A 55483-nucleotide genomic window follows, 5' to 3' on the forward strand; every position below is an offset into this window, starting at 1 on the left:
CCCGCCCCTGCCCGATTCCTGGACCGAGCTGCGGGTCGAGCTGGACCGGTGGGCCGCGTCCGGCCGCCGCGCGACCTTCTGGTGGCGCGACGACGACGCGGTGGCGCCGACCCCGGCGCTGGACCGGCTGCTGGCCCTGGCCGCGCGCCATGGCCGCTGGGTCGCGCTGGCCGTCATCCCCGCCGGGGCCGAGCCGGCGCTGGCCGACCGGCTGGCCGGAACGACGGCCACGGTGATCCAGCACGGCTGGGCTCATCGCTCGCACGCGCCTGCCGGCGAGAAAAAGGCCGAGCTGGGCGACCATCGCCCGGCGGAGACCGTCCTGGCCGAGCTGACCGCCGGCCGCGAGCGGCTGCAGGCGCTGTTCGGCGGCCGCTTCCGCCCGGTGCTGGCGCCGCCCTGGAACCGCATCGGCCCTGGGGTGCGCGCCCGCCTGGGCGAGGCCGGCCTGGACGTCCTCTCCGGCTTCGGCGCGCGCGATGCCGGGCCCGGCCCGGCGCAGGTCAACACCCATGCCGACCCGATCGACTGGCGCGGCACCCGCGGCTTCGCCGGCGTCGACCACACGCTGGCGCCGGTCCTGCGCCACCTGGCCGATCGCCGCGCCGGCGCCGCCGATCCGGAGGAGCCGACCGGCCTCCTCACCCACCATTTGGCGCATGACGACGAAGGATGGATCTTTCTCGACGGCCTGCTTTCGACCCTGACCCGGCATCCGGCGACGGCCTGGCCGGAGGCCGATACCCTGTTCGGAGCCCGGCCATGACCGCCCACCGCTATGGCATGGCCGAGCTGGGGGGCGACTATGCCCGCGGCGCGGCCGGGCTGGCGCTGACCGCGCTGCCGCTGATCCTGCTGCCGATGCACTGGATCGTCGCCATCGCCTTCGGCGCCGCGGCCCTCGTGTTCCTGGCCTTCCTGCTGCGCACCTGGCTGCGGCACCGCAGCGTGATCGAGGTCGACGGCCAGGGCGTCGTTGCCCACGGGCCCCTCGGCGTCCGCATCGCCTGGCGAGACTTGACCGGCTTCCGGCTGCGCTATTTCTCGGTCCGGCGCGACCGCCAGCGCGGCTGGATGCAGCTGGACCTGCGCGGCGGCGGCCGGCGGCTGAAGATCGAATCGACCATCAGCGGCTTCGACGAGATCGTGTCGCAGGCGCATGACGCCGCGCTGGCCAAGGCCCTGACGATCGACGATTCGAGCCAGGCGAACCTGATGTCGCTGGGCGTCATCGCCCCCCAGGGCGGGCTGGCCGAGCGCTGGGGCGTGCGCCCTCCGGCCGATCGGCCCGCGTCCGACGGGCCCGAGGAATGAGGGGCCCGCCGCGGTGAGCGATATCCTCCGTCTGCACGATCTGCGCATCGGCTTCGCCGTGCCCGGCGGCACGCTGGAGGCGGTGCGCGGCGTGTCGCTGCGGGTGCCGGCCGGCAAGACCGTCGCCGTGGTCGGCGAGAGCGGCTCCGGCAAGTCGGTGCTGGCGCAGGCGGTGCTGGGCATCCTGCCCAGCAACGGCCGGGTCACGGGCGGCAGGATCCTGTTCAGCGACCCGGAGACGCCAGGGACGGTCGTCGACCTGGCCAAGCTGCCGCAGGAGAGCCCCGACTACCGCGACATCCGCGGCGGCCGGATCTCGATGATCTTCCAGGAGCCGATGACCTCGCTGTCGCCGTTGCACACGGTCGGCAACCAGATCGTCGAGGCGGTGCGGCTGCACCGGCCGGTGGGGCCGGCCGAGGCGCGCGACCTGGCGCGGGAGATGCTGCGCCTGGTCGGCTTCCCCAACCCGGCCCGGGCGCTGAAGACCTACCCGTTCGAGCTGTCGGGGGGCCTGCGCCAGCGCGCCATGATCGCGATGGCGCTGGTCTGCCGCCCCGCCTTGCTGATCGCCGACGAGCCGACCACCGCGCTCGACGTCACCATCCAGGCCCAGATCCTGAAGCTGATGCTGGACCTGCAGGCCGAGCTGCAGATGGCGATCATGATCATCACCCACGACCTCGGCATCGTCGCCAACATCGCCGACGAGGTGGTGGTGATGTATCGCGGCGAGGTGATGGAATCCGGCCCGATCGGGCCGATCTTCACCGATCCCGGCCATCCCTATCTGAAGGCGCTGCTGCGGGCCGTGCCGCGCTTCGACATGGGGCATGAGCGGCTGATGCCGATCCGCGAGATCCGGCAGGCCGACGGCCACATGATGGGCACCGGCAAGAAGGCCTGGACCGAGGCGGCGGAGGCGGCCGGCCCGCTGCTCAAGGTCGAAAGCGTCTCGAAGACCTTCGCCATCCGCAACAGCGGCCTGTTCGGCGGCGCGCAGGAGGAGCGGATCAAGGCGGTCGACGACGTCTCCTTCGCCATCCGCCGCGGCGAGTGCCTGGGGCTGGTCGGCGAATCCGGCTGCGGCAAGACCACCCTGTCGAAGATCCTGATGCGGGCGCTGAGCCCGGACGCCGGCAGCATCCGCTTCAACGACCACGGCAAGCCGGTCGATATCCTGGGGCTGGAAGGCGAGGACCTGAAGGCCTTCCGCCCGCGCATGCAGTTCATCTTCCAGGACCCGTTCAGCTCGCTGAACCCACGGATGACGGTGTTCGACATCCTGACCGAGCCGCTGACCATCCACGGCATCGGCAGCGCCGCCGAGCGCAAGGCCATCGCCAAGGAGCTGATGGGGCTGGTCGGCCTCGACATCCGCCACCTGCAGCGCTATCCGCACAGCTTCTCCGGCGGCCAGCGGCAGCGCATCGGCATCGCCCGCGCCCTGGCGCTGCGCCCCGACCTGATCATCTGCGACGAGCCGGTCTCGGCGCTCGACGTCTCGATCCAGGCGCAGATCCTGAACCTGCTGAAGGACCTGAAGGCGCGGCTGGGCCTGACCTACCTGTTCATCAGCCACAACCTGGCGGTGGTCGACTACATCGCCGACCGGATCATGGTGATGTGCCGCGGCCGGATCGTCGAGCTGGCGCCGCGCGCCCTGCTGTTCGCCCGGCCGGTGCATCCCTACACAAGGGCGCTGCTGGCCGCCGTGCCGGCGCCGGACCCGTCGCGCCGCCTGGATTTCGCGGCGCTGCTGGGCGGCCGCGCCTCCGACCCCGCGGCCTGGCCGGCGCCCTTCACCCTGGGCCCGGACACGCCCGGCCGGCTGGTCGAGGTCGACAAGGGCCATTTCGTCCGCGCCACCGAGGCGCCGGCGCTGGAGCTGGCATCATGATCCGCTGGCTCGGCCTGATCGCCCTGCTGCTGGCGGCCGCCCCGGCGCTGGCCACCCCCGTCCCGGCAGAGGGCCTGCCGCCCCTGGTCGAGACGCCGATGTATGCCCAGGACGTCGCCGCCGGCAAGCTGCCGCCGGTGGCGCAGCGCATCCCGCAGGCGCCCTGGGTCGTCGACATGGCGGCGGAGAAGAAGGAGCCGGGCAGGCAGGGCGGCGAGATCAGCTGGATGGTCGCGCGGGCCCGCGACCTGCGGGTGATGAACACCTACAGCTATGCCCGGCTGGTCGGCTACGGCACCGACTTCAAGCTGCATCCGGACATCCTGCTGTCCTACGAGGTGCAGGACGAGAAGGTGTTCACCCTGCATCTGCGACCGGGCCACAGATGGTCGGACGGCCAGCCCTTCACCAGCGACGATTTCCGCTTCTCCTGGGAGGATGTCGAGCTGAACAAGGAGCTGGAGCCCTACGGCCCCGACACGCGGATGCTGGTCGACGGCGAGAAGCCGAAGGTCGAGTACCCGGACGCGCTGACGGTGCGCTACTCCTGGTCCAAGCCGAACCCGGAGTTCCTGACCTCCCTGGCCGGGGCCGCGCCGCTCTACATCTACGCGCCGGCGCATTACCTGAAGCAGTTCCACAAGAAATACGCCGACCCGAAGGCGCTGGAGGCGCTGGTGCGGCAGGCCGGGATGCGCAACTGGGTGGCGCTCTACAACCTGCGCAGCAAGCTGATCGATTCGGCCAATCCCGACCTGCCGGTGCTGGAGCCCTGGGTCAACACCACCAGGGCGCCGGCCGACCGCTTCGTCTTCGTGCGCAACCCCTACTACCACCGCATCGACAGCCAGGGCCGGCAGCTGCCCTATCTCGACCGGGTAATCGTCAACGTCGTCGAGCCCTCGCTGATCCCGGCCAAGGCCGGCGCCGGCGACGCCGACCTGCAGCAGCGCGGGCTGCGCTTCGACAACATCAGCTTCCTCAAGGCCGGCCAGCAGGCGGGCGGCTACAAGGTCCGGCTGTGGCCGACCGCGCTCGGCTCGGAGGTGGCGCTGTACCCGAACATGAACTGCAACGACAAGGACTGGCGCGCCCTGAACCGCGACGTGCGGGTGCGCCGGGCCCTGTCGCTGGCGATCAACCGCGACGAGATCAACCAGGTGGTGTTCTTCGGCCTGGCCCGGCCGAGCCAGAACACGGTGCTGCCGGAATCGCCCTATTACGACCCGGCCGAGGCGGCGGAGTGGACGCAGTTCGACCTGGACAAGGCCAACGCCCTGCTGGACGAGGCCGGGCTGGGCAACCGCGACAGCGACGGCATCCGCCTGATGCCGAACGGCCGCCGCATGGAGATCGTGATCGAGAGCACCGGCGAGCGCACGCTGGAGACCGACATCCTGCAGCTGATCCGGGACAGCTGGGCCAAGATCGGCGTCGCGCTCTACACCACCCAGTCGCAGCGCGACGTGTTCCTGCAGCGCGTCTTCTCCGGCGAGACGGTGATGTCGGTGTGGACCGGCATCGACAACGCGCTGATCACCCCGACCACTGCGCCGGCGGAGTTGGCGCCGGTCGACCAGAACTGGCTGCAATATCCGAAATGGGGCCAGTACCTGCAGACCAAGGGCACCGCCGGCGAGAAAGCGGACGAGCCCTTCGCCCTGCAGCTGCTGGCGCTGTACGACGAATGGCGCAGCACCACCGACGACGACCGCCGCGACGCCATCACCCGCGAGATGATCAGGATCCAGTCCGACCAGGTCACCTCGATCGGCACCGTCCAGGGCGTGCTGGCCCCGATCGTGGTCAAGAACAGGCTGCACAACGTGCCGGAGAAGGCGATCCTGTCCTGGGATCCCGGCGCGCATTTCGGCATCTACCGGCCCGACACCTTCTGGGTGGACCCATGAGCGCCCGGCTCGGAATGACCGTGCCCCGCCGTCATTGCGAGGAGGCGAAGCCGACGAAGCAATCCAGGGGCCGGTGCGCACTGGCCCTGGATTGCTTCGCTGCGCTCGCAATGACGGGGTTGAGAACGACGACAAGGCGGGTCCGGCCATGCTGAGCTACATCGCCCGGCGCATCCTGGTGATGATCCCGACCCTGCTCGCGATCAGCTTCATCAGCTTCGCCATCATCCAGGCGCCGCCCGGCGACTACCTGACCACGATGGTCAACGAGCTGCGCAGCCGCGGCCAGTCGATGGACCCGAACCAGCTGCAGTTCATGCGCGAGACCTACGGGCTGGACCAGCCGTTCCTGCAGCAATACCTGTCCTGGCTGGGCAACTGCCTGCAAGGTGATTTCGGCTGGTCGTTCGAGTACAGCCTGCCGGTGACCGCGGTGGTCGGCGACCGCATGTTCCTGACCATCCTGCTGACCATCGCCACCACGATCTTCATCTGGGTGGTGTCGTTCCCGATCGGCATCTATTCAGCGACCCACCAGTACAGCATCGGCGATTACGGCCTGACCTTCCTCGGCTTCCTCGGCCTGGCGACGCCGAATTTCCTGCTGGCCCTGGTGCTGCTGTACCTGGCCAACCAGTGGTTCGGCATCTCCATCGGCGGGCTGATGGACCCGAAATTCATGGACCAGCCGATGAGCTGGGCCAAGTTCGTCTCGGTGCTCGAGCATCTCTGGGTGCCGGTGATCGTGATCGGCACCTCCGGCACCGCGGCGATGATCCGGCGGCTGCGCGCCAACCTGCTGGACGAGCTGCAGAAGCAGTACTACGTCACCGCCCTGGCCAAGGGCATGAAGCGGCGCCGGGCGCTGCTGAAATACCCGCTGCGCATGGCGCTGAACCCGTTCATCGCCGATATCGGCAACATCCTGCCGCACCTGATCTCCGGCGCCACCATCGTCTCGGTGGTGCTGAGCCTGCCGACCGCCGGCCCGCTGCTGCTGTCGGCGCTGCAGAGCCAGGACATGTATCTCGCCGGCTCCTTCGTGCTGTGGATGGCGGTGCTGACGGTGATCGGCACGCTGGTCTCGGACCTGGCGCTGGCCGCGCTCGACCCCCGCATCCGCCTGACCGGAGGGGCCGTGAAGTGAGCGACGTCCCCCGCGAGCCCCAGCACTACGTCAACCCGGCCGCCTGGGACCCGTATCTCGAGGCGCCGCTGACGGCGCAGCAGGAGCGGTACTTCCTGGCCTCGCAGTGGCGGATCATGTGGTGGAAACTGAAGCGCCACCGCCTGGCCGCGCTGTCCGGCCTGGTCCTGCTGCTGGCCTATCTCTCGATCCTGGTCAGCGAGGTGCTGGCGCCCTACGGGCTGGACAGCCGCCACACCGGCCACATCTACGCGCCGCCGCAGCAGGTGCGGTTCTTCCATGAGGGCAGCTTCGTCGGGCCCTATGTCTATGGCTACCAGTACTCGCTCGACATGGAGTCGATGCGGCGGGTCTACACCGAGGACCGGTCACAGCCGCAGAGGCTGCGCTTCTTCTGCCGTGGCGATTCCTACAAGTTCTGGGGCCTGTTCCAGGCCGATTTCCACGTCGTCTGCCCGCCCCAGGGCGGCACCTTCTTCCTGCTCGGCACCGACCGGCTGGGCCGCGACATGCTCAGCCGCATCCTCTACGGCGCCCGGATCTCGCTGACCGTCGGCCTGCTCGGCATCACCGTCAGCTTCATCCTGGGCATCACCATCGGCGGCCTCGCCGGCTATTACGGCGGCTGGGTCGACAATGTCGTCAACCGGCTGATCGAGGTGATCCAGAGCTTCCCGCAATTGCCGCTGTGGATGGCACTGTCGGCGTCGCTGCCGGTGACCTGGAGCCCGATCCTGGTGTTCCTGGGCATCACCATCATCCTCGGCCTGGTGGAATGGACCGGCCTGGCGCGGTCGGTGCGGTCGAAGCTCTTGGCCCTGCGCGAGGAGGATTTCTGCGTCGCCGCCCAGCTGATGGGTGCCCGGCCGCGGCGGATCATCTTCCGCCATCTGCTGCCGAGCTTCATGAGCCACCTGATCGCCTCGGCCACCCTGACCATCCCGGGGATGATCCTGGGCGAGACCGCGCTCAGCTTCCTCAATCTCGGCCTCAGGCCCCCGGTCACCAGCTGGGGCGTGCTGCTGAACGAGGCGCAGAACATCAACGTGGTGGCGCTCTACCCCTGGCTGCTGATCCCGGTGCTGCCGGTGATCATCGTGGTTCTGGCCTTCCAGTTCTTCGGCGACGGCCTGCGCGACGCCGCGGACCCTTATCGGTAGGCACGCCGCTCCTCGTCATTGCGAGGAGGCGAAGCCGACGAAGCAATCCAGGGGCCGGTTCGCACTGGCCCCTGGATTGCTTCGCTGCGCTCGCAATGACGGAAGAAAGGGAAGTGCCTACAGATACGCCAGCGGCTGGGACGCCTTCTCCAGCCACAGGCTGGTCTCGGGCGTGCCGTCGCGCAGCGGCAGCTGGCCGATCACGGTGCGCGACACCGCCTCGGCCATCCGCGTCGCCGCGTAGTGGCTGGCGAAGACCGGCTTGAAGCCGCCGGCGGTCAGGAGCGGCGCCACCACCTGCTGCTCGTTGTAGCCGCGCCAGCCCCATTCCGCGGGATAGGGGTCGGGCAGGCAGATGTCGTGGATGTGCACCAGCACGCCCGGCGGCAGGCAGGGCAGCACCTGGTTCACCAGGAAGTCCACATCCGTGCCGGGCATGGCGATGTGGCTCGAATCGATGAACAGGATGTCGCCTTCGGCCAGGTCGCGATACGGTTCGGTCCCCGCCTCTTGAACCGTTTGCTCAAGGTGCGTGATGCCGAGCTCGGAGATCGCCGCCCGCGGCGCCGGGTCGATGGCGGTGAACTCCAGCGCCAGGTCGCCGTCGACCGCCGCGCGGATCATGAAGCGGGTGGAATGGCCGGAGCCGACCTCGACGATCCGCGCCGGCTGGCGCGCCCGCACCATGGCGTAGGCCGCGGCGGCGTCGAGCCGAGCGAACCAGCCCTGGTCCCAGCGCGGCTGCGGCGGCGGCGAGTCGCGCTCGGTCGCGCCGATCGCCAGCAGGCCGTCGCGATAGCCTTCGATGACGTCGAGCACGGCCTGGAACACCGGCTCGGAGGCGCGGAACAACGCCTCGTGCCCGGCATAGGGCGCCAGCTCGTCCGGCACCTCGTCGGCATAGCTGCAGGGGATGAAGAAGCCCTTCGGCTGGCGGCCGAACAGGGTGGCGAGGCCCAGGCGCCAGCGTCGCAGGCGGCGGCCGAGATCGGGGGGAGTGCTGTGGGAACTCAAGGGTGCAACGTCATGCCTTCGTGCGCGACCAGCGTCCCGGGACGCCGGCGGTCCGCGGCATCCGCGATCCGGTCCAGGAACGCGTCATCGTGATTGGGATCGTGGTGGAACAGCACGACCCGGCCGACATCAGCCGCATCCGCGAGCTTGAGTGCCTCCTGCCAGGTCGAGTGGCCCCAGCCGACAAATCTCGGATACTCCTCATCCGTGAACATGGCGTCATACACCATGATGTCGGCGCCGCGAACGAAATCGGCGATGACCTGGTCCACCCCCTCCGGCCGGTGCTCGGTGTCGGTGATGATGCAGATGCTCTTGCCCCCGACATCGATGCGGTAGCCGCAGGCGAGGTTCGGGTGGTTGAGCCAGCAGGTGTTGAGCTTGATGCCCGGGAAGGGCTCCATCGGGGTGCCGCAGTCGAAATCGTGATACTCGCAGTCCTGGAAGACGCCGATCGGCACCGGGAACAGCGGCGCCATCATCGTCTCGCACAACACCGTGTAGATCGATTTGTTCTGCGGTTTCAGGTGGCCGGCCCAGAAACGCACCTTGCGGCCCTTGGCGTAGGCCGGCTTGAAGAACGGCACGCCGCAGACATGGTCCCAATGGGTGTGGGTGAAGAACACGTCCACATCGGGCCGCCCCTCCTCCATCAGCCGGTGGCCGAGGTCGCGCAGCCCCGTGCCGCCGTCGATGATGATGAGGTCGTCTCCGCGCCGGATCTCGATGCAGCTGGTGTTGCCGCCGTAGCGCATGTTGCAGGAGGCCGGGCAGGCGATGCTGCCGCGAACACCCCAGAACCGGAGCATAAGGTCGCTCGTCTTCGCCATCGGCGCGTCAGTCTGACTCTCGGCGCGCGGGAAACCATCCGTCACGTCCGAGGACGCCGGCGGAGGTGACTGTCGCGCACCGAGTCGCATGAGTCGAGAAAAAAGGTTTTTTCGACATATTGATGGTGAACCACGGCCAGCGCCCCGCGTCTGTGTCATCCATCACAGGAAGCACCGCCGAAGTCATCGTCCTTTCTCCTGGCCCGGCGCCTGCCCGCCCAGGGCATAGCCGCCGGGGACGGTCAGCAGCAGCGCCGGCCGCGCGGGGTCGGCCTCGATCTTGCGCCGCAGACGATAGATATGGGTCTCCACCGTGTGGGTCGCGACTCCCGAGGCGTAGCCCCAGACGGCGTCGAGCAGGGCATCGCGGGACACGGTCTCGCCGTCCTGCCGGCGCAGATGGCGCAGGATCGCGGCCTCCTTGGCGGTCAGCCGGATCTCCCGCCCGTCGGCGGCATGGATCAGGCGGAGGCCGGTGGGGTCGAAGCGGAAGGGGCCGAGATCGGGCTCCGGCCGGGCCTGGCCGCGCCGTGCCAGGGCGGCGCGCAGGCTGGTGAGCAGCACGCCGATCCGGATCGGCGGCCGCAGCGTGGCATCGGCATCGGCGAAGCGCTCGGCCCGGTCGCCGATCGCCAGGATCGGCCCGTCCAGGCCCGACCCGCGCAGCCGGCCGCACAGCGTCTCGGGCGCCGGCCCCTCGCCTGCCTCGTCCAGGATGGCCTCGTCCAGGATCGCATCGTCGATGATCGCCGCCGCGAAGTCGCCGCCGGCGGCCGCGACCGCCGCCTCCGCCGCAGCCGCCCCGGACACCGTGATGGCGGCGAAATCCGCCGACGCCGCGAACTGCTCGCCCAGCAGGGCGCGCAGCGCGCTGTTGCCGCAGGCGAGAAGAAGCCGTTTCCTGGCGTCGGTGTCGGGTGCGATGGCCATGGACGGGCAATCTAGCACGGCCGCCGGAGAAGGCGACCGAGAGGAGGCGAAGCGGTGGAGATTGTGGTCTCGCCCGAGGGCTGGATCGACTGGGGCGCCGGGCGGCGGCGCTGCGCCCTGGGCAAGGGCGGCGTGCGGCCGGACAAGCGCGAGGGCGACGGGGCGACGCCGGCCGGACGGTTCCCGCTGCGCCGGGCCCTGTACCGGCCCGACCACGGCCCGGCCCCGGCGACCGCCCTGCCCTGCGCGGCGATCGCGCCCGAGGATGGCTGGGGCGACGATCCCGCCGACCCGGCGGCCTACAACCGCCCGGTCCGCCTGCCCCACCCCGCGCGGCACGAGCGGATGTGGCGGGACGACGCCCTGTACGACCTGGTGATCGTGATCGGCCACAATGACGACCCGCCGGTGCCCGGCCTCGGCAGCGCCGTCTTCGTCCATCTGGCGCGGCCGGACTGGGGCCCGACCGAAGGCTGCGTCGCCCTCACCCGAGCCGACATGCTGGAGCTGCTGGCCGCCGCCGCGCCCGGCGACGCGCTGGTGGTCATGCAACCGTAGGCTGGGGAGCCACCCGCGTGCCGAACAGCGCGGTGCCGACCCGGACATGGGTGGCGCCGTAGCGCACCGCGGTCTCGAAATCGTCGCTCATGCCCATGCTGAGCACCGGCAGGCCGAGCCGGCCGGCCAGGTCGGCCAGCAGCGCGAAATGCAGCGCCGGCGGCTCCTCCACCGGCGGGATGCACATCAGGCCGCGGACCGGCAGGCCGCATTCCTCGGCGCAGAGCCGGTAGAGGGCCTCGGTCTCGCGCGGCGTCACGCCGGCCTTCTGCGGCTCCTCCCCGGTGTTGACCTGGATCAGGCAGTCGGGCCGCCGCCCCGTCGCCGCCATCGCCTCCGCCAGGCTGCGCGCCAGCTTCGGGCGGTCCACCGTCTCGATCACGTCGAACAGCCGCACCGCGTCCTTCGCCTTGTTGGTCTGCAGCGGCCCGATCAGCCGCAGCTGCAGCTCCGGCCAGGCCGCGCGGCGCTCGCCCCAGCGGCCCTGCGCCTCCTGCACCCGGTTCTCGCCGAACACCCGCTGGCCGGCGGCCAGCGCGGCCTCAACCCGCTCCTCCGGCTGGACCTTGGAGACGGCGACGAGCGTGACCGCGGCGGGGTCGCGGCCGGCGTCGCGGGCGGCGGCGGCGATCCGCGAGCGGAGCGAGGCGATGGATTCGGCGAGTGTCGTCATGGCGCCAGAATCCGGCATGACGATGCCGGTTTCAATGCCCGCGGGAGAGCCGCCGGCCGCCGCCTTGGATGGCCGGTCCGGTCCGCCGCCGGGCCGGATCGAAAAGACCCGGGGGGTGTGATGGCCGTCATAGTGCGACAATCCGGCACGCCGATGCGGGATTGCAACGCCCGCTTGCGCCGTTCTGCCGCAGCGCAGCATGGCGGGCGGCCGAGGCGCCGCCCCGGCGCCGGACGTCTGCCCCCCTGATTTGCCCAGCTTTCGGCGGCACCGCCGGCCCCGCCCTGGGACCCCGCCCTGCGCCCCTCGGCCGCCTGTTGCAATTGCGGCACATGTCCGAGCTTTTGTGACTTCTGTGCAACTTGCACATTGTCGGGCGGCATGGCTGCCCCGTATAACCTGCAGATCGGCGCCATTCGCACCCTGGCTGGTGGTGTCGTCTTCGAGGGGACTTCTAGGGGACATCCGGCCGCTCGGCCGCGTTAGGAGGTTTAGGAATGAAGAAGATTCTGCTGGGTGGGACGGCGCTGGCCGCCGCCGCTCTGGTGGCGATGCCGGCGTTCGCGGATGAGAAGCCGGTGACGTCCGGTCTGAGCATCAACATCACGGGCTTTGTCGCCTGGGAAGCCGGCCTGGTGATCGGCTCGACCGATGACGAGCGCGACCGCGAGTATGATTTCAACTCGAACGGCCGTCTGCAGTTCGACATCAAGAACGTGACCGACAGCGGCCTGGAATACGGCGCCCGCATCCGTATGAACAACGTCAACCGTCGCGACAACGTCACGGTCGACCGCCAGTACATCTATGTGAAGACTCCCGAATTCGGCATCCTGACTCTCGGCGACTCGCCGCAGGTGGCCGGTGACTTCGGCTATTTCTTCGCGCCCGACGACATGCTGAACGCCCAGGGCGGCTACGGCGACAACCTGGACGGCAACTACCGCTACGGCGGTGGTGACTTCTTCTCGCTCGACCCGACCTACCATTCGGGCCTGGATAAGAGCACCAGCATCAAGTACTCCTCGCCGAGCATCGGCGGCTTCATCTTCGCGGTCGGCTTCACCCCGGTGATCTCCGACGTCAAGAGCCGCAGCAACGGCCCGACCGGCCGGGACGACCTGTTCAACGGCGGCCAGGTCTTCGAGAACGCCATCAGCGGCGGCATCGGCTATGAGGGCGAGTTCGACGGCACCAGCGTCAAGGTCCGCGGTACCGCCAGCTACGCCAACGGCATCGATGGCCACTACGACCTCGAGACCTACAGCGCCGGCGGCCAGGTCGGCTTCGGCGGCATCGTCGCCAGCCTTGTCTGGGTCGGCACGCCGAGCGGCTTCGGCGTCGGCCAGACCGACAAGAACTTCGACACCATCGGCCTTGGCCTCGGCTACAGCCTGGGCAATGGCGTAAACCTCGGCCTCGGCTACGCCTACACCTGGGCCGCCAAGAACAACGACCTGTCCGGCACGGGCGGCGACAGCCGCTTCGACCTGAAGGACAATCATGTCGCGGTCGCGACCGTGAACTACACCGTGGCGCCGGGTCTGAACACCTACGCCGAAGTGGTTTACGAGATTCAGAACTTCCGCAAGCAGGAAGTCGGCGGCTTCGTCCAGCAGGACGACAATTCCTGGGAGCAGGCCGTCTTCCAGACGGGCGTCTCGGTCTCGTTCTGATCGAACCGACAAAAAGCTAGCCTTTGAAGGGGGAGCGGCTATGATGCCGCTCCCCTTTTCCTTTATGGCTGCGCCGAATGTCGCTGAGATCGCTGCTCGCCCTGCTGACGGTCGTCTTCACCGTAGCCGCCTGCTCCGACGACGGCGTCAAGGTCACCCCGACCCCCGAGCTGGGTCCCTCGCGCGAGCGCACCCCGGGGCAGAACCAGAGCATCTTCGGCCCGGGCGGCCTCAGCTTCGGTGCCGGCTCCGAGCAGAAGAAGGACCTCGGCGAGGGCGCGGTCCTCGGCGTCAACGCCTATCTGTGGCGCGCCAGCCTGGACACCGTGTCCTTCATGCCGATCACCAGCGCCGACCCGTTCGGCGGCACCATCGTCACCGACTGGTACACCGACCCGCGGGAGCCGACGGCCCGCTACAAGCTGAACGTCTACATCCTGGGCCGCGAGCTGCGCTCCGACGGCATCAAGGTCAGCGTGTTCCGCCAGGTGCAGGGCCGGGGCGGGTGGTCCGATTCCCCGCCGCCGGCCACCATGGGCACCGCGCTCGAGGACACCATCCTGACCAAGGCGCGGCAGCTGCGCATCACCGGGCTGGAGCAGTCGACCGCCCAGTGATCCGGGCCCTGCCGGCCAGGTCCGCTGTCATCCGGGCGCCGCGGGATTGATCCCCGGCGCCCTTTCCTTGTAAATGCCTGGGACGGCTTCGCCCCGGGGCGACGCCGCAGAGATTCGTGTTTGCAGGGCGCCCCCTCCGGGACGTCCGGCCAGGCTTTCCGCACAGAGCATCGAGATGTCCCGCTACAACCACCGAGAGACCGAAGCCCATTGGCAGGACGTGTGGCGGGAGCGCGGCACCTTCCGGCTCGAGACGCTGGGCGACCGGCCGAAATACTACGTGCTGGAGATGTTCCCCTACCCGTCGGGGCGCATCCATATGGGCCATGTCCGCAACTACACGCTGGGCGATGTGGTGGCGCGGCACCGCCGGGCCATGGGCTTCGACGTGCTGCACCCGATGGGCTGGGACGCCTTCGGCCTGCCGGCGGAGAACGCCGCGATCGAGCGCGGCGCCCATCCGGCGGCCTGGACCTATGAGAACATCGCGGCGATGCGCGGCCAGCTGCAGTCCATGGGGCTGTCGCTGGACTGGAGCCGCGAGATCGCGACCTGCCATCCGGACTACTACCGGCACGAGCAGAAGATGTTCCTGGACTTCCTGGCGGCCGGCCTGGCCTACCGCAAGGAATCCTGGGTCAACTGGGACCCGGTCGAGAACACCGTCCTGGCCAATGAGCAGGTGATCGACGGCCGCGGCTGGCGCTCCGGCGCGCCGGTCGAGCGGCGCCGCCTGAACCAGTGGTTCCTGCGCATCACCGAATATGCCGACGACCTGCTGGCGGCGCTGCCGACGCTGGAGCGCTGGCCCGAGCGCGTGCGGCTGATGCAGGAGAACTGGATCGGCCGGTCGGTCGGCGCCCGCGTCACCTTTGCGCTACAGGGGCGTGAGGACGGGCTGGAGATCTTCACCACCCGGCCGGACACGCTGTTCGGCGCCAGCTTCTGCGCCGTCTCGCCCGACCACCCGCTGGCCGACGAGATCGGCCGCGCCAGCCCGGCGGTGGCCGAGTTCGTCGCCGAATGCCGCCGCAGCGGCACCAGCGAGGCCGCGATCGAGACGCAGGAGAAGCGCGGCATCGACACCGGGCTGCGCGCCGTGCACCCGCTGGACCCGAACCGCACCGTCCCGGTCTATGTCGCCAATTTCGTGCTGATGGAATACGGCACCGGCGCCATCTTCGGCTGCCCGGCGCATGACCAGCGCGATTTCGACTTCGCCCGCGCCTACGGCCTGCCGATCATCCCGGTGCTGTGGCCGGCCGGCGAGGCCCGGCCGGACGGCACCGCCATGGCCGAGGCGATGGTCAATGCCGACGGCGCCTTCGCCTACGATATCGGCCCGCTGACGCCGGCCAGCCCCGTGTCTGTCGCCGAGGCCAAGGACATCGCCATCGCCGCCCTGCAGCAAGGCGGGGCCGGGGAGGGGACGGTGCGCTACCGGCTGCGCGACTGGGGCGTCTCGCGCCAGCGCTACTGGGGCTGCCCGATCCCGATCATCCATTGCGAGGCCTGCGGCATCGTCCCGGTGCCGGAGGACCAGCTGCCGGTGACCCTGCCGGAGGATGTGACCTTCGACCAGCCGGGCAACCCGCTGGACCGGCACCCGACCTGGAAGCACGTCGCCTGCCCGACCTGCGGCGGCGCGGCCCGGCGCGAGACCGACACCTTCGACACCTTCTTCGAATCCTCCTGGTACTTCGCGCGCTTCTGCTCGCCGCGCAGCGCCCAGGCCTTCGACCGCGCCGCGGTCGACCGCTGGCTGCCGGTGGACCAGTATGTCGGCGGCATCGAGCATGCGGTGCTGCACCTGCTGTACTCCCGCTTCTTCGTCCGCGCCCTGAAGCGCTGCGGCTATCTGGGGATCGACGAGCCCTTCGCCGGGCTGTTCACCCAGGGGATGGTCACGCACCAGACCTATCGCGACGCCCACGGCGCCTGGCTGTACCCGACCGAGGTCAACCGCGACGACCAGGGCGCCTGGACCAGGCTGTCCGACGGCGCGGCGATCACCGCCGGCCGCATCGAGAAGATGTCGAAGTCCAAGCGCAACACGGTCGACCCGCAGGCGATCATCGACACCTATGGTGCCGATGCCGCACGGCTGTTCGTCCTGTCCGACAGCCCGCCGGACCGCGACATGGAGTGGACCGAGGCCGGCATCGAGGGCGCCTGGCGCTATCTGCAGCAGCTGTGGCGCCTGGTCACCGAGGCCCCGGTGGCGCTGCCCGCGGCCGGATCGCCGCCGCCGAACGGCTTCAGCCCCGCGGCCGAGGGGCTGCGCCGGGCGCTGCACAAGACCATCGCCGGCGTCGGCGACGACCTGGAGACGTTCCACTTCAACAAGGCCGTGGCCCGCATCCGCGAGCTGACCAACCTGGTCGCGAAGATCGCCGGAGAGTCTGGGGGCACGGGGCAGGGCGAGGCCTGGGCCCTGCGCGAGGCCTTCGACGGCGTGGTCCGGCTGATCGGCCCGATGGTGCCGCATATCGGCGAGGCGCTGTGGCAGCATCTGGGCCATGACGGCCTGCTGGCCGACGCGCCCTGGCCGGAGGCCGACCCGGCGCTGCTGGTCGAGGACACCGCCAAGGTCGCGGTCCAGGTCAACGGCAAGCTGCGCGCCACCATCGTGCTGCCGCGCGACGTCGACGAGGCGACCGCGCGCGAGGCCGCGCTGGCAGACGCCAATGTCGCCCGCGCGCTGGAGGGCCGCACCGTGCGCAAGGTCATCGTCGTCCCGAACAGGATCGTCAATGTCGTGGGTTAAGACCTGGGGTCTCCGCGCAGCGCCGCTGCTGCTGATCCTCGCGCTCGGGGCCTGCGGGCTGCGGCCGCTCTACGGCACCAACTCCGTCGGCACGGCCATGTCCGACCGGCTGGGGCAGATCAATGTCGGCGTCATCGCCGACCGGTCGGGCCAGATCATGCGCACCGAGCTGATCCGCATGCTCAACCCGCAGGGCCGGCCGGACCAGCCGGCCTATGACCTGACCGTGTCGCTCGCCGAATCGCAGCAGGACGTCAACCTGATCAGCGACCTGACGACGACCCGCAAGAACCTGACGATGGCGGCCAGCTTCGTGCTCACCGACCGCAAGACCGGCCAGCCGGTCTTCTCCGATTCGGCCAGCGAGATCACCAGCTTCAACATCCTGGCCGACCAGTACACGACCCTGGTCGGCGAGCGCGACGCCCGCGAGCGGGCGCTGAAGTCGCTGAGCGAGGACATCCGCACCCGCCTCGCGCTCTATTTCGACCGGCATCCGTGAAGCTGCCGCCGAACCGGATCGACAGCTTCGTCCGGCGGCCCGATCCCGGCATCCGCGCGGTGCTGCTGTACGGCCCGGATTCCGGTGCCGTGCGCGACCATGCCGACGCGCTGGCCCGCGGCGTGATCGACCCGCCGACCGACCCTTTCCGGGTCGCCGAGCTGGCCTCGGCCGAGATCGGCCGCGACCCGTCCCGGCTGGTCGACGAGGTCTTCGCCCTGTCGCTGATCGGCGGCCGCCGCCTGGTGCGGGTGCGGGATGCGACCGATGCGGTGGCGGGGGCGCTGGAGGCCGTGCTGAAGGGCGGCGAGACCGACACGCTGGTGGTGCTGGAGGCGGACGAGCTGACGCCGCGCTCGGCCCTGCGCAAGCTCGCCGAAGCCGCGGACGGTGCCGCCGCCATCGCCTGCTACATGCCGGATGAGGAGGCGATCGGCCGCTTCATCCATCGCCTGCTGGGAGAGGCTAAGGTCTCGGCCGATGGCGAGGCCGAGCAGCTGCTGGCGGCGTCGCTGGTGGGCGACCGCCAGATCGCCCGGCGCGAGGTCGAGAAGCTGATTTCCTATGTGGGGGAGGGGGGCCGCGTCGACCTCGAGGCCGTGCGCGCCTGCATCGGCGACGCCACCGAACGCTCGCTGGACGACCTGGCCATGGCGGTGGCCGACGGCGACCTGCCGACCCTCGACCGGGCGCTGAACCGGCTGCTGTCGGAGGGCGGCGAGGCAATTGGCATCCTGCGCGCGGTGCAGCGCCATTTCCTGCGGCTGCACCAGCTGGCGGTGATGATCGACGGCGGCGACGCGCCGGACGCGGCCATGGCGGCGCTGCGCCCGCCGGTGTTCTTCAAGGCCAAGGGGGCGATCCGCGGCCAGGTGCGCCGCTGGAACCAGGGCCAGATCGGCGAGGCGCTGCGCCGCCTGATCGAGGCCGAGGCCGAATGCAAGCGCACCGGCCGCCCGCCGGAGACCGTCTGCGCCGCCACCCTGCTGCGCATCGCGCGGGCCGTGGCGCGGAAAAACTGAACGATTTCAGTAGTTTAGGTTGGGTTCGCCGTTTGGCGAGCCCAACATTTCGATGCCTCGAAAGAACGTTGGCTTCGCGATGCGAACCCAACCTGCTCATTACACTTCAACCGTCATTGCGAGCGCAGCGAAGCAATCCAGGGGCCAATGCGGACCGGCCCCTGGATTGCTTCGTCGCTTCGCTCCTCGCAATGACGCGGAAGGGGGCGGCGACCCTGCAGCGCCCTACCACTTCTCCTTCGTGCCGCGCAGGCGCATCAGCAGGGCGCTGAACTGGTCGAGATTGCTGTACTGGATGTGGATCGTGCCGCTGGTGTTGTCGCGGGTGTCGATCTTCACCTTGAAGCCCAGCCGGGTCTCGATGTCCTGCTCCATCGCCACGATGTTCGGGTCGCGCGCCGACGGGCGGGACGGGGCGGGGGTCTCGCGCACCTCGCGGGCCAGCTGCTCGGTCTGGCGGACGTTCAGACCGCGGGATATCACGATCCTCGCCGCCGCCTCCGGGTCCGGGCAGCCCAGCAGGGCGCGAGCGTGGCCGGCCGTCAGCAGGCCCTCCTGCAGCTGGGCCAGCACCGTGTCCGGCAGGTCGAGCAGGCGCAGCGTGTTGGCGATGTGGCTGCGGCTCTTGCCCACCGCCTGGGCCACATCCTCCTGGGTCAGCGAGAACTCGGCCAAAAGGCGCTGATAGCCCTCGGCCTCCTCCAGCGCCGTCAAGTCCTGGCGCTGCACGTTCTCGATGATCGCGATCTGCAGCGCGTCGCGGTCCGACATCGGCCGGACCACCACCGGCACCTCGTGCAGCTTGGCCTTCTGCGCCGCCCGCCAGCGCCGCTCGCCGGCGATGATGTGGTAGCGGTCGGCCTTGCCCTCGACCGGCCGCACCAGGATCGGCTGCAGCACGCCCTGGGTGCGGATCGACTCGACCAGCCGGTCCATTTCGCCCTCGTCGAACTTCCGCCGCGGCTGGAACGGGCCGGGGCTCAGGAACTCGATCGGCAGGCTGCGCGGCGCCCGCGGCTCGCCGCCTTCGCTGGCGGCGGCGATGTCGGCCTCCTCGGCCTCGCCGAACAGGGCGTCGAGGCCGCGGCCCAGGCTGGGGCGGCGGCGATGGCTGCTCTCGGCCGCGCTCATGCGGCGCTCCTCTGCTCTTCGCGCTTCAGCATCTCGGAGGCGAGATGGACATAGGCCTGGGCGCCGGTGGAGGCGAGGTCGTAGACCAGGACCGGCTTGCCATGCGACGGCGCCTCGGAGACGCGGACATTCCGCGGGATCACCGTCTCATACACCTTGGCCCCGAGATGCTGCCGCACATCGCTCGCCACCATGTCGGAGAGGTTGTTGCGCCGGTCATACATGGTCAGCACGATCCCCTGCATCTCGAGCGCCGGGTTGAAGGCCTTGCGGACGCGCTCGATCGTCCGCATCAGGTGGCTGAGGCCCTCCAGCGCATAGAACTCGCATTGCAGCGGCACCAGCACGGCATCGGCCGCGGTCAGCGCGTTGAGGGTGAGGAGGCCGAGCGAGGGCGGGCAGTCGATCAGGATGTAGTCATAGCCGTCGGCATGGGGCCGCAACGCGCTGCGCAACCGGTATTCGCGCCGCACCGCCTCGACCAGCTGCACCTCGGCACCGGCCAGGTCGACCGAGGCGGGGATCAGGTCCAGCCCCGGCACCTCGGTGGCGACCGCCGATTCGGCGACGTTGGTGGTGCCGAACAGCAGGTCGTAGGAGCCGACGCCGCGCTTGGCCCGCGGCAGGCCGAAGCCGGTCGAGGCGTTGCCCTGCGGGTCGAGGTCGATCACCAGCACGCGCTTGCGCACGGCGGCCAGCGCCGTGGCGAGGTTGATCGCCGTGGTGGTCTTGCCGACGCCGCCCTTCTGGTTGGCGATGGCGATGGTGCGGGTGAGCCGCGGCGTGTCGTCCGCCGGGCTCATGGTGGTCAGCTGGGTATCGTCAGCCACGGGCGAACCCCTCGATGCGGATGAGCACGGCGTCGGGATCGGTCCGGCTCGGATGGAGGTCGATGGTCATCTTCGGCGATGCAGGCAGGGCGGTCAAATCAACCGTGGTCAATTCGGCCTCGGCCGCGCGGCCCTTCGGGAACAGCGCGACGGTGTGCGGGCCGGCGAATCGGGTGGCGTAGCCGAGCAGGACGGGCAGGGCGGCCAGGGCGCGCGCGGTCACCACATCGGCGGGGAAGGGCGGCACCTGCTCGATCCGCCTGGCATGAACCGTGACCGGCACCCGTGTTTCACGTGAAACAGCGCGCAGGAACTCGGCCTTGCGCTGGTCGCTCTCGACCAGATGCGTCTCCAGCCCGGTAGCGATGGCCAGCACCAGCCCCGGGAAGCCGGCGCCGCTGCCGAGATCGACCAGCGTCCTGGCGCCGGCCGGGATCAGCGGCACCAGCTGCAGCGAATCCTCGAAATGCCGCCGCCGCAGCTCCGCCAGGGTGGAGGGCGCGACCAGGTTGATCGCCCCCTGCCACTTCCGCAGCAGCGCCTCGTAGCGGTCGAGCTTTTCCGAGAGATCCGGGGGGAGGTTCGCGATCGCTTCCGTCATGGTGCGAAGCCGCGGGCGACAGCGCGTAACCTCTCCCGCCTGGCGGGAGAGGTCGGGCGTCCGTCAGGACGACCGGGTGAGGGCCGGCACCGACCTCGACAAAGGACCCTCACCCGGAGCCGCTGCGCGTCTCCGACCTCTCCCGCAAGCGGGAGAGGCAACGTGGAAGGACGGTTCGGCACGGCGCCGATCGGGCGCTCACGCGATGGCACGCCGGTCCTCCCCCTCGCGCCGGACATGCTTCAGCAGGGCCACCAGCGCCGCCGGGGTGACGCCCGGCAGCCGCGCCGCGGCGCCGAGCGTCGGCGGCCGCGACCGCTTCAGGATCTGGCGGATCTCGGTCGACAGGCTGCCGATCGCGTCGAAATCCAGCTCCGCCGGCAGGGCCAGGCCTTCGTCACGGCGGAAGGCGCGGATATCGGCCTCCTGCCGGTCGAGATATCCCGCGTATTTCGCCTCGGTCTCGATCTGCTCGGCCACCGTCTCCGGCCACTCCGCCAGCTCCGGCCAGATGCGGGCGAGGGCGGCCAGGCCGATCCCGGGATAGCGCAGCAGGTCCATGCCGTCGCGCCGCACGCCGTCCTGGTTGACCGCGAGGCCGTGGCGCCGGGCCTCGGTCGGGGTCAGGGACAGCGCCCGGATCCGCTGCCGCGCCGCCTCCAGCGCCGCCGCCTTGCGGGCGAACAGCGCCTGGCGCTCGGCCCCGACGCAGCCGGCGGCGATGCCGCGGGCGGTCAGCCGCTGATCGGCATTGTCGGCGCGCAGCACCAGCCGGTATTCGGCGCGGGAGGTGAACATGCGGTACGGCTCGGGCGCGCCGCGGGTGATCAGGTCGTCGATCATCACGCCGGTATAGGCCTCGGCCCGGTCGAGCAGCAGCGGGTCGTTGCCGGCGACGGCCCTGGCGGCGTTCAGCCCGGCCATCAGCCCCTGGGCCGCCGCCTCCTCATAGCCGGTGGTGCCGTTGATCTGGCCGGCCAGGAACAGCCGCGGCACCGCCCGCAGCATCAGCGACCGGTCGAGCTGCCGTGGATCGACGAAGTCGTATTCGATGGCGTAGCCGGGCCGCAGGATCGTCGCCTTCTCCAGCCCCGGGATGCCGCGCACCAACCCTTCCTGCACGTCGCGGGGCAGGGAAGTGGAAATGCCGTTCGGATACACCGTCGGGTCGTCCAGCCCTTCCGGCTCCAGGAAGATCTGGTGCCGCTCCTTGTCGGCGAAGCGGACCACCTTGTCCTCGATCGAGGGGCAGTAGCGCGGGCCGACGCTGTCGATCTGCCCGGAATACATCGGCGCCCGGTGCAGGTTGGCGCGGATCAGCGCATGCGCCGCCGGCGTGGTGTAGGTGATGAAGCAGGAGACCTGCGGCACCGTGATCCGGTCGGTGAGGTCGGAGAAGGGCACCGGCGGGTCGTCGCCCTTCTGCTCCTCCAGCGCCGCCCAATCGATGGTGCGGCCGTCGAGCCGCGGCGGCGTGCCGGTCTTCAGCCGGCCGAGGGTGAGGTTCAGCCGGTGCAGCGTCGCGGCCAGGCCGATCGACGGCGCATCGCCGACCCGGCCGGCCGGGCGCTGCTCCTCGCCGATATGGATCAGCCCGTTGAGGAAGGTGCCAGTGGTCAGCACCACGGCGCCGGCGGCCAGGATCCGGCCGTCGGCCAGCACCACGCCGCAGACGGCGCCGGTCGAATCGAACACCAGATCCTCGACCGAACCGGCGATGAGGGCGAGATCCGACTGTTCGGCCAGCACCGCCTGCATCGCCTGGCAGTACAGCTTGCGGTCGGCCTGGGCGCGGGGCCCGCGCACCGCCGGGCCCTTGCTGCGGTTGAGGATGCGGAACTGGATGCCGGCGCGGTCGATCACCCGGCCCATGATGCCGTCCAGCGCGTCGATCTCGCGCACCAGATGGCCCTTGCCCAGGCCGCCGATGGCCGGGTTGCAGGACATCTCGCCGATCGACTCTCGCCGCTGGGTGACCAGCGCCGTGCGCGCGCCGAACCGCGCTGCGGCCGCCGCCGCCTCGCATCCGGCATGGCCGCCGCCGACCACGATGACATCATACTGTTCCATGGCGGCGGACTTTACGGAGGCGACCCCGCGGGGTCAAATGCGCGCACACGAAATCGGGTGTTTCACGTGAAACACCGGGGTGACCGGAAGGACCATCGACCATGCTGCCCGTCATTCCCGCCCTGGCCGCCGCTGTCGCTGCCCTGGCCACGGCGCTGACCCTTCCACTGGATGTGGCCCGGCCGCCTGACGCGCCGGTTGCTGCGGCCATCGAGTTCCGGCAGGCGGAGGCCGAAGCCGGCCCAGGACTGACGCAGGTCGAGAAGGACGGACAAAGCCTCTATCTGCGGCCGGAGATCATCGTCTCCACCGCCGACATCGCCTCGGCCGAGATGATCTTCGATCCGCTTTGGGGACAGCCCACCGTCTCGCTGGTGCTCAAGGACGCGGCTCGCGATCGCCTCGCCGCGTTCACCGAGAGCCATGTCGGCAAGATCCTCGCCATCACGATCGACGGCACGCTGCTGACGGCGCCCGTGATCCAGAGTCCGATTCCCGATGGCCGGCTGCAGATCAGCGGCGTGGAGAGCCTGGCCCAGGCCCAGGATCTGGCCCGAAAGCTCGGCCGCCCGCCGATGCCGACGACCCGTTCGCTGGCCGAGGCGCTGGAGACGCACCTCCCCTGACCGGCAGGGATGTTCCACGTGAAACATCTCACTTGCCGATGCAGAAGCTGCCGAACAGCAGGTCGAGCATGTCCTCGACATCGACCCGGCCGGTGATGCGGCCGATGGCGCGCAGGGCCAGGCGCAGATCCTCCGCCGCCAGCTCGGGCAGCGGCGCCGACGGCACGCGAGCGAGGGCGTCGCGCGCATCCTCCAGCGCGGCGCGATGACGGGCGCGGGTGAGGGCAGGGGAGCCGTCGCCGGTCAGCCGCCGCTCCACCGCCTCGGCCAGCAGGTCGAGCAGCCGGTCGAGGCCGGTGCCGGTGCGGACGGAGAGGGGGAACTCGTCCGCCGCCCGCTGCGCGTCGGGCGTCCGGTCGATCTTGTTAACCACCCGGATGGTGTCCGGTCCCGGCCCCAGCGCCGGGTCGGCGGGCGCAGGCTCACCAGCATCGCGGATCACCAGCCGCAGGTCTGATTCGGCGGCGCGGCGATGCGAGCGGCGGATGCCTTCGGCCTCGATCTCATCGGCGGTGTCGCGCAGGCCGGCGGTGTCGGCCAGCACCACGGGAAAGCCGCGCAGGTCGAGCGCGACCTCGACCACATCCCGGGTCGTGCCCGGCCGGTCGGAGACGATGGCCGCGTCGCGCCGGGCCAGCGCGTTCAGCAGGCTGGACTTGCCGGCATTGACCGGGCCGAGGATGGCGATGTGCACGCCCTCGCGCAGCCGCTCGCCCCGGCCGGCATCGTCGAGATGCGCGGCGATCGCGGCCGACACCCCGGCGACGATCCGCTCGGCCTCCGCCACCAGATCCGGCGGCAGGCCTTCGTCAGGGAAGTCGAGCGCCGCCTCCGTCATCGCCAGGGCCCGCATCAGGGCCGACCGCCAGCCCTCATAGAGCTGGCCGAGCGCGCCGCCGAGCTGGCGCAGCGCCTGCAACCGCTGGGCCCGGGTCTCGGCATCGACCAGATCGGCCACCGCCTCGGCCTCGGTCAAATCGAGCTTCCCGGCGAGGAAAGCGCGCCGGGTGAATTCACCGGGCTCGGCCGGGCGCAGCCCGCCGATCCGGGACAGCACCTCGACCACGCCACGGGTCACCGCCCGGCCGCCATGCAGATGCAGCTCGACCACATCCTCGCCGGTGTAGCTGGCCGGCCCAGGGAACCAGAGGGCGAGGCCGCGGTCCAGCGGCGCGCCGTCGGCCGGGTCGCGCAGCTCGGCGAGCGTCGCCAGGCGAGGGGCGGGGAGGGGACGGCCGGTCAGGGCCTGCAGCGCCGGGCCGGCGCCGGGGCCGGAGATCCGCAGCACCGCCACGCCGCCGCGACCGGCGGGGGTCGCCGGCGCGAAGATGGTGTCGCGGCTGGTCATCGGGCCGCGGTCCGCGAGGCGGGTGTTTCACGTGAAACACTCCAGGCCATCCCACCCCACTCGTCATTGCGAGCGCAGCGAAGCAATCCATGCGGCCGCTCGTGCGGACCGATGGATTGCTTCGTCGGCTTCGCCTCCTCGCAATGACGGAGGGAAGAGAGGCCACGGCCAGCACCGACGGACAGAGCCACGATCCTCAGCTCTTGCCTCCCTTGCCGCCGGTCATGCCCTGCCAGAAGGCGCGCTGCAGCGTCTCGAAGCCTTCGATGCTGGCCGGCAGCCAGGTCTTCAGCATCGCCTCGGGCTCCATCGCCGCCAGGTTGGCGCGCATGCGGTCCTCCAGATCCTTCAGCAGGGCCTGCTGCATCGGGCCGACATCCGGCAGGCCGAAGAAGGCGCGCGCCTCCTCCGGCGTGCAGTCGATATCGATCGAAACCTTCATCGGGATCCTCCGGCGGTGTTGGCGGCGTTATCCTGGCAGGAGAGTATAGCGTCCGGCGCCAGCGCCATTACAGACCGGGATATCGACATGCCCAACCGCCTCGCCGAAGAGACGAGCCCCTATCTGCTGCAGCACGCCGACAACCCGGTGGACTGGCAGCCCTGGGGTGCGGAAGCCTTCGCCCGCGCCCGGGCCGAGAACAAGCCGGTGCTGCTGTCGGTCGGCTATGCCGCCTGCCACTGGTGCCATGTCATGGCGCATGAGAGCTTCGAAGATCCGGCCACGGCGGCGGTGATGAACGAGCTGTTCGTGTCGATCAAGGTCGACCGCGAGGAGCGGCCGGATGTCGACACCATCTACCAGTCGGCGCTGGCGATGCTGGGCCAGCAGGGCGGCTGGCCGCTGACCATGTTCCTGACCCCGGACGGCGCGCCGTTCTGGGGCGGCACCTATTTCCCGCCGACCAGCCGCTGGGGCCGGCCCGGCTTCACCGAGGTGCTGCGCGCCTTGTCCGCCGCCTATGCCACCGAGCCGGAGAAGGTGACCGGCAATGTCGCCGCCCTGGCCGAGGCGCTGGCCAAGCAGTCGGAGAACCAGCCGGGCGCCGGGCTGAGCCTCGAGGTGCTGGACCAGGTGGCGAAGCAGCTGGCCAGGCAGTTCGACCCGGCCTGGGGCGGTCTGCGCGGCGCCCCGAAATTCCCGCAGCCCGGGCTCATCGAGCTGCTGTGGCGCGGCTGGTGGCGCTCCCGCCGCCCGGAATGGCGCGACGCGGCGCTGCGGACGCTCACGGCGATGAGCCAGGGCGGGATCTACGACCATCTCGGCGGCGGCTTCGCCCGCTACTCCACCGACGAAGAGTGGCTGGCGCCGCATTTCGAGAAGATGCTGTACGACAACGCCCAGCTGGTCGGCCTGCTGACCCTGGCCTGGCAGGAGACTCGCGATCCCCTGTACGCCGCCCGCGTCGAGGAGACGGTGGCCTGGATCGAGCGCGAGATGATCGCCGAGGGCGGCGCCTTCGCCGCGACGCTGGATGCCGACAGCGAGGGCGAGGAGGGGCGCTTCTACGTCTGGACCGAGGCCGAGATCGACGCCGTACTCGGCGAACGCTCGGCCGCGTTCAAGCAGACATACGATGTCACGCCAAGCGGCAATTGGGAGGGCAAGACCATCCTCAACCGGCGCCATGACCCGGCGCTGTGTGACGCGGAGACCGAGGCGGCGTTCGCCAAGGACCGGGCCGTACTTCTCGAGCGCCGGGCCGTACGCGTACGGCCGGGCTGGGACGACAAGGTGCTGGCCGACTGGAACGGGCTGATGATCGCGGCCTTGGCCCAGGCCGGCCAGGCCTTCGACCGGCCCGGCTGGATCGCCCTGGCCGAGACCGCCTTCGCCGCCGTGGTCCGGCAACTCGGGGACGGCGACCGCCTGGCCCATGCCTGGCGCCGCGGCAAGGCCACCGCGCCGGGGCTGCTGGAGGATTATGCCGACATGGCGGCGGCGGCGCTGGCCCTGCATGAGGCGACCGAAACCCCGGCTTATCTCGAGCATGCCAAGCTGTGGACCGCGGTGCTCGACCGGCATTTCTGGGATGGCGGCCGCGGCGGCTATTTCCTGACCGCGGATGACGGCGAGGCGCTGATCGTGCGCACCAAGAGCGCGTACGACGCCGCGGTGCCGTCCGGCAACGGCACCATGCTCGGGGTGCTAACGCGGCTGCATCACCTGACCGGCGACCGGCTGTACGCCCTGCGCGCCGATTCCCTGATCGCCGCCTTCACCGGCGAGCTGCAGCGCAACTTCATCCCGCTGGCCACCTGGCTGAACCGGGCCGAGGACAGGATGGAGCTGCTGCAGATCGTCGTCATCGGCGCGAAGGACGATCCCGCCGCCCGGGCGCTGCTGCGGGCGGTGCACGGCCGGTCGCTGCCCGGGCGGATGCTGCTGCGGCTCGACCCCGGTACAGCGCTGCCGGAGGACCATCCCGCCGCCGGCAAGGCGATGCTGGACGGCAGGCCGACCGCCTATCTCTGCCGCGGACCAGTGTGCCAGGCCCCGGTCACCACGCCCGAGGCGCTGCTGGAGCTGATCGGAGCATGACCCGGGCCACGCGAAGCCGGCCGATCCTGGAGCGGGCGACCGCCACCATCGACACCCCGGTCGGGCCGGTGCGGATCACCGTGGCCGGCGGGGTGGTGGCCGCCGTCGACCATGTCCAGGACCCGTCCGATGACGAACCGCCGAAGGACAAGCTGCTGCGCCGCGCGATCCGGCAGATCGAGGAGTATTTCGCCGGCAGGCGCCGCCGCTTCGATCTGCCGATGGCCCCGGCCGCCAGCCCGTTCCAGCAGCGGGTGCGGCAGGCGGTGATCGACATCCCCTATGGCGAGGCCGCGTCCTATGGCGGCGTGGCCCATATCCTGAACAGCGGCCCGCGCGCTGTCGGCCAGGCCTGCGGCCGCAACGACCTGGTGCTGCTGGTGCCCTGCCACCGCGTCATCGGCGCCGGCGGCACCCTCGGCGGCTATGGCAGCACCTCCGGCCTGGAGCGCAAGCGCCGGCTGCTGGCCTTCGAGGGATATCCAGGGCAATTCGCGGAGAATTGAATCGGTCCAAGGGCCCTGTCGCGGGGGCGTTCGCCCGCCGTGACAAGGCCGCCGGGCTCCGGTTATCGTCCACCCCGCTTGATACGATTGCTTCGACCACCGCAACGCTCGAGGGAGAGCGACTCCATGGCGACAGTCACCGTCACCGCTGCCGATGGCGGCCGCTTCAACGCCTATCTCGCCCGGCCCGCCGCGGGCTCCGGCCCCGGCATCCTCGTCATCCAGGAGATCTTCGGCGTCAACGCGGTGATGCGCCAGATCTGCGACGACCTGGCGGCCCAGGGCTATGTCGCCCTGTGCCCCGACCTGTTCTGGCGGCAGGAGCCGGGCGTCGACATCACCGACAAGTCGCAGGCCGAATGGGACAAGGCCTTCGCCCTGTTCAACGGCTTCAACGAGACCGCCGGTGTCGAGGACCTGATCGCCTCGCTGGCCACGCTGCGCGACCTGCCGGAATGCACCGGCCGCGCCGGCGCACTGGGCTACTGCCTGGGCGGCCGCCTGGCCTTCCTGATGGCCACCCGCTCCGACGCCGACTGCGCCGTCAGCTATTACGGCGTCGGCATCGACAAGCTGCTGGGGGAGGCCCCCGCCATCACCCGGCCGCTGCTGCTGCACATCGCCGAGAAGGACCGGTTCGTGCCGCCGGAGGCCCAGGACCAGGTCCGCGCCCGCATGGCGTCGCTGCCGACGGTCGCGGTGCACACCTATCCCGGCCTCGACCACGCCTTCGCCCGCGTCGGCGGCGAGCATTACGACGCGGCCGGCGCCACCCTGGCGAACGACCGCACCGCCGCCTTCCTGAAGACCCATCTCGGCTGAGGAACCCCATGGTCCACGCCATCCGCATCCATGAGACCGGCGGCCCCGAGACGATGCGCTGGGAGCCGGTCGACGTGCCGGCGCCTGGCCCGGGCGAGATCCGGATCCGCCACACCGCCATCGGCCTGAACTACATCGACACCTATATCCGCGGCGGCCTCTACAAGTCGCAGCTGCCGCTGGTGCTGGGGCAGGAGGCGGCCGGCGAGGTCGTCGCCGTCGGCCCGGACGTGACCGGCTTCAAGCCCGGCGACCGCGTCGGCTACGGCAACGGCCCGACCGGCAGCTATGCCGAGGAGCGGGTGATCCCGGCCGAGAAGGTGGTGAAGATCCCGGACGGCGTCACCGACCGCACCGCGGCCGCGATCCTGCTGAAGGGGCTGACCGCCTGGTACCTGCTGCGCCGCACCTTCCCGGTGCAGCCGGGCCAGACCATCCTGTTCCACGCCGCCGCCGGCGGCGTCGGCCAGATCGCCGCGCAATGGGCCAAGCATCTCGGCGCCACCGTGATCGGCACCGCCGGCGGGCCGGAGAAGGTGGCGCTGGCCCGCGCCGCCGGCTGCGACCATGTGATCGACTATTCGACCGAGGATTTCGTCTCCCGCGTCCGCGCCATCACCGGCGGCAAGGGCGTGCCGGTGGTCTATGACGGTGTCGGCAAGACCACCTTCGACGGCTCGCTCGACTGCCTGTCGCCGCGCGGCATGATGGTGACCTTCGGCAACGCCTCCGGCCCGGTGGCGCCAATCAGCCCGCTGGTGCTGTCGCAGAAGGGGTCGCTGTTCCTGACCCGGCCGACGCTCGGCAGCTACATCGCCACCCGGCCGGAATACGAGGCCGCGGCGGCGGAGCTGTTCGACGTGGTGGCGAAGGGCGCGGTGAAGATCTCGATCGCCCAGACCTACCCGCTGCGCGAGGCCGCCCAGGCCCATCGCGACCTGGAAGCGCGGAAGACGACGGGCTCGACGGTGCTGCTGCCGTAGCAGCACGCCCGAACTCAAAACGGCCGAACTCAAAACGGCGCAAGGCCAAGGCCGGACGGCGGATATCGCCATCCGGCCTTCTTTTTGACCGGCGGCCGGAACCGTGGCGGACCGGGCCGATCCGCCGTTTCCGGACGCGCCGCGTCCGCCACGCCGTCGCCGGCATTTTTCGCCTCCCCTCCCATATGGGCATGCCCAGCCACCGCGAAGGCGGGATACAGCGGTCTGACGGCCGGGCATTCCGGCGCCCGCCGGAACGCCCGTCCCGCCATCAGTCCAGGAGGCAAGCCCATGGCGATCATCAGCGGCACCCCGAATGACGATATCTTCGCCGGCGATGGCGCGGACGACCGGATCGATGGCCTGGGCGGCAATGACGTGCTTCTCGGCAACGGGGGCGACGACGTGCTCAATGGCGGCGACGGCAATGACCAGCTCTATGGCGGCGGCGGCAGCAACACCCTGAACGGCGGCGCCGGCAACGACGAGGTCACGGTCACCCGGACGTTCGGCGACCCGGCGAGCGCCGACATCGTCGACGGCGGGGCCGGCAACGACACGCTCATCGTGGATTTCGCCGGCGCCAACGGTCCGCTGAGCTTCACGCTGAACGGAACCAGCGGCGACGGCTCCATCAGGTCCGCGAACTTCGAGACGCTGATCTACACCGGCGGAAGCGGCAACGACACCGTCGCCGGCGCCGCCGGCAACGATCAGCTCTTCGGCTATGCCGGCAACGACACGCTCGCCGGGGCGGCCGGGACGGACCAGCTCGACGGCGGTGCCGGCAACGACGTGCTCCGCGGTGGTGCCGGGGCCGATCATCTGGACGGCGGCGCCGGCGTCGATCTGGCCAGCTACTACACCAGCTCGGTCGGGGTCTCGGTGGATCTCGCCACCGGCCAGGGCGCGGGCGGCGAGGCGCAGGGCGACACCCTGACCGGTATCGAGAACCTGTCCGGCAGCCAGGGCAACGACACCCTTGCCGGCAATGCCGGCGCCAACAGCCTCTCCGGCAATGGCGGCAACGACGTGCTTCGTGGCGGCGCCGGGGCCGACCGGCTCGATGGCGGCGCCGGCACCGACACCGCCAGCTACTACATCGGCGCGGCCGGCGTGACGGTCAACCTGGCCACGGGCGCCGGCAGCGGCGGCGACGCCCAGGGCGACACGCTGACAGGCATCGAGAATGTCTCCGGCAGCCAAGGCAGCGACATCCTGGTCGGGAACAGCGTCGCCAACACCTTGCAGGGCTGGAGCGGCAACGACGTCCTCACCGGGGCCGGCGGCAAGGATACTCTGACGGGCGGCGCGGGGGCGGACCGCTTCGTCTATGCCAGCACGACGCACAGCGTGGTCGGCGCCAATGCCGACCGGATCACCGATTTCCGCCATGCCCAGGGCGACCGCATCGACCTGTCGGCGATCGACGCCAATACCGGCACGGCCGGCAACCAGGCCTTCACCTTCATCGGCACCGGCCTCTACACCCACCATGCCGGCGAGCTGCGCTTCGCCGTCAGCGGCGGCGTCACCACCATCGCCGGCGACGTCAACGGCGACGGCACCACCGACTTCCACATCCAACTGACCGGCAGCATCGCCCTGGCGGCCGCGGACTTCGTCCTCTAGCGCGGCGGGATCACCGATTTCGCCGAGCTCCGGGCCGGCCGCCGGCCCCTCACCCCCGCATCGGAGAACAGATATGAGCCAGGGTCTCAAGACCGCAGCCGCCGGGCTGATCGCGACACTCGTTCTCATCGTGCCGCCGGCCAAGGCGGCGCAGAGCCAATCGGCAACCGTCAACGGCGTGGCCGTCGACCGCGTGACGTGGCGCGGTTCCGATGGCGGGCTGCGCACCGTCTCGCTCAAGCGCCAGGGCAACGGCAACCCGGGCAATGGCGGCTATGCCGTCCAGATGACGTATCCCTATCTGAAGAACGGCATCTCCACCACGATGACCGTGAATGCGAGCGATGCCGGGGACGGCTTCGGCTATTTCGTGGCGCATGAACGCTATCGCACATTCTCCGACGGCGCCTCCGCGCCGATCGCGAACAAGATCTTCGGCGCCGACGATTCGCCGCTGGGCCGCGGCTTCGCGGTCACGGGCCGGATCGTGCCGAGCACGCGCAACCGGGTGATCGTCGAGTACAAGACGACCTATCCGAAATACGGCACCATCGCCCCCAACGGCATCGATCCCAACACCGGCGAGGACAGCCCGCCGCTCGGCACCAACCGGGCGCTGTTCAAGCGCTATGACCTGCCGGTCACGATCACCTGGTATTTCCAGGACGGGGCGAACTGGCCGCTGATCGTCACGCGTGTCAGCCTCGCGCCCATGCCGGGCCCCGACCGGGTCAGCTTCGACCTGCGCGGTCCGTACGGGAAGCTGAACTTCGACGGCGGCAGCAACCCGATCCGCCAGGTGATGTGGGCGGATCGCTACCACTTCACCACGACCGTCGACCCGCTGACGCGCAACGCCACCTGGACCTGGACCGGGGCCAACACGGCCGCGCGGTTCTCGGCCCTGCTGGCCGGGCAGTTCGAGATGGGCCTGTTCGAGCCGACGCCCTATTCGATGTCCGCCCTGCGCGACGGCTATTCCGAAGGGCGCGGCAGGACCTCGGCGACATACAATGGCGGCAATGGCTGCCCCTTCCAGCAGCAGAAGCTGCCCTGCGACTACGAATGGCCATACCAGTCGTCGCAATACGAGCTGCCCTACAACAATCCCAACGGCACCACGGTGTCGGAGAAGATGGCCTGGGGCTCGACGCCCTATTACGGCACCAGCCTCCCGGCCGTGTATGACGGCATCCAATCCGTGCCGTTCAACGGCTTCCCGCAGAGCAGGATCATCGAATACCGGGTCTGCCTGGTCCTGGGCCCGCGGACGGCCGGCGGCCTGACCAAGGCCATCGCCGCGCGCACGCCGGGCAGCTATGACTGCGCCGTGAAGCCGTCCGGCTCCTGACCATCCCGGCATCGGTTCCGCCGCCCGAACCGGGGGCGTCCGATGCTCTCACCCCGCCCGCAAAGGCCGGTCAGGGCGTCGGCGCCGCCGGGGCGGCATAGGCGCGCAGGAAGGCGTCGACGCCGCTCCTCAGCCCGCGCTCGATCCGCTCCCTGCTCGGCATCTCGATGCCCAGCTCCATCCGCATCTTCATGTGGCCCAGGATCATCGAGCCGAACTGCTCGGCCGCCAGCTCCGGGTCGGGCACGGCCAGCACGCCGCGCGCATTGGCGGCGGCGAAGAAGGTCGTCAGATGCGCCTTGCCCTGTCCCGGGCCCGCCTCGTACATCGCCCGGCCGAGTCCCGGGAAGCGGCCCGCCTCCGCCAGCACGCTGCGATACACCTTGATCACGTCCGGGTTCAGGATGAAGCGCAGCAGCGTGCCGCCGGCCTCCATCAGCGCGGCGCGCAGGTCGTCCGGCGGCGGCGACATCGCCGCCAGCCGCTCGAAGGCGCGGCAGGCCGTGCCGACGATCGCCGCGAACAGCTCCTCCTTGCTGGCGAAATGGGCGTAGAGCGTGGCCTTGGACACGCCCGCCTCACGCGCGATCGCATCCATGCTGGCCGTGCCGTAGCCCTCTTCCAGGAACACGCGATACGCCGCCTTCAGGATCTGGTCGGGCTTCCGGCTGGCGGTGGCTGGCGGGGGAAGCGCCTCGGCAAAAGGACAGGTCATCGGCATTCGGGATAGGACGCGTTCGCGCTAAACTGAACCGTTCAGTTTCGTCTTGACAAGAGATAGGGCAAATCGCACCTTCCCGCAACAAGACTGAACGGTTCAGTTCACCGAGTCCTCCCATGCGCAAGCCCATCATCGTCGTCGCGGCCGTGGCCGCCATCGCTGTCGCCGGCTATTTCGGCTACCGGTGGTGGACCGTGGACCGATTCTTCGAGACCACCGACAACGCCTATGTGCGGAGCGACACCACCACGCTCAGCCCGCAGGTCGAAGGCGCGGTGACGGCGGTGCTGGTCACCGACAACCAGATGGTGAAGGCGGGCGATCCGCTGGTCCGCATCGACGACCGCGACTACCGCGCCCAGCTGGCCCAGGCGAAGGCGGAGCTGTCGGCCCAGGCTGCGACCCTGGCCTCGATCGAGCAGCAACTGGCGCTGCAGGGCTCGATGATCGCCCAGGCCAAGTCCAGCGTCGACCAGGCGGCCGCGACCCTGACCCAGACCGGCAACGACCTGGAGCGGGCGCGCCGGCTGTGGGACACGCGCAACGGCAGCCAGCAGGCCTTCGAGACCGCGGACACCGAGCACAAGCGCGCCGACGCCGCCCTGGCCAGCGCCCAGGCGGCGCTGACCAACCAGCAGGGCCAGACCGCGATCCTGCAGGCGTCCCAGCGTCAGGCCCAGGCCCAGATCGAGAAGCTGACCGCCGCGGTCGACCTGGCCCAGATCAGCCTCGACCGCACCGAGATCCGCGCCCCGGTCGACGGCGTCGTCGGCAACAAGGGGGTCGAGGTCGGCCAGTATGTCCGGCCCGGCACGCAGCTCCTGTCCGTCGTGCCGCTGCCCAAGGTCTATGTCGTCGCCAACTTCAAGGAGACGCAGCTGGCCGCGATGCGCGTCGGCCAGTCGGTGACGCTGTCGGTCGACGCCTTCCCGGGCCAAAGACTGACCGGCAAGGTCGAGAGCTTCGCCCCGGCCAGCGGCGCCGAGTTCAGCCTGCTGCCGCCGGAGAACGCGACCGGCAACTTCACCAAGATCGTCCAGCGCGTGCCGGTGCGCATCGCGGTGCCGGCCGACAACCAGCTCAGCGGCCTGCTGCGCCCGGGCCTGTCGGTCGGCGTCGCGGTCGACACGCGGGAGGAGGGCACGGGCCCGCTCCTGGCCAGCGGCATCTTCGGCGCCGCCATGGCCGCCGAGTTCCAGCGGTGAGCAGCACCACCGCCGACGCGCTGCCCGCCGGCGCGTCGGCCCCCGCCCCGGCCGCGCCGCAGCGGGCCGGCGCCGGGACGCGCGAGACGATCGGGTTCTTCACCATGGTCGTCGGCATGTTCATGGCGATCCTGGACATCCAGATCGTCTCCAGCTCGATCAGCGAGATCCAGGCCGGACTGGCGGCCAGCCCGGACGAGATCAGCTGGGTGCAGACCGCCTACCTGATCGCCGAGGTGGTGATGATCCCGCTCTCGGGGTTCCTCTCCCGCCTGCTGTCGACCCGCATCCTCTACGTCATCTCGGCAGCCAGCTTCACCCTCTCCAGCCTGGCCTGCGCCCTGGCCTGGAACATCGAATCGATGATCGTGTTCCGGGCGCTGCAGGGCTTCCTGGGCGGGGCGATGATCCCGACGGTCTTCGCCGCCTCCTTCATCCTGTTCCCGCCGGAGCGGCGGGCCGGCATCTCGGTGCTGATCGGCCTGGTCGCGACCATGGCGCCGACCATCGGCCCGACCCTCGGCGGCTACCTGACCCAGGCCTTCTCCTGGCACTGGCTGTTCCTGATCAACATCATCCCCGGCGTCCTGGTGACCACCGGCGTCTGGTTCCTGGTCAAGTTCGACAAGCCGAATCTCGAGCTGCTCAAGGGCTTCGACTTCGCCGGGCTGGCGCTGATGGCGATGTTCCTCGGCAGCCTCGAATACGTGTTCGAGGAAGGGCCGCGCTGGGACTGGTTCGAGGACCGGTCGATCTTCACCTTCGCCGTGATCGGGATGCTGGCCGGGATCGGCTTCTTCGCCCGGGTGCTCAGCGCCCGGAACCCGATCGTCGACCTGCGCGCCTTCCGCGACCGCAACTTCTCGCTCGGCTGCATGTACAGCCTGGTGATCGGCGTCGGCCTCTACGGCGCGGTCTATATCGTGCCCCTGTTCCTCGCCCGGGTGCGCGGCCTGAACAGCCTGCAGATCGGCGAGATCATGTTCGTCACCGGCGTGTTCCAGTTCATCTCGGCGCCGCTGGCCGGCATGCTGTCGAAGAAGCTCGACCTGCGGCTGATGCTGGGCATCGGCCTGGTCGCCTTCGGCACCGGCATCTACATGATGACCTGGATCACCGCCGATTGGAGCTTCTGGGAGCTGTTCTGGCCGCAGGCGGTGCGCGGCGTGTCGCTGATGCTGCTGTTCCTGCCGATCAACACTCTGGCGCTGGGCACGCTGCCGCCGGACAAGATCAAGAACGCGTCCGGCCTCTACAACCTGATGCGCAATCTCGGCGGCGCCTTCGGCCTGGCCGGCATCAACACGGTGATGATCGACCGGGCGCGGCTGCACACCTCCCGCATCGCCGACCACGTCACCCTGACCAACCCGCATGTGCAGGCCATGGTCGACAATTTCAGCCAGATGTTCACCTCGGCCGGCCTCGGCAACCCGGACCTCGCCGCGGTGAAGACGCTGAACAACATGGTGGTGAAGCAGTCGCAGGTGCTGACCTTCGCCGACTGCTTCCTGCTGATGGCGCTCTTGTTCTATGCCGGGCTGCTGCTGATGCCGCTGCTGCGCGCGCCGAAGCCCATGGGCGGCGGGGGTGGCGGCGGGCACTGACCCCGCCGCCCATGCGTCAGGCCGCCGGCAGCGTCGCCCCGTTCCGGGCATAGACCGTGGCGATCCGGCAGGTCCGCCGGTCGTACTGCACCACGATGGCGCCGGGCTGGCCCGACTGCCGCACCCAGGCTTGGCGCTGCCCCAGGAAATAATCGTTCGGATCGGCGGGCGGGACCGGCGTCAGGTCGATACGGGAGATGCCGGCGGCCGTCACGTGCTGGCCCGCCAGGGCGCCGGCGACACGGGCGGAGCAGTCACGCTCCTCCGTCCCCATCAGGCTGCGGACCTTCTCGGCCAGCGCCGGATCGGGCGTCGCCGAGGGCGGCGGGGCCAGCCCGGCGCAGCCCGACAGCGCCAGGACGAGGGCGAGACTGGAACGAAGCTTGGCCATGCCAACCACCATGCTGGTTATCCCCGGCAAGTTGGGTCGGCCGCGCGCCGGGTCAACCGGACCGGGGCGCAGCGCCGCCATGAAACGGAAAAGGCCGCCAATCCTGCGACCGGCGGCCCTTCGCGTTGATGACGCTCGAGAGGGTTACTGGTTCATGCTCTCGAAGAAGTCCGCGTTCGACTTGCTGTGCTTCAGCTTGTCCATCAGGAACTCCATCGCATCCGTCGGGCCCATCGGCATCAGGATGCGGCGCAGCACCCACATCTTCGACATCGTGCCCTTGTCGACCAGCAGCTCCTCCTTGCGGGTGCCGGACTTGCCGATGTCGATCGACGGGAAGGTGCGGCGGTCGGACAGCTTGCGGTCGAGGATGATCTCGGAGTTGCCGGTGCCCTTGAACTCTTCGAAGATCACCTCGTCCATCCGGCTGCCGGTGTCGATCAGCGCGGTGGCGATGATGGTCAGGCTGCCGCCTTCCTCGATGTTGCGGGCGGCGCCGAAGAAGCGCTTCGGCCGCTGCAGGGCGTTGGCGTCGACACCGCCGGTCAGCACCTTGCCGGAGGACGGCACCACGGTGTTGTAGGCGCGCGCCAGGCGGGTGATGGAGTCGAGCAGGATGACGACATCCTTCTTGTGCTCGACCAGGCGCTTGGCCTTCTCGATCACCATCTCGGCCACCTGGACATGGCGCGTCGCCGGCTCGTCGAAGGTGGAGGAGATGACCTCGCCCTTCACCGACCGGTCCATGTCGGTCACTTCCTCCGGCCGCTCATCGATCAGCAGCACGATCAGGAAGGCGTCCGGGTGGTTCTCGGCGATCGAGTTGGCAATGTTCTGCAGCATCACCGTCTTGCCGGTGCGCGGCGGCGCCACGATCAGGGCCCGCTGGCCCTTGCCGAGCGGCGAGACCAGATCGATGATCCGGCCGGTCATGTTCTTCTTGGTCGGGTCGATCAGCTCCATCCGCAGCGCTTCGTCGGGATAGAGCGGGGTCAGGTTGTCGAAGGTGACCCGGTGCCGGACGTTGTCCGGCTCCTCGAAATTGATCTTGTTGACCTTGGTGAGCGCGAAATAGTGCTCGTTTTCCTTCGGGGCGCGGATCTCGCCCTCGATGGTGTCGCCGGTGCGCACGCCGAAGCGGCGGATCTGCTGCGGCGACACGTAGATGTCGTCCGGGCCGGGCAGGTAATTCGATTCCGGGGAGCGCAGGAAGCCGAAGCCGTCGGACAGGACTTCGAGCACACCGGATCCAAAAATGGCGACGTCGTTTTCAGCCAGCTGCTTGAGGATGGCGAACATCATGTCCTGCTTGCGCAGCATGCTCGCGTTTTCGACCTCGAGCTCTTCGGCATAGGCGAGAAGCTCGCTGGGAGTCTTCTCTTTCAGTTCTTGCAGATGCATGGGGACCCTGGATGGGCGTGGACAGAGCGCCGGCGGCGCGGCGTCTTCGGATTGGTCTCTCGCTGGAAGCCTCGGTCCGCGGCACGAAGGGCTCGACCGCGCCGGCGCTTCGAATGACCGCCGGAAGACCGTGAGAACAGCAGATGGTTATCGAATGACCTGCCGCAAGTCAATCGTGCTGCCGCGTCCGGCGGCATATTGCGCGGCCATGGCGGAAGCGGGAGGATCTCTAGGGGACGGAAGATAGTCGATTCATTTTCAGGAGGGGGGATCTTTGATGAGGAACGCCGTCGTTCTGGCGATTGCGGCCGCCCTGGGGCTGGCAGGCTGCAATGCGTCACAGCCGAAACTGACCCAGCAGACGGTCTTCCTGCACCAAGTGGGGCACGCCGGTTGGCCGGGAGAGAAGACGGCAGCCAATTGCCGCATTCCGCATGAACGGCCTGGCGACGACCGCGCCTTCACCGGCACCGGCGACCGGGAGGAGACGGCCATCGTCTTCGACGGCACCATGACGGAGAGGACCGGCATCGGCGCCGAATACGCCTATGTCGCCCGCCATCTGCCGGGCTGGCAGGTCTGCGGCCAGGGGCTGCTGACCCCTGCTGGTGGCCGCCTTTATGACCAGCTCGATCTGGTGGGGCCCGCCGGCGAACGACGGTCGATCTACTTCGACATCACTGGCTGGTTCGGCAGGATCTCCTGACCGTTCCGCTCAGAACGGCCGGACGATCACCATCACCAGGATGATGAACAGCAGCAGCGCCGGCACCTCGTTGACGATGCGGTAGAAGCGCTCGCTGTGGGGGTTGCGGCCTTCCGCGAAGCCGCGGCGCCAGCGAATGCACATGTGGTGCAGCACGGTCAGGATGACAACCCCCGTCAGCTTCACATGCAGCCAGCCCTCGGCGAAGAAGGCCCAGTCGGTCAGCCACAGCATGGTGATGCCGAACACCCAGGTCAGCACCGCCGAGGGCAGCATGATGCCGCGCATCAGCCGCCGCTCCATCACCCCGAAGCGCTCATATTCCGGCGTCCCGGGCGTGGTCTGCGAGTGGTAGACGAACAGCCGCGGCAGGTACAGCAGCCCGGCCATCCAGGAGATCACGAAGAAGACGTGGAGCGCCTTGATCCAGGGGTAGAGAGCCGCCATTCGGTTTGGTCCTCGCTCTAAGCCGCTTTGCTGGGACACCCCGTGAACGCCGCCGGGCAGATCCGGCCGCCATCGCCCGCCTCGCAGGCCGTGCCGCGCCGGTGGCCGGCCCGCACCAGGTCGGCCAGGCCGGCGATGAAGCCGTCCTCGGCGCCGACGGTCGGCACCCGCAGGTAGCACGGCGCGCCCGATTCGTCAGCCAGCCTGCGATATTCGATGTCGAGCTCCACCAGCGTCTCGGAATGCTCGGAGACGAAGGCGATCGGCACCACCACGATCGGCCGCTTCTCCAGCGCCGCCTGATGGATCACCGCCTCGGTCGACGGCTCGATCCATTTCAGCCGGCCGACCCGGCTCTGATAGGTCGAGACCCAGTCGAGGTCGGGGATGCCGGAGGCCTCGGCCAGCGCCGCGGCGGTGCGCTCGCACTGCCACTGATAGGGGTCGCCGGCCTTGACGATCTTCTCCGGCAGCCCGTGGGCGGAGAACAGCACGCGCGGCCGGCCGTAGCGTGCCGCCTCCTCATGCGCCGCGCGCAGCCCGGCGGCCATGGCGGCGATGAAGCGGCTCTCGGTCGGATAGCAGCAGACCAGCCGCGTCGGCACGTCCAGCCGGGCGATCTTGCAGGCATCGCGCCACACCCGGACCGACGATGCCGTGGTGGTGGTCGAGAATTGCGGGTACAGCGGCAGCAGGATCACCTCGTCCGGGGCGAAATCCTTCACCAGCATCGCCGTCTCCTGGCTCATCGGGTGCCAGTAGCGCATGGCGATGAAGGCCTTCACCTCGCCGAGGTCGGCCAGCTGCGCCTCCAGCGCCCGGGCCTGCGCCTCGGTGTTCGGCAGCAGCGGCGAGCCGCCGCCGATCTCGGCATAGATGTCCTTGGCCAGGTTGGTCCGCTTCTTGGCGATGGCCCAGGCCAGGATCAGCCGCGCCGGGTTCGGGACGCGGATGATCGCCGGGTCGGCGAACAGGTTGAACAGGAAGGGCCGGATCGCGTCCGGATTGTCGGGCCCGCCCAGGTTGAACAGGACGACGGCGATCCGCCGGCTCATGCCCCGTCCCCGCGCAGATGACGGACCAGGGCGGCGACATGCTCGGGCGGCGTCTTCTGCAGCACGCCGTGGCCGAGATTGAACACGAAGGGGCCGTGGCCGAGGGCATCCGTGATCGCGTCGGCGGCGCGCAGCATCGGCTCGCCGCCAGTGAGCACCAGGACGGGGTCGAGATTGCCCTGGACGGCCGCCTTCAGCTGCAGCGCCCGGGCGGCCCAGGCCGGCGGCACGGTGGTGTCCAGCCCGACCGCGTCGACCCCGGTCTCGGCCAGATAACGTTCGTAGAGCAGCCCGGCGCCGCGCGGGAAGCCGATGATCGGCACGCCCGGCGCCGCGGCCCGCACGGCATCGACGATGCGCTTCGTCGGCGCGATCACCCAGCGCTCGAACTCGGCCTCCGGCAGCACCCCGGCCCAGCTGTCGAACAGCTGCACCGCCTCGGCGCCCGCCTGGATCTGGCGCAGCAGATAGGAGGATGTCGCTTCGACCAGCAGGTCGATCAGCCGGCCGAAGGTCTCCGGCTCGCCATAGGCCAGCCGCTTGACCACGCCGTATTCCTTGCTGCCGCCGCCCTCGACCATATAGGTCGCGACGGTCCAGGGTGCCCCTGCGAAGCCGATCAGCGCGGTTTCGGGCGGCAGGGCCGCCGCCACCCGGCCGACGGTCTCGTAGACCGGCCCCAGCACCTCGTGCAGCCGGGCGGCGGACAGGCGGGCGATGCCGGCGGCGTTGGTCACCGGCTCCAGCTTCGGGCCCTCGCCCTCGACATAGTCCAGCGCCTGGCCCAGCGCGTGCGGCACCACCAGGATGTCGGAGAACAGGATCGCCGCGTCCAGCCCGTAGCGGCGGATCGGCTGCAGCGTCACCTCGGCGGCCAGTTCGGGGTTGTAGCAGAGGTCCAGGAAGCTGCCGGCCTGGGCCCGGACGGCGCGGTATTCCGGCAGATAGCGCCCGGCCTGGCGCATCAGCCAGACTGGCGGCCGGGCCAGGGTCTTCCCGGCCAGGGCGCGCAGGAACGGCTTCGCCGGCGTCGCGGACGTTTCTTCCCGGCTCTGCCCATCCCTAATCATGAAAAGGAATCCTTAGTTTATGAGGATGTTGTGAATCCCTGTGGATAACGGGGATTGTGACTCTTCCCCAATCCATCCACAGGGTTTTGCCCGGCGGCCTGCCCTTCCCTGTGGAAAGCGGGGAAGACGCGCCCGACTCGCTACACCCTCGCCATCGCCCCTGTCCATAACGGGCGGGAGGACTCGGGGTCGCATCGTCCGGCCTCGCCTTTGCTATGACGGGCCGGTGAGTCTCGTCCCCAGCCGGACGGAAGAGTCGACGACTCACCCGCGGTCCGGGGGCCAATCACGTCAAGCCTCGTGAATCCGGCCGCTGTCCCGAATTTGCCCACAGACAATCCCCATCCCTCCGGGATACAACGGTGCCATGGCGCAGACGAAGACGTTCCACCTACATCTCGTTTCGGATTCGACCGGCGACACCATTCATAGCGTCGCCCGGGCCTGCCTCGCGCAGTTCGAGGGGGCGGAACCGATCGAGCATTTCTGGAACCTGGTGCGGACCAACCGCCAGCTCGACATGGTGGTGGAGGAGATCCGCGACCATCCGGGCGTCGTCGTCTTCACGCTGGTCGATGACGGGCTGCGGCACCGGCTGATGGATGTGTGCGGCACGCTCGGCGTGCCCTGCATCTCGGTGCTGGATCCGATCATGGCGGCGCTGGCGCAGCAACTCGGCATGGCGGGCCACGGTCGGCCGGGCCGGCAGCACGCGATGGACGCCGCATATTTCCACCGCATCGAGGCGATGGACTATGCCCTGGCGCATGATGACGGCCACCTGACCGGCGAGCTGCACCAGGCCGATGTCATCCTGATCGGCGTCTCCCGCACCTCGAAGACCCCGACCTGCCTCTATCTGGCGAATCGCGGCGTGAAGGCGGCGAACGTTCCCTTCGTCCCCGGCCTGCCGCTGCCGGACGACCTGCACCGGGTCAGCCGGCCGCTGATCGTCGGGCTGACCAAGGACCCGGAGCGGCTGATCCAGCTGCGCCGCAACCGCATGCAGATGCTGAACCAGGCCCAGACCACCGACTATGTCGACCCCGAGCAGGTGCGGTCGGAGGTGGCGGAGGCCCGGCGCTACTTCGCCAAGCACCGCTGGCCGGTGCTGGACGTAACCCGCCGCGCCATCGAGGAGACGGCGGCGGAGATCCTGTCGCTGCTGGCCCGGCGCGGCCGCAGCGCCGGAATCCCCTGATGGAGCTTCGGCCGTGACCCGGGTGATCCTCGCCTCCGGCAGCGCCACGCGGCGGGCCGTGCTCGCCGCCGCCGGCGTGCCCGTCATCCCCAGCCCCGCCGCGGTCGACGAGGCCGAGGTGAAGGCGTCGATGCAGGCCGAGGGCGCGTCCCCGGCCGATGTCGCCGAGGCGCTGGCGGTGCTGAAGGCGCAGCGCATCTCGCGCCGCTTCCCCGGCGACCTGGTGATCGGCGCCGACCAGATGCTGGATTGCGAGGGTGTCTGGTACGACAAGCCGGCCGACCGGGCGGCGGCGCGCGACCAGCTGCTGGCGCTGCGCGGCCGCACCCATACCCTGACCTCGACCGCGGTGGCCGTGCGCGACGGCCAGCGGGTGTGGCACGCGACCGACCGGGCGAAGCTGACCATGCGGTCCTTCAGTCCCGTCTTCCTCGAATCCTATCTCGACGCCGTCGGCGAGGCGGTGCTGTCCTCGGTCGGCGGCTATCAGCTGGAAGGCCGCGGGGCGCAGCTCTTCGCCAGGGTCGAGGGCGACCATTTCACCGTGCTGGGCCTGCCGCTGCTGCCGCTGCTCGGCTTCCTGCGCGACCATGGGGTGCTGCCGTCGTGACTGCAGGCGAGCGCGGAATGATGTTGCCGGAAACCAATTGCCTCTCCCGCTTGGCGGGAGAGGTCGGGCTCGCGTCAGCGAGACCGGGTGAGGGCTGGCCCAGGCCTCGACAAACTCCCCTCACCCGGAGCCGCTTCGCGTCTCCGGCCTCTCCCGCAAGCGGGAGAGGCAATACGGTTGCTCCGGCTGCGATATCTGGTGGTGTGCCGTGGCAGTGCTGACCGCGAAAGGCCGCCTGGCCGGGGTGATCGGCTGGCCGGTCGGGCATTCCCGCTCGCCACAGCTGCATGGCCACTGGCTGGCCCGCTACGGCATCGACGGCGCCTATGTGCCCATGGCGGTGGCGCCGGAGCGGCTGGAGGCGGCGCTGCGCGGCCTCGCCGCGCTGGGCTTCCGCGGCTGCAACGTCACCGTGCCGCACAAGGAGGCGGCGATGGCGCTGGTCGACGAGCTCGACCCGCTGGCCCGGCGCATCGCCGCGGTGAACACCATCCTGGTGCGTGAGGATGGCCGCCTGTTCGGTACCAACACCGACGGCTTCGGCTTCCTGGCCAATCTCCAGGCCGGCGCGCCCGGATGGTCCGCCGGCCGCGGCCCGGCGGTGGTGATCGGCGCCGGCGGCGCGGCGCGGGCGGTGATCGTCGCCCTGGCCGATGCCGGCGCGCCGGAGATCCGTCTGGCCAACCGCACCCGGTCGCGGGCGGAGACGCTGGCGGCGGAGCTTGGCGGCCCCATCACCGTGATCGACTGGGCGGACCGGGTCGCGGCGCTGAGCGGCGCGGCCCTGCTGGTCAACACCACGACCGAGGGCATGGTCGGCCGGCCGGCGCTGGACCTGGCGCTCGACGCGCTGCCGGCGGACGCGCTGGTCAACGACATCGTCTATGTGCCGCTGGAGACGCCGCTCTTGGCCGCCGCAAAGGCCCGGGGCAATCCGGTGGTCGACGGCGTCGGCATGCTGCTGCACCAGGCGCGGCCGGGCTTCGAGGCCTGGTTCGGCGTGTCACCGGTGGTCGATGCCGCGCTGCGGGCCGCGGTGCTGGGGGCCTGAGCGTGAGGATCCTGGGCCTGACCGGCTCGATCGGCATGGGCAAGTCGACGGCGGCGGCGATGTTCCGGCGCGACGGCATCGCCGTGCACGACGCCGACGCCGTGGTCCACGACCTGATGCGCCGGGGCGGCGCCGCGGTGCCGGCGGTGGCGAAGGCGTTTCCGGAGGCGGTGCGCGACGGCGCGGTCGACCGCCGCGCGCTGGGGGCGCTGGTGTTCGGCAGGCCGGAGGCGCTGCGCCGGCTCGAGGCGATCCTGCACCCGCTGGTGCGCCGCCGCATGCGCCGCTTCCTGCAGCAGGCCGGGCGGCGCGGCGACGATCTTGTGGTGCTGGACATCCCGCTCCTGTTCGAGACCGGGGGCGAGCGCTTCTGCGACGCCGTCGCCGTGGTCAGCGCGCCGCGGCTGATCCAGCGGCAGCGGGTGCTGGCCCGGCCGGGGATGACGAAAGAGAAATTCGCCGCCATCCTGGCGGCGCAGATGCCCGACCGCGAGAAGCGTCGGCGGGCGGATTGGGTGGTGCCGACCGGCCTCGGCCGCCGGCCGACGCGGCTGGCCCTGCGGGCGCTGCGGCGGCAGGCGCTGGCCCGGCCGGGTCGGCGCTGGCGGCCCTCACTGAAGGTAGCGTGATGCGCGAGATCGTCCTGGACACCGAAACCACCGGCCTGCACGCGATGGGCGGCGACCGCCTGGTCGAGATCGGCGGGGTCGAGATGATCAACCACGTCCCGACCGGCGCGCATTACCACGTCTACATCAACCCGGAGCGGATCGTGCCGATGGAGGCGCAGCGCGTGCACGGGCTGACCGACGAGTTCCTGGCCGACAAGCCGGTCTTCGCCGAGGTCGCCGGCGGGTTCCTGGACTTCATCGGCGACGCCAAGCTGGTGATCCACAACGCCGAATTCGACATGGGCTTCCTGAACATGGAGCTCGGCCGGCTCGGCCTGCCGCCGATCCCGATGGCGCGGTCGATCGATACGGTGGCGCTGGCCCGGCGGCGTTGGCCGGGCGCCCAGGCGTCGCTCGACGCGCTGTGCCGCCGCTTCGGCATCGACAATTCCGGCCGCACGCTGCACGGGGCGCTGCTCGACGCCCAGCTGCTGGCCGAGGTCTGGCTGGAGATGTGCGGCGGCCGCGAGCCGGGCCTGGCCATCACCACGACGGTCGAGGTCACCGAGACCACCGTGGTGGTCGAGCGCATCGCCCGCCCGGCCCGGCCGCACGCCCCGACCGAGGCGGAGCTGGCGGCCCATCTCGCCTTCATCAAGGGCCTGACCGACCCGATCTGGCTGAAGGAAGGCTGAAGACCAGCCGCCCGAAACATAGATCCGTCATGGCGAGGAGCGTAGCGACGTGGCCATCCAGAGGCCGGTGCGAGCCGTCCTGGATGGCCACGCCCCTTCGGGGCTCGCCATGACGAGAGAGGGCTGGAGGGTCGATCTCAAGGCCCGCTGATATAAAAGCGGGCAAGAAAAAGCCCCGCCGAAGCGGGGCTTGGCCTCCGCCGTGAACCCGGCGTCAGTTCACGCTCGGCTGGCCCTCGGCCTCGGAGCGGGCGCGCAGGGCGGCCAGCTGGCGGCGGAACAGCTCGGTGAAATCGATCGGCTGGATCAGCAGCGGCGGGAAGCCGCCGTTGCGGGTCGCCTCGGCGATCACCGACCGGGCGAAGGGGAACAAGAGGCGCGGCGCCTCGATCAGCAGCAGCGGCGCGGTCTGCTCCTTGGTCACGTTGGCCAGGGCGACCACGCCGCCATAGCTCAGCTCGCACAGGAAGGTGGCGGCGTCGCCGGTCTTGGCCTCGGCCTTGATGTGCAGCACCACCTCGAAGGCGTTCTCGGCCAGCTGCTGGGTGCGGACGTCGACATTGACCGTGACCTGCGGCGGCGTCGTCTGCTGGGTCAGGCTGCGCGGCGCGTTCGGGTTCTCGAAGGACAGGTCCTTGACGTACTGCGCCGAGATCTGCAGCGAGGGCTGCAGCTGCTGCTCGGCGTCCGGCTGCTGGTTGTCGTCCGACATGAAAACTCTCCCTGGAAACTCTGGCTCGGCTGGCCGGCGAAAGACGGGGTCTCGCTAGCACGGAACCCGTTGCGGCCACAACCGGGGTCGACCGGTCAGGATCGGCCCTGCGCGTCGCCCCCGCCCTTGCCGCCCCAGCGCGAATCCTCGATCCGCGGCAGCGACGGGTCGCGGCCGCCGTCGGGCTTCACCTCGGTGTAGTCGGCATCGATCACCGTGCCGCCGCCCGGGCTTCCGGGTCCGCGGCCGCCGGGCCAGACGGTGAAGCCACCGCGCCGCTTGGCCTGCACGCCCAGCCAGCGGATCAGCGCGCGCCGGACCGGGGGCAGCAGCAGCGGCAGCGCCATCAGGTCGCTGAGGAAGCCGGGGAAGATCAGCAGCAGCGCGGCCAGCACCAAGAGGGCGGCATGCGCCACCGGCTCGGCCGGCGGCTCGCCGCGGGCGAGCGCCGCCTGCATCTCCCGCAGCGCCCGCATGCCCTGACGTTTCAGCAGCAGCGAGCCGATCACGCCGATGGCGATGAACAGCAGCAGGGTGGCGAGCACGCCGATCCAGCGGCCGACCACGATGAACACCGTGATCTCGGCCAGGACCGGGACAAGAAGCAGCAGGGCGAGGAGGGGCATCGGTTTCCCTTGCCGTTTGGGGGTCGGCAGCCTATCTGTCGGGGGCAGGCGTCGTTCCTGACCGCGCATCCTGGCCCGAACGGTTGTCCGCCGAGCATTCGCTGATCCGGCCGGGCCGACCAAGAGGTAGTGTCGCGCGGCGCCCGGGTCCAGAGCGATGCATTCGGCGCCGGCACGGGCGCGCGGCCAAGTGTAGGGAGCGATGGGCGAAGGCTCTTTCCTCGATATCCTGGTTCTGGCGGTGATCGCCGGCTTCTTGATCCTGCGGCTGCGCAGCGTGCTCGGCCGGCGCACGGGGACGGAGCAGCGGCGGTCGAACCCGATCGCCCAGCAGCCGGCCAGGCCCGAGCCCCGCTCTCCCGACAATGTCGTGAGCATGCCGGAGCGGCCGCGGGCCAACGGCAATGGCGACAGCGCCCCGGCCAGCGGCCTGACCCAGATCAAGATCGCCGACCGCAGCTTCAGCGAGAGCAGTTTCGTCGGCGGCGCCCGCGCGGCGTTCAAGATGATCGTCGAGGCCTTCGCCCGCGGCGACACGGCAACGCTGCGCCCGCTCCTGTCCGACGAGCTGTATGACGAGTTCAGCGGCGCGATCCGCGACCGCCTGGCCGCCGGCCATGTGCTGGAGGAGACGGTGGAATCGGTCGACCGCGCCGAGATCATCGACGCCCGCATGGACGGCCGCACCGCCTTCGTCACCGTGCGCCTGACCTCGCGCCAGAAGAGCGTGACGCGGGACGCCGAGGGCAAGGTGATCGAAGGCAGCCCGGACCAGACGGTCGAAGTCACCGACATCTGGACCTTCGCCCGCAACACTCGCGCCACCGACCCGAACTGGGCGCTGGTCGAGACCCGCGAATCCCACTGACCCGCCGATGCTGTCGCTCCTGACCCGTCCGGCCCGGCCCCGTCCGGGCCGCGGCCGTTCGGCCGAGGATGCCGACCGCTGATCCGGCATGGCCAAGACCCGAAAGCCCAGCGAGGAAGAGCGCCGCCTCTGGCGTCTCGTGATGCAGGACGTCGTGCCGCTGCGGCCGCGCGACCCGGCGTCCCCGCCGCCGCCTCCTGAACCCGCTCCACCGGCCCCTCCGCCGCGGCCCGCCCCGTCGGGCCAGCGCCTCACCCCGGCGGCTCCGAAGCCGCCCGTGGCGCCGGCAGCGCCGAAGCGGCTGCGCTCCGGCGACCTGACCGGCATCGACGGGCACCGCGCCGACCGGCTGCGCCGCGGCAAGGAGGGGATCGAGGGCCGGCTGGACCTGCACGGCATGCGCCAGGTCGAGGCGCATGACGCGCTGATCGGCTTCATCGCTTCGGCCCAGCGGGCGGGCAAGAAGACGCTGCTGGTGATCACCGGCAAGGGCAGCTTCTCGAACGGCGACAGCGTGCTGCGCCAGAACGTGCCGGTGTGGCTGAACGAGGCGCCGCTGCGCGGCAGGATCCTGGCCATCACCCCGGCCCATCCCCGCGACGGCGGCTCCGGCGCGCTCTACATCATCCTCAAGCGCCAGCGCGAGACGTAGGGTTCCCGAACTCCGCCAGGACCCAGTCGCGGACCGCCGTCACCGTCTCAGCCTCCGCGCCGGGGCGGCGGACCAGGTGGAAGCCCATGCCCTCGATCGCCGGGCCGAAGGGCTGCACCAGCGTGCCGGCCGCCAGCTCCGCCGCCACCAGCGTCAGGCTCAAGAGGCCGACGCCGTGGCCGGCCGCCACGGCCTGGATGGCGTGGCTCTCATCGGTGCAGTGCAGGGCGGAGGCGCCGGCCTCCGGCAGCCCGGCGGCGGCGAACCAGCGCGGCCAGGACGGCCGGTCGGGATGCGACACGCGCCACTCGAAATGCACCAGCCGGTGCCGCGCCAGCTGCTCCGGCGCTGTCAGCCCCAGCGCCGGATGCGCCACCGGCGCCAGCCGGTCCGTGCCCAGCAGCTCGGACCGCAGCCCGGGATAGGCGCCGCTGCCGTAGCGGATGGCCAGGTCGGCGGTGCCGGCGGCCAGGTCCACCGGCTCATCCGCCGCCAGCAGGCGCAGCGTGACGTCCGGCCGCCGCTCCTGGAACGACGCGACGCGCGGCACCAGCAGCCGGGCGGTGAAGGCGCGGGTGGCGGTCAGCGTCACGGTGCTGGGCCTGGCCCGGGCCGACAGCCCGTCGATGGTGCGGGCGAAGGCGTCGAAGCCATTGCGCAGCACGGGGTACAGGCGCTGCGCCGCCTCGGTCATCACCACCTGCCGGGTCCGCCGCTCGAACAGCCGCAGCCCCATCGTCTGCTCCAGCAGGCGGATCTGATGGCTGACGGCGGTCGGCGTCACCAGCAGCTCCTCCGCCGCGCGCTTGAAGCTGAGATGGCGGGCGGCGGCCTCGAAGGCGCGCAGGGCGGCGAGCGGGGGCAGGCGGCGCATGGCGGTCACGATGGATGAGTTCAACTCAGCCATAGGATGAGGGATTCGCCTTTGTCCGCAAGCCGGAAAGCGCACATCTCCTGGGGCAGAGATCTTCTGGAGCTCAGCCATGACCACGATCCTGCACATCGATGCCAGCGCCCGCCTCGGCCGCTCGCACACCCGCCGCCTGTCGGCCCGCTTCATGGAGGCCTGGCTGGCCCGGCGGCCGCACGACATGGTGATCCGCCGCGATGTCGGGCTGGAACCGCCGCCGCCGGTGACCGAGGCCTGGATCGCCGCAGCGTTCACCAAGCCGGAGCGGCGGACGCCGGAGATGCGCGCGGCGCTGGCGGTCAGCGACGCGCTGGTGGACGAGCTGGAGCGCGCCGACCTGATCGTCGCCGGCGTGCCGATGTACAATTTCGGCCTGCCGGCGCCGATGAAGGCCTGGGTCGACAACATCGTCCGGGTCGGCCGCACCTTCGGCTTCGACCGCAGCCGGCCGGGCGAGCCCTACTGGCCGATGCTGTCCGGTAAGCGGCTGGTAACGCTCGGCGCCCGCGGCGACTGGGGCTACGGGCCGGGGGAGCGCATCGCCGGCCTCAACCATGTCGAGCCGCATCTGCAGACGGTGTTCCGCTACATCGGCATCACCGACGCGGTCTCGATCGCCGCGGAGTACGACGAGTTCGCCGATGAGCGGATCCGACAGTCGCTGCAGGCGGCCGAGGCCGAGATCGACCGGCTGGTGGCGCGGATGGCCGAGGAGGCTGTGGCGGCTTGACGGCGACAGGCGAGGGGCGCTGTGCTGGGTCGGCGCCCCGACCAGGCAAAACCCGATGAGCGACCGTTTCAGCACCGAGGCCCGAGCCCGACTGGGCGCCGTCCTGGGCGGCGCCGGGTTCCGGTGGGTGGCCGAGCGCGACGATCCGCGGGGCTTCGGCGACGGATATGTCGATGCCTGTTCGCCGACGGCCTGCCTGCGCATCATCCGCGACCGCGGACAGATGTTCCTTGAGGCCCGGCCCGTTGATGCTGTGGATTGGGTGCCGGTCGAACATCTCATCCCGGCAGTACCGAGACCGGCGCCAACGCTGGACGGGGCTCTGCGGTATCTCGATGCTCATCTTGGCGCTCTGATCTCGGCGATTGCCGGTGGGTGGGGGCCGACCCGAGACTTTCATGCAGCCGTCATCCGGCCGTCATCGGCCGACCCCACTCTCCCGCCGCGTTTCGTTCGAGAGGGGGTTCCATGCATCCGTTCCGTCTTGCCACCGCCTCGCTGGCGGTCCTGGCCCTGTCCGCCGCCGCGGCCCTGGCCGGTGATGATCCGGCGCCGCAGACCTATCCGGCGGTGCTGGAAGGCCATGCCGTGCTGCCGGCGATGACCTTCGCCGCGCCGCCGGCCGATGCGCCGGCGATGTTCGCCACCTCGGCCAAGTTCGCCGGCCCGACGCTGGCCCGGATCGACCGGCCGTTCAGCGTCATGGGCACCACCGGCTCGGGCAAGGCGGTGCGCGAGACCGGCCTGACCTTCCCCTTCGTCGGCCAGGCGGTGCAGGGCTTCAGCGGCATCCGGCCGGTCGGCAACGGCGAATACGTCGTCATCACCGACAACGGCTTCGGCGCCAAGGCCAACTCGCCGGACGCGATGCTGATGGTGCACCGGGTGAAGCCGGACTGGCAGGCCGGCCGGGTCGCGGTGCTCAACACGATGTTCCTGTCCGACCCCGACAGGAAGGTGCCGTTCCGCATCGTCACCGAGGCGACCAAGGAGCGCTACCTGACCGGCGCCGATTTCGACATCGAATCGGTGCAGTTGATCGGCGACCATTACTGGTTCGGCGACGAGCTCGGGCCCTTCCTGATCGAGACCGACGCCGCCGGCCGGGTGCTGACCGTGGTCGACACGGTGGCGGACGGCAAGCCGGTGCGCTCGCCCGACAACCCATACCTCACCATGCCGGGCGCCCCCGGCCCGGTCGCCTTCGAATCGCGCCGCAGCAAGGGCTTCGAGGGCATGGCGGCGTCGGAGGACGGCAAGACCCTGTACCCGCTGCTGGAAGGCGGACTGTGGGACGCCGCCAAGGGCGCGCCGGAGACGGACGCCCAGGGCCATGAGCTGCTGCGCGTGCTGGAATTCGACGTCGCGTCGAAGAAATTCACCGGCAAGTCGTGGAAGTACCGGCTCGAGACCAACGGCAACTCGATCGGCGACTTCAACCTGATCGGCGGCACCCGCGGCCTGATCATCGAGCGCGACCAGGGCGAGGGCGATGTCGCCCAGGCCTGCCAGGGCGACCCGAAGCCGGACTGCTTCGCCACCCCGGCCAAGCTGAAGCGGGTCTATCTGGTCGACCTGGCGGATGCGGATGCCGACGGCATCCTGCGCAAGATCGGCTCAATCGACCTGCTGGCGATCCAGGATCCCGGCCACCAGGCGCGCCAGGGCGGCCATGACGGCACGCTGAGCTTCCCCTTCGTGACGATCGAGAACGTGGCGCGGGTCGACGCCGACCACATCATCGTCGCCAACGACAACAACCTGCCCTTCTCCTCCGGCCGCGCCGTCGACCGGCAGGACGATGAGGAGTTCGTGCTGCTCAAGGTTACCGAGCTGCTGAACGCGAGGTAACAAGGACGGCCCTCGCTGGGGGGGCCTCACCAGCGGCGAGGTCTTGATCAGGCTCGCTCCTCCCCACCGAAAGAATCGTCATTGCGAGGAGGCGAAGCCGACGAAGCAATCCAGGGGCCACGCCAAACGGCCCCTGGATTGCTTCGCTGCTCTCGCAATGACGAATTTTTGAGGGTGAGCCGCTGCTAGCCCTCGATGAATCTCCAGCCGCGGTCGCCGGCCTCGACCCGGCCGATCGGGCTGACATGGCTGCCGGTGACCCGCCAGCCATGCCGCGCTGCCTGGTCCAGCAGGAAGCGGCGGCTCTCGATGGCCTGCGCCGGGTCGAGGTCGTAGGTCAGGCCGACCTCCGGGTCCTCGATCTGCGGCACGCCGAGATGGATGGCGTCGGCCCAGATCAGCAGGGCGTCGCGGCCCTCGCCGAGGCGATAGCCGCTCTGCCCCGGCGTGTGGCCGGGCAGCGGCACGGCCTCGACGCCCGGCAGGCCCTCGACCGGACCGGGCGCGATGGGGCGGATGCGGCCGGCATAGGCCCGGGCCAGGATGGCGGCCGCCTTGAAATTGCCGCGCCGAGCCGGCGGGAAGGTCTCGGCGATGGCCGCATCGCTGTAGAAGGCGAGATCCTTCTCGGGGATCAGGATCTCGGCACGGGGCAGCCAGGGTTGCTCGCCCACGAGCAGGCCCAGGACGTGGTCGCCATGCAGATGCGTGATCAGCACGCGGTCGACCTCCTCAGGGCGCACGCCGGCCGCCGCCAGCGCCGCGGGGGCCTTGCCCAGCGCCGGCCCCCAATGGTCGCCGGTGCCGGCATCGATCAGGGAAATCCCGTTTTCCCCCCGCAGCAGGTAGCAGTTCACGTCGATGCTGATCTTGTCGCCGGGCCAGCCCTCGACCAGGCGCCGGGTGGCGTCCTCGCCGGCGGCATGGGTCAGCACCGTCTTCGGCGCCTCGAAGATGCCGTCGAGCAGTACCGTGACATCGTAGGGGCCGAAGCGCCTGGCAGCAGCGGACATGTCGATCCTCTCGGCAGAAGGACGGCTTGCCCGCCCGGGCTCGCGCCGTCACCGCCCAGGCTAGCCGGGCGGCGACGGTGAGCGGAAGGCGTCGAGACCGGTGGTCTGCTATTACAGGATGAACTTGCTCAGATCGGCGTTCTTGGTCAGCGCGCCGACTTTGTCCTGGACATAGGCCGCGTCGATCTTCACCGTCTCGCCGGACCGGTCGGAAGCGGTGAAGCTGACCTCGTCCAGCAGGCGCTCCAGCACCGTGTGCAGCCGCCGGGCGCCGATGTTCTCGACCGAACGGTTGATCTCCGCCGCCAGGTCGGCCAGGGCGTCGATCGCGTCCTCGGCGAAGTCCAGCGTCACCTCCTCGGTGCCCAGCAGCGCCTTGTACTGCTTGATCAGGCTGTGCTCCGGCTCGGTCAGGATGCGGCGGAAATCGTCGCGCGACAGGGCCTGCAGTTCGACCCGGATCGGCAGGCGGCCCTGCAGCTCCGGCAGCAGGTCGGACGGCTTGGCCAGCTGGAACGCGCCGGAGGCGATGAACAGGATGTAGTCGGTGCGCACCGTGCCGTATTTGGTCGCCACCTGGGTGCCCTCGATCAGCGGCAGCAGGTCGCGCTGCACGCCTTCGCGGCTGACATCGGCGCCCTGCCGCTCCGACCGGGCGGTGATCTTGTCGATCTCGTCCAGGAACACGATGCCGTTCTGCTCGACCAGGTGGATCGCCTCGGCGGTCACCTTCTCCTGGTCCAGGAGCTTGTCCGATTCCTCGGCCATCAGCACCGCGTGGCTTTCCTGCACCGACATGCGGCGCGGCTTGGTGCGGTTGCCGAAGGCCTTGCCGAACATGTCGTTGAGGTTGAGCATGCCCATCTGGGCGCCCGGCATGCCGGGGATGTCGAAGGTCGGCAGCCCGCCGCCGGTGTCGGCGACCTGGATCTCGATCTCGCGATCGTTCAGCTGGCCCTCGCGCAGCATCTTGCGGAACTTCTGCCGGGTCTCGGCCGAGGCGCTGTCGCCGACCAGCGCGTCCAGCACCCGCTCCTCGGCGCGGATCTCGGCCTTGGCCGCGACCTCCTTGCGCAGGGTCTCGCGGGTCATCTTGATCGCGATCTCCAGCAGGTCGCGGACGATCTGCTCGACATCGCGGCCGACATAGCCGACCTCGGTGAACTTGGTGGCCTCGACCTTCAGGAACGGCGCGTTGGCCAGCTTCGCCAGGCGGCGCGCGATCTCGGTCTTGCCGACGCCGGTCGGGCCGATCATCAGGATGTTCTTCGGCAGCACCTCCTCGCGCAGCGCCTCGGGCAGCTGCTGGCGCCGCCAGCGGTTGCGGAGCGCGATGGCGACGGCGCGCTTGGCGTCGTGCTGGCCGACGATGAAGCGGTCGAGCTCGGAGACGATCTCGCGCGGGCTGAAATTGGCGGTGTCGGTCATCTCGGGTCCTTCGCGGCCGCGGGTCGGGTGATCGGCAGGGCCGCGATCACAGGCTTTCCAGCGTGACGTTGTGGTTGGTGTAGATGCAGATGTCGCCGGCGATCTGCATCGCCTTGCGGGCGATGGTCTCGGCGTCGAATTCCGGGTGCTCCATATAGGCCCGGGCGGCGGCCAGGGCGAAGGGGCCGCCGGAGCCGATGCCGATCAGCCCGTCATCGGGCTCCAGCACGTCGCCGGTGCCGGTCAGGATCAGCGAGACCTGGCGGTCGCACACCGCCATCATCGCCTCCAGCCGGCGCAGGTAGCGGTCGGTGCGCCAGTCCTTGGCCAGCTCGACGCAGGCGCGGGCCAGCTGGCCCGGATGCTTCTCCAGCTTGGCCTCGAGGCGCTCGAACAGCGCCATGGCGTCGGCGGTCGCCCCGGCGAAGCCGGCGATGACGCTGCCGTCGCCCAGGCGCCGCACCTTGCGGGCGGTGCCCTTCATCACGGTGTTGCCGGCGGTGACCTGGCCGTCGCCGGCGATGACGACATGGCCGTTCTTGCGCACAGCGAGGATGGTGGTGCCGTGCCAGGCGGCACTCTCGGAAGACGACATGCAGAAATCCGGAAATGCTGGGGTTAGGACGGGCGATCGGCCCGCACCGCCTAGATTGGACCGTCCGGCGGGGGGATCAAGTCTTGCGGACCGTTCCCTGCCCTCCGGGCATGGCTCCTTCTCTGGCGATGCGCCGGGCTTCCTGATAAGACACCTGGGCCATGGACGGAACCCCTGCCAAACCCAGCCGGACCAGCGCGGCCAAGGCCCGCTCGGCCCCGACCCGCGCCGCCACCGTCGACCGCGCCACCCGCGAGACGCGGATCAGCGCCACGGTCGATCTCGACGGCACCGGCCGCTCCGACATCCAGACCGGTGTCGGCTTCCTCGACCACATGCTGGACCAGCTGGCCCGGCACGGCCTGTTCGACCTGACGGTCCGGGCCGAGGGCGACCTCCATATCGACTTCCACCACACCACCGAGGATGTCGGCATCACCCTCGGCCAGGCCTTCGCCAAGGCTCTGGGCGACCGCCGCGGCATCCAGCGCTACGGCGAGGCGCATGTGCCGATGGACGAGGCGCTGTCCCGCGTCGCCGTCGACATCTCGGCCCGGCCCTATCTGGTGTGGGATGTCCGCTTCACCCGCGACAAGCTGGGCGAGATGGACACCGAGCTGTTCCGGGAATGGTTCCACGCCTTCGCCCAGAACGCCGGGCTGACGCTGCACGTCGCTAACCTGTATGGCGAGAACAACCACCACATCGTCGAGAGCTGCTTCAAGGCGCTGGCCCGCGCCCTGCGCGCCGCGACCGAGATCGACAGCCGCCGCCCGGACGCCGTGCCCTCGACCAAGGGCACGCTCGGCGGTTCCCTCTAGCTCCGGGATTTCCGCATGGCCATCGCCGTGATCGACTACGGCTC

Annotated in this window: 55 protein-coding genes (1 of these 55 cut by a window edge); 33 read left to right on the forward strand and 22 right to left on the reverse strand. The window is 70.1% G+C overall.

Annotation, left to right across the window (positions count from 1 at the left end):
* The 6 genes from BWR60_RS15230 to BWR60_RS15255 all read left to right on the forward strand — a co-directional run.
* Positions 1-766: polysaccharide deacetylase family protein (locus BWR60_RS15230; protein ID WP_343216405.1), on the forward strand; the 766-nt coding region annotated here is incomplete at its 5' end.
* Entirely contained in the window at positions 763-1314 is a 552-nt protein-coding gene (locus BWR60_RS15235; protein ID WP_088151876.1) for a hypothetical protein, read from the forward strand. The genes BWR60_RS15230 and BWR60_RS15235, both read left to right, overlap by 4 nt.
* Positions 1315-1327: 13 nt before the next feature.
* On the forward strand, positions 1328-3214 hold the full coding sequence (locus BWR60_RS15240; RefSeq protein ID WP_088151877.1) for an ABC transporter ATP-binding protein: 1887 nt from the start codon (positions 1328-1330) through the stop codon (positions 3212-3214).
* Positions 3211-5124 carry an ABC transporter substrate-binding protein gene (locus tag BWR60_RS15245; RefSeq protein ID WP_088151878.1) on the forward strand — a complete coding sequence of 638 codons (1914 nt, stop codon included), beginning with the start codon at positions 3211-3213 and terminating at the stop codon, positions 5122-5124. The genes BWR60_RS15240 and BWR60_RS15245 overlap by 4 nt, the downstream gene beginning before the upstream one ends.
* A 148-nt stretch (positions 5125-5272) precedes the next feature.
* Positions 5273-6271 (forward strand): ABC transporter permease, encoded by a 999-nt coding sequence (locus tag BWR60_RS15250; RefSeq protein ID WP_088151879.1) that lies wholly within the window; start codon positions 5273-5275, stop codon positions 6269-6271.
* Positions 6268-7431 carry an ABC transporter permease gene (locus BWR60_RS15255; protein WP_088151880.1) on the forward strand — a complete coding sequence of 388 codons (1164 nt, stop codon included), beginning with the start codon at positions 6268-6270 and terminating at the stop codon, positions 7429-7431. Before BWR60_RS15250 ends, BWR60_RS15255 begins: the two co-directional genes overlap by 4 nt.
* 117 nt (positions 7432-7548) lie before the next feature.
* On the opposite strand, the gene BWR60_RS15260 is transcribed toward BWR60_RS15255, so the two are convergent.
* The 3 genes from BWR60_RS15260 to BWR60_RS15270 all read right to left on the reverse strand — a co-directional run bounded on the left by BWR60_RS15260 (position 7549) and on the right by BWR60_RS15270 (position 10205).
* Positions 7549-8445, reverse strand: a complete 897-nt coding sequence (locus BWR60_RS15260; protein WP_088151881.1) for a class I SAM-dependent methyltransferase — start codon at positions 8443-8445, stop codon at positions 7549-7551.
* Positions 8442-9254 carry an MBL fold metallo-hydrolase gene (locus BWR60_RS15265; RefSeq protein ID WP_230983065.1) on the reverse strand — a complete coding sequence of 271 codons (813 nt, stop codon included), beginning with the start codon at positions 9252-9254 and terminating at the stop codon, positions 8442-8444. The genes BWR60_RS15260 and BWR60_RS15265 overlap by 4 nt, the downstream gene beginning before the upstream one ends.
* 204 nt (positions 9255-9458) lie before the next feature.
* A complete protein-coding gene (locus BWR60_RS15270) occupies positions 9459-10205 on the reverse strand; it encodes a response regulator transcription factor (RefSeq protein WP_088151882.1) in 747 nt (248 codons plus the stop codon).
* Between the two features lie 54 nt (positions 10206-10259).
* Here BWR60_RS15270 and BWR60_RS15275 point away from each other — a divergent pair, with 54 nt between their 5' ends.
* Positions 10260-10763, forward strand: coding sequence for a L,D-transpeptidase family protein (locus BWR60_RS15275; RefSeq protein ID WP_088151883.1), 504 nt, complete (start codon positions 10260-10262; stop codon positions 10761-10763).
* Here the strand turns inward: BWR60_RS15275 and BWR60_RS15280 are convergent.
* Complete coding sequence (locus BWR60_RS15280; protein WP_218823511.1) at positions 10750-11436, reverse strand: YggS family pyridoxal phosphate-dependent enzyme; 687 nt, start codon at positions 11434-11436, stop codon at positions 10750-10752. The genes BWR60_RS15275 and BWR60_RS15280 overlap by 14 nt on opposite strands.
* Before the next feature lie 497 nt (positions 11437-11933).
* Here BWR60_RS15280 and BWR60_RS15285 point away from each other — a divergent pair, with 497 nt between their 5' ends.
* The 5 genes from BWR60_RS15285 (at position 11934) to holA (ending at position 18020) form a co-directional block, all read left to right on the forward strand.
* Entirely contained in the window at positions 11934-13112 is a 1179-nt protein-coding gene (locus tag BWR60_RS15285; protein WP_088151885.1) for a porin, read from the forward strand.
* Positions 13113-13189: 77 nt separating this feature from the next.
* Positions 13190-13729: a DUF3576 domain-containing protein gene (locus BWR60_RS15290; RefSeq protein ID WP_088151886.1), complete on the forward strand. Its 540-nt coding sequence runs from the start codon at positions 13190-13192 to the stop codon at positions 13727-13729.
* 175 nt (positions 13730-13904) lie between these two features.
* Positions 13905-16496 carry a leucine--tRNA ligase gene (leuS, locus tag BWR60_RS15295; protein WP_088151887.1) on the forward strand — a complete coding sequence of 864 codons (2592 nt, stop codon included), beginning with the start codon at positions 13905-13907 and terminating at the stop codon, positions 16494-16496.
* The gene (gene lptE, locus BWR60_RS15300) at positions 16483-16998 is read left to right on the forward strand and encodes an LPS assembly lipoprotein LptE (RefSeq protein WP_179221783.1); all 516 of its coding nucleotides are present in this window, start codon (positions 16483-16485) and stop codon (positions 16996-16998) included. Before leuS ends, lptE begins: the two co-directional genes overlap by 14 nt.
* Positions 16995-18020 (forward strand): DNA polymerase III subunit delta, encoded by a 1026-nt coding sequence (gene holA, locus BWR60_RS15305; protein ID WP_088151889.1) that lies wholly within the window; start codon positions 16995-16997, stop codon positions 18018-18020. The genes lptE and holA overlap by 4 nt, the downstream gene beginning before the upstream one ends.
* Positions 18021-18245: 225 nt before the next feature.
* Here holA and BWR60_RS15310 read toward each other — a convergent pair whose 3' ends face one another.
* The 4 genes from BWR60_RS15310 to mnmG all read right to left on the reverse strand — a co-directional run bounded on the left by BWR60_RS15310 (position 18246) and on the right by mnmG (position 22652).
* Positions 18246-19151, reverse strand: a complete 906-nt coding sequence (locus BWR60_RS15310; protein WP_088151890.1) for a ParB/RepB/Spo0J family partition protein — start codon at positions 19149-19151, stop codon at positions 18246-18248.
* Complete coding sequence (locus BWR60_RS15315; protein ID WP_088151891.1) at positions 19148-19954, reverse strand: ParA family protein; 807 nt, start codon at positions 19952-19954, stop codon at positions 19148-19150. Before BWR60_RS15315 ends, BWR60_RS15310 begins: the two co-directional genes overlap by 4 nt.
* A gap of 19 nt (positions 19955-19973) precedes the next feature.
* On the reverse strand, positions 19974-20582 hold the full coding sequence (gene rsmG / locus BWR60_RS15320; RefSeq protein WP_088151892.1) for a 16S rRNA (guanine(527)-N(7))-methyltransferase RsmG: 609 nt from the start codon (positions 20580-20582) through the stop codon (positions 19974-19976).
* Positions 20583-20780: 198 nt separating this feature from the next.
* Positions 20781-22652 carry a tRNA uridine-5-carboxymethylaminomethyl(34) synthesis enzyme MnmG gene (gene mnmG, locus BWR60_RS15325; RefSeq protein WP_088151893.1) on the reverse strand — a complete coding sequence of 624 codons (1872 nt, stop codon included), beginning with the start codon at positions 22650-22652 and terminating at the stop codon, positions 20781-20783.
* 101 nt (positions 22653-22753) lie between these two features.
* Here mnmG and BWR60_RS15330 point away from each other — a divergent pair, with 101 nt between their 5' ends.
* Complete coding sequence (locus BWR60_RS15330; RefSeq protein WP_088151894.1) at positions 22754-23278, forward strand: SecDF P1 head subdomain-containing protein; 525 nt, start codon at positions 22754-22756, stop codon at positions 23276-23278.
* Between the two features lie 28 nt (positions 23279-23306).
* Here the strand turns inward: BWR60_RS15330 and mnmE are convergent, their stop codons facing one another.
* Positions 23307-24626: a tRNA uridine-5-carboxymethylaminomethyl(34) synthesis GTPase MnmE gene (gene mnmE / locus BWR60_RS15335; RefSeq protein ID WP_088151895.1), complete on the reverse strand. Its 1320-nt coding sequence runs from the start codon at positions 24624-24626 to the stop codon at positions 23307-23309.
* A 196-nt stretch (positions 24627-24822) separates the two neighbouring features.
* On the reverse strand, positions 24823-25068 hold the full coding sequence (locus BWR60_RS15340) for a DUF6489 family protein (protein ID WP_034840205.1): 246 nt from the start codon (positions 25066-25068) through the stop codon (positions 24823-24825).
* Positions 25069-25155: 87 nt separating this feature from the next.
* Here BWR60_RS15340 and BWR60_RS15345 point away from each other — a divergent pair, with 87 nt between their 5' ends.
* From BWR60_RS15345 to BWR60_RS15370, 6 genes are all read left to right on the forward strand, one after another.
* On the forward strand, positions 25156-27168 hold the full coding sequence (locus BWR60_RS15345) for a thioredoxin domain-containing protein (protein ID WP_088151896.1): 2013 nt from the start codon (positions 25156-25158) through the stop codon (positions 27166-27168).
* Positions 27165-27674 carry a methylated-DNA--[protein]-cysteine S-methyltransferase gene (locus BWR60_RS15350; RefSeq protein ID WP_088151897.1) on the forward strand — a complete coding sequence of 170 codons (510 nt, stop codon included), beginning with the start codon at positions 27165-27167 and terminating at the stop codon, positions 27672-27674. Before BWR60_RS15345 ends, BWR60_RS15350 begins: the two co-directional genes overlap by 4 nt.
* 126 nt (positions 27675-27800) lie before the next feature.
* On the forward strand, positions 27801-28496 hold the full coding sequence (locus tag BWR60_RS15355; RefSeq protein ID WP_088151898.1) for a dienelactone hydrolase family protein: 696 nt from the start codon (positions 27801-27803) through the stop codon (positions 28494-28496).
* A gap of 8 nt (positions 28497-28504) precedes the next feature.
* Entirely contained in the window at positions 28505-29479 is a 975-nt protein-coding gene (locus BWR60_RS15360) for a quinone oxidoreductase family protein (RefSeq protein ID WP_034840211.1), read from the forward strand.
* Between the two features lie 291 nt (positions 29480-29770).
* Positions 29771-31111 (forward strand): calcium-binding protein, encoded by a 1341-nt coding sequence (locus tag BWR60_RS15365; RefSeq protein ID WP_088151899.1) that lies wholly within the window; start codon positions 29771-29773, stop codon positions 31109-31111.
* A 73-nt stretch (positions 31112-31184) separates the two neighbouring features.
* Positions 31185-32462, forward strand: a complete 1278-nt coding sequence (locus tag BWR60_RS15370) for a hypothetical protein (protein ID WP_088151900.1) — start codon at positions 31185-31187, stop codon at positions 32460-32462.
* A gap of 70 nt (positions 32463-32532) precedes the next feature.
* Here the strand turns inward: BWR60_RS15370 and BWR60_RS15375 are convergent, their stop codons facing one another.
* A complete protein-coding gene (locus tag BWR60_RS15375) occupies positions 32533-33177 on the reverse strand; it encodes a TetR/AcrR family transcriptional regulator (RefSeq protein ID WP_179221784.1) in 645 nt (214 codons plus the stop codon).
* Between the two features lie 122 nt (positions 33178-33299).
* Between BWR60_RS15375 and BWR60_RS15380 the strand changes: the two genes are divergently transcribed.
* Together BWR60_RS15380 and BWR60_RS15385 are read left to right on the forward strand one after the other, a co-directional pair.
* Positions 33300-34388, forward strand: a complete 1089-nt coding sequence (locus BWR60_RS15380; RefSeq protein ID WP_088151902.1) for an HlyD family secretion protein — start codon at positions 33300-33302, stop codon at positions 34386-34388.
* Positions 34385-35995 (forward strand): DHA2 family efflux MFS transporter permease subunit, encoded by a 1611-nt coding sequence (locus tag BWR60_RS15385; protein WP_230983066.1) that lies wholly within the window; start codon positions 34385-34387, stop codon positions 35993-35995. The genes BWR60_RS15380 and BWR60_RS15385 overlap by 4 nt, the downstream gene beginning before the upstream one ends.
* 16 nt (positions 35996-36011) lie before the next feature.
* Here the strand turns inward: BWR60_RS15385 and BWR60_RS15390 are convergent, their stop codons facing one another.
* Both BWR60_RS15390 and rho read right to left on the reverse strand, forming a co-directional pair.
* Positions 36012-36386, reverse strand: a complete 375-nt coding sequence (locus BWR60_RS15390; RefSeq protein ID WP_144445628.1) for a hypothetical protein — start codon at positions 36384-36386, stop codon at positions 36012-36014.
* A 144-nt stretch (positions 36387-36530) separates the two neighbouring features.
* Positions 36531-37787, reverse strand: coding sequence for a transcription termination factor Rho (gene rho / locus BWR60_RS15395; protein WP_088151904.1), 1257 nt, complete (start codon positions 37785-37787; stop codon positions 36531-36533).
* A gap of 277 nt (positions 37788-38064) precedes the next feature.
* Between rho and BWR60_RS15400 the strand changes: the two genes are divergently transcribed.
* A complete protein-coding gene (locus tag BWR60_RS15400) occupies positions 38065-38493 on the forward strand; it encodes a hypothetical protein (RefSeq protein ID WP_088151905.1) in 429 nt (142 codons plus the stop codon).
* A gap of 9 nt (positions 38494-38502) precedes the next feature.
* On the opposite strand, the gene hemJ is transcribed toward BWR60_RS15400, so the two are convergent.
* Genes hemJ through hemE form a run of 3 tightly spaced genes read right to left on the reverse strand, consistent with a single transcriptional unit; the run spans position 38503 to position 41065 of the window.
* A complete protein-coding gene (hemJ, locus tag BWR60_RS15405) occupies positions 38503-38940 on the reverse strand; it encodes a protoporphyrinogen oxidase HemJ (protein WP_088151906.1) in 438 nt (145 codons plus the stop codon).
* Positions 38941-38957: 17 nt separating this feature from the next.
* Positions 38958-39995, reverse strand: coding sequence for a ferrochelatase (hemH, locus tag BWR60_RS15410; RefSeq protein ID WP_088151907.1), 1038 nt, complete (start codon positions 39993-39995; stop codon positions 38958-38960).
* On the reverse strand, positions 39992-41065 hold the full coding sequence (gene hemE / locus BWR60_RS15415; protein WP_088151908.1) for a uroporphyrinogen decarboxylase: 1074 nt from the start codon (positions 41063-41065) through the stop codon (positions 39992-39994). Before hemE ends, hemH begins: the two co-directional genes overlap by 4 nt.
* Positions 41066-41432: 367 nt before the next feature.
* Between hemE and BWR60_RS15420 the strand changes: the two genes are divergently transcribed.
* The 5 genes from BWR60_RS15420 (at position 41433) to dnaQ (ending at position 45233) form a co-directional block, all read left to right on the forward strand.
* A complete protein-coding gene (locus BWR60_RS15420; RefSeq protein WP_088151909.1) occupies positions 41433-42266 on the forward strand; it encodes a pyruvate, water dikinase regulatory protein in 834 nt (277 codons plus the stop codon).
* A gap of 13 nt (positions 42267-42279) precedes the next feature.
* The gene (locus tag BWR60_RS15425; RefSeq protein WP_230983067.1) at positions 42280-42876 is read left to right on the forward strand and encodes a Maf family protein; all 597 of its coding nucleotides are present in this window, start codon (positions 42280-42282) and stop codon (positions 42874-42876) included.
* A 214-nt stretch (positions 42877-43090) separates the two neighbouring features.
* Positions 43091-43927: a shikimate dehydrogenase gene (locus BWR60_RS15430; RefSeq protein WP_088151910.1), complete on the forward strand. Its 837-nt coding sequence runs from the start codon at positions 43091-43093 to the stop codon at positions 43925-43927.
* A 2-nt stretch (positions 43928-43929) separates the two neighbouring features.
* Positions 43930-44556: a dephospho-CoA kinase gene (gene coaE, locus BWR60_RS15435; protein WP_088151911.1), complete on the forward strand. Its 627-nt coding sequence runs from the start codon at positions 43930-43932 to the stop codon at positions 44554-44556.
* Positions 44556-45233, forward strand: coding sequence for a DNA polymerase III subunit epsilon (gene dnaQ / locus BWR60_RS15440; protein WP_088151912.1), 678 nt, complete (start codon positions 44556-44558; stop codon positions 45231-45233). Before coaE ends, dnaQ begins: the two co-directional genes overlap by 1 nt.
* A gap of 214 nt (positions 45234-45447) precedes the next feature.
* Here dnaQ and secB read toward each other — a convergent pair whose 3' ends face one another.
* Together secB and BWR60_RS15450 are read right to left on the reverse strand one after the other, a co-directional pair.
* Positions 45448-45945, reverse strand: a complete 498-nt coding sequence (secB, locus tag BWR60_RS15445) for a protein-export chaperone SecB (RefSeq protein ID WP_034848572.1) — start codon at positions 45943-45945, stop codon at positions 45448-45450.
* Positions 45946-46040: 95 nt separating this feature from the next.
* On the reverse strand, positions 46041-46571 hold the full coding sequence (locus BWR60_RS15450; protein WP_088151913.1) for an FxsA family protein: 531 nt from the start codon (positions 46569-46571) through the stop codon (positions 46041-46043).
* Positions 46572-46773: 202 nt separating this feature from the next.
* Between BWR60_RS15450 and BWR60_RS15455 the strand changes: the two genes are divergently transcribed.
* Both BWR60_RS15455 and BWR60_RS15460 read left to right on the forward strand, forming a co-directional pair.
* Positions 46774-47439, forward strand: a complete 666-nt coding sequence (locus tag BWR60_RS15455; RefSeq protein WP_088151914.1) for a Tim44/TimA family putative adaptor protein — start codon at positions 46774-46776, stop codon at positions 47437-47439.
* Positions 47440-47716: 277 nt separating this feature from the next.
* Entirely contained in the window at positions 47717-48091 is a 375-nt protein-coding gene (locus BWR60_RS15460; protein WP_230983068.1) for a Smr/MutS family protein, read from the forward strand.
* Here BWR60_RS15460 and BWR60_RS15465 read toward each other — a convergent pair.
* Positions 48069-48965 (reverse strand): LysR substrate-binding domain-containing protein, encoded by an 897-nt coding sequence (locus BWR60_RS15465; protein WP_088151916.1) that lies wholly within the window; start codon positions 48963-48965, stop codon positions 48069-48071. The two genes, BWR60_RS15460 and BWR60_RS15465, sit on opposite strands and share 23 nt — an antisense overlap.
* Positions 48966-49074: 109 nt before the next feature.
* Here BWR60_RS15465 and BWR60_RS15470 point away from each other — a divergent pair, with 109 nt between their 5' ends.
* Together BWR60_RS15470 and BWR60_RS15475 are read left to right on the forward strand one after the other, a co-directional pair.
* Complete coding sequence (locus BWR60_RS15470; RefSeq protein ID WP_088151917.1) at positions 49075-49731, forward strand: FMN-dependent NADH-azoreductase; 657 nt, start codon at positions 49075-49077, stop codon at positions 49729-49731.
* A 468-nt stretch (positions 49732-50199) separates the two neighbouring features.
* A complete protein-coding gene (locus tag BWR60_RS15475; RefSeq protein ID WP_088151918.1) occupies positions 50200-51582 on the forward strand; it encodes an esterase-like activity of phytase family protein in 1383 nt (460 codons plus the stop codon).
* A gap of 185 nt (positions 51583-51767) precedes the next feature.
* On the opposite strand, the gene aidB is transcribed toward BWR60_RS15475, so the two are convergent.
* From aidB to hslV, 3 genes are all read right to left on the reverse strand, one after another.
* Positions 51768-52595, reverse strand: a complete 828-nt coding sequence (gene aidB / locus BWR60_RS15480; protein WP_088151919.1) for an AidB family quorum-quenching N-acyl homoserine lactonase — start codon at positions 52593-52595, stop codon at positions 51768-51770.
* Positions 52596-52706: 111 nt separating this feature from the next.
* The gene (hslU, locus tag BWR60_RS15485; RefSeq protein ID WP_088151920.1) at positions 52707-54023 is read right to left on the reverse strand and encodes an ATP-dependent protease ATPase subunit HslU; all 1317 of its coding nucleotides are present in this window, start codon (positions 54021-54023) and stop codon (positions 52707-52709) included.
* 46 nt (positions 54024-54069) lie between these two features.
* The gene (gene hslV, locus BWR60_RS15490; protein WP_088151921.1) at positions 54070-54618 is read right to left on the reverse strand and encodes an ATP-dependent protease subunit HslV; all 549 of its coding nucleotides are present in this window, start codon (positions 54616-54618) and stop codon (positions 54070-54072) included.
* A 161-nt stretch (positions 54619-54779) separates the two neighbouring features.
* Here hslV and hisB point away from each other — a divergent pair, with 161 nt between their 5' ends.
* Positions 54780-55439 (forward strand): imidazoleglycerol-phosphate dehydratase HisB, encoded by a 660-nt coding sequence (hisB, locus tag BWR60_RS15495; RefSeq protein ID WP_088151922.1) that lies wholly within the window; start codon positions 54780-54782, stop codon positions 55437-55439.
* Between the two features lie 15 nt (positions 55440-55454).
* Positions 55455-55483 carry the 5' portion of an imidazole glycerol phosphate synthase subunit HisH gene (gene hisH, locus BWR60_RS15500; protein ID WP_088151923.1) on the forward strand. The gene runs 610 nt beyond the window's last position, so the window shows 29 of its 639 coding nt (coding positions 1-29); its start codon is at positions 55455-55457; its stop codon lies off the right edge, out of view.

The sequence above is a fragment of the Inquilinus limosus genome, from assembly GCF_002195995.1.
In the GTDB taxonomy this organism is placed as follows: Bacteria; Pseudomonadota; Alphaproteobacteria; order DSM-16000; family Inquilinaceae; genus Inquilinus; species Inquilinus limosus_C.

Excerpts from the sequence above, each read along its gene's own strand:
- hisB (WP_088151922.1), top strand. The coding sequence starts at position 54,780 with ATGGACGGAACCCCTGCCAAACCCAGCCGGACCAGCGCGGCCAAGGCC.
- hemE (WP_088151908.1), bottom strand. The coding sequence starts at position 41,065 with ATGATTAGGGATGGGCAGAGCCGGGAAGAAACGTCCGCGACGCCGGCG.
- hemJ (WP_088151906.1), bottom strand. The coding sequence starts at position 38,940 with ATGGCGGCTCTCTACCCCTGGATCAAGGCGCTCCACGTCTTCTTCGTG.
- BWR60_RS15465 (WP_088151916.1), bottom strand. The coding sequence starts at position 48,965 with ATGCGCCGCCTGCCCCCGCTCGCCGCCCTGCGCGCCTTCGAGGCCGCC.
- BWR60_RS15290 (WP_088151886.1), top strand. The coding sequence starts at position 13,190 with ATGTCGCTGAGATCGCTGCTCGCCCTGCTGACGGTCGTCTTCACCGTA.
- lptE (WP_179221783.1), top strand. The coding sequence starts at position 16,483 with ATGTCGTGGGTTAAGACCTGGGGTCTCCGCGCAGCGCCGCTGCTGCTG.
- BWR60_RS15265 (WP_230983065.1), bottom strand. The coding sequence starts at position 9,254 with ATGCTCCGGTTCTGGGGTGTTCGCGGCAGCATCGCCTGCCCGGCCTCC.
- BWR60_RS15350 (WP_088151897.1), top strand. The coding sequence starts at position 27,165 with ATGACCCGGGCCACGCGAAGCCGGCCGATCCTGGAGCGGGCGACCGCC.
- BWR60_RS15285 (WP_088151885.1), top strand. The coding sequence starts at position 11,934 with ATGAAGAAGATTCTGCTGGGTGGGACGGCGCTGGCCGCCGCCGCTCTG.
- leuS (WP_088151887.1), top strand. The coding sequence starts at position 13,905 with ATGTCCCGCTACAACCACCGAGAGACCGAAGCCCATTGGCAGGACGTG.
- BWR60_RS15470 (WP_088151917.1), top strand. The coding sequence starts at position 49,075 with ATGACCACGATCCTGCACATCGATGCCAGCGCCCGCCTCGGCCGCTCG.
- secB (WP_034848572.1), bottom strand. The coding sequence starts at position 45,945 with ATGTCGGACGACAACCAGCAGCCGGACGCCGAGCAGCAGCTGCAGCCC.
- hemH (WP_088151907.1), bottom strand. The coding sequence starts at position 39,995 with ATGAGCCGGCGGATCGCCGTCGTCCTGTTCAACCTGGGCGGGCCCGAC.
- BWR60_RS15475 (WP_088151918.1), top strand. The coding sequence starts at position 50,200 with ATGCATCCGTTCCGTCTTGCCACCGCCTCGCTGGCGGTCCTGGCCCTG.
- BWR60_RS15345 (WP_088151896.1), top strand. The coding sequence starts at position 25,156 with ATGCCCAACCGCCTCGCCGAAGAGACGAGCCCCTATCTGCTGCAGCAC.
- BWR60_RS15270 (WP_088151882.1), bottom strand. The coding sequence starts at position 10,205 with ATGGCCATCGCACCCGACACCGACGCCAGGAAACGGCTTCTTCTCGCC.
- BWR60_RS15390 (WP_144445628.1), bottom strand. The coding sequence starts at position 36,386 with ATGGCCAAGCTTCGTTCCAGTCTCGCCCTCGTCCTGGCGCTGTCGGGC.
- mnmE (WP_088151895.1), bottom strand. The coding sequence starts at position 24,626 with ATGACCAGCCGCGACACCATCTTCGCGCCGGCGACCCCCGCCGGTCGC.
- BWR60_RS15370 (WP_088151900.1), top strand. The coding sequence starts at position 31,185 with ATGAGCCAGGGTCTCAAGACCGCAGCCGCCGGGCTGATCGCGACACTC.
- BWR60_RS15235 (WP_088151876.1), top strand. The coding sequence starts at position 763 with ATGACCGCCCACCGCTATGGCATGGCCGAGCTGGGGGGCGACTATGCC.
- BWR60_RS15310 (WP_088151890.1), bottom strand. The coding sequence starts at position 19,151 with ATGAGCGCGGCCGAGAGCAGCCATCGCCGCCGCCCCAGCCTGGGCCGC.
- BWR60_RS15360 (WP_034840211.1), top strand. The coding sequence starts at position 28,505 with ATGGTCCACGCCATCCGCATCCATGAGACCGGCGGCCCCGAGACGATG.
- BWR60_RS15245 (WP_088151878.1), top strand. The coding sequence starts at position 3,211 with ATGATCCGCTGGCTCGGCCTGATCGCCCTGCTGCTGGCGGCCGCCCCG.
- hslU (WP_088151920.1), bottom strand. The coding sequence starts at position 54,023 with ATGACCGACACCGCCAATTTCAGCCCGCGCGAGATCGTCTCCGAGCTC.
- rsmG (WP_088151892.1), bottom strand. The coding sequence starts at position 20,582 with ATGACGGAAGCGATCGCGAACCTCCCCCCGGATCTCTCGGAAAAGCTC.
- BWR60_RS15340 (WP_034840205.1), bottom strand. The coding sequence starts at position 25,068 with ATGAAGGTTTCGATCGATATCGACTGCACGCCGGAGGAGGCGCGCGCC.
- BWR60_RS15380 (WP_088151902.1), top strand. The coding sequence starts at position 33,300 with ATGCGCAAGCCCATCATCGTCGTCGCGGCCGTGGCCGCCATCGCTGTC.
- rho (WP_088151904.1), bottom strand. The coding sequence starts at position 37,787 with ATGCATCTGCAAGAACTGAAAGAGAAGACTCCCAGCGAGCTTCTCGCC.
- BWR60_RS15455 (WP_088151914.1), top strand. The coding sequence starts at position 46,774 with ATGGGCGAAGGCTCTTTCCTCGATATCCTGGTTCTGGCGGTGATCGCC.
- BWR60_RS15280 (WP_218823511.1), bottom strand. The coding sequence starts at position 11,436 with ATGACGACACTCGCCGAATCCATCGCCTCGCTCCGCTCGCGGATCGCC.
- mnmG (WP_088151893.1), bottom strand. The coding sequence starts at position 22,652 with ATGGAACAGTATGATGTCATCGTGGTCGGCGGCGGCCATGCCGGATGC.
- BWR60_RS15420 (WP_088151909.1), top strand. The coding sequence starts at position 41,433 with ATGGCGCAGACGAAGACGTTCCACCTACATCTCGTTTCGGATTCGACC.
- BWR60_RS15400 (WP_088151905.1), top strand. The coding sequence starts at position 38,065 with ATGAGGAACGCCGTCGTTCTGGCGATTGCGGCCGCCCTGGGGCTGGCA.
- BWR60_RS15330 (WP_088151894.1), top strand. The coding sequence starts at position 22,754 with ATGCTGCCCGTCATTCCCGCCCTGGCCGCCGCTGTCGCTGCCCTGGCC.
- hslV (WP_088151921.1), bottom strand. The coding sequence starts at position 54,618 with ATGTCGTCTTCCGAGAGTGCCGCCTGGCACGGCACCACCATCCTCGCT.
- BWR60_RS15365 (WP_088151899.1), top strand. The coding sequence starts at position 29,771 with ATGGCGATCATCAGCGGCACCCCGAATGACGATATCTTCGCCGGCGAT.
- aidB (WP_088151919.1), bottom strand. The coding sequence starts at position 52,595 with ATGTCCGCTGCTGCCAGGCGCTTCGGCCCCTACGATGTCACGGTACTG.
- BWR60_RS15315 (WP_088151891.1), bottom strand. The coding sequence starts at position 19,954 with ATGAGCCCGGCGGACGACACGCCGCGGCTCACCCGCACCATCGCCATC.
- BWR60_RS15250 (WP_088151879.1), top strand. The coding sequence starts at position 5,273 with ATGCTGAGCTACATCGCCCGGCGCATCCTGGTGATGATCCCGACCCTG.
- dnaQ (WP_088151912.1), top strand. The coding sequence starts at position 44,556 with ATGCGCGAGATCGTCCTGGACACCGAAACCACCGGCCTGCACGCGATG.
- BWR60_RS15355 (WP_088151898.1), top strand. The coding sequence starts at position 27,801 with ATGGCGACAGTCACCGTCACCGCTGCCGATGGCGGCCGCTTCAACGCC.
- BWR60_RS15375 (WP_179221784.1), bottom strand. The coding sequence starts at position 33,177 with ATGACCTGTCCTTTTGCCGAGGCGCTTCCCCCGCCAGCCACCGCCAGC.
- BWR60_RS15450 (WP_088151913.1), bottom strand. The coding sequence starts at position 46,571 with ATGCCCCTCCTCGCCCTGCTGCTTCTTGTCCCGGTCCTGGCCGAGATC.